Source organism: Roseomonas acroporae, assembly GCF_023223525.1.
Classification (GTDB): Bacteria; Pseudomonadota; Alphaproteobacteria; order Acetobacterales; family Acetobacteraceae; genus Roseomonas_E; species Roseomonas_E acroporae.
The window spans coordinates 56,215-113,362 of the sequence record NZ_JALPRX010000057.1 but is presented as its reverse complement, the minus strand read 5'-3'; the positions used below and the strand labels follow the sequence as shown (position 1 = coordinate 113,362).

At 74.5% G+C, this 57,148-nt stretch carries 44 protein-coding genes (2 of these 44 running past the window's edge); 22 read left to right on the top strand and 22 right to left on the bottom strand.

Features of this window, described 5'->3' with window-relative positions; all coding sequences use genetic code 11:
* Window positions 1-788, top strand: partial view of an ABC transporter substrate-binding protein gene (locus tag M0638_RS13815; protein ID WP_248667580.1) — the 3' portion only. 445 nt of this gene lie to the left of the window's left edge; the window shows 788 of its 1,233 coding nt (coding positions 446-1,233); the start codon falls outside the window, past its left edge; its stop codon occupies window positions 786-788.
* Between the two features lie 163 nt (window positions 789-951).
* Here the strand turns inward: M0638_RS13815 and M0638_RS13810 are convergent, their stop codons facing one another.
* Window positions 952-1,395, bottom strand: coding sequence for an acyl-CoA thioesterase (locus M0638_RS13810; protein ID WP_248667579.1), 444 nt, complete (start codon window positions 1,393-1,395; stop codon window positions 952-954).
* A gap of 147 nt (window positions 1,396-1,542) precedes the next feature.
* Here M0638_RS13810 and M0638_RS13805 point away from each other — a divergent pair, with 147 nt between their 5' ends.
* The 3 genes from M0638_RS13805 to M0638_RS13795 all read left to right on the top strand — a co-directional run bounded on the left by M0638_RS13805 (window position 1,543) and on the right by M0638_RS13795 (window position 5,122).
* Window positions 1,543-2,904: a bifunctional phosphopantothenoylcysteine decarboxylase/phosphopantothenate synthase gene (locus M0638_RS13805; RefSeq protein WP_248667578.1), complete on the top strand. Its 1,362-nt coding sequence runs from the start codon at window positions 1,543-1,545 to the stop codon at window positions 2,902-2,904.
* A gap of 160 nt (window positions 2,905-3,064) precedes the next feature.
* Window positions 3,065-3,913, top strand: a complete 849-nt coding sequence (locus M0638_RS13800; protein WP_248667577.1) for a lysophospholipid acyltransferase family protein — start codon at window positions 3,065-3,067, stop codon at window positions 3,911-3,913.
* Between the two features lie 123 nt (window positions 3,914-4,036).
* Window positions 4,037-5,122, top strand: coding sequence for a glycosyltransferase (locus tag M0638_RS13795; protein ID WP_248667576.1), 1,086 nt, complete (start codon window positions 4,037-4,039; stop codon window positions 5,120-5,122).
* Between the two features lie 114 nt (window positions 5,123-5,236).
* Here the strand turns inward: M0638_RS13795 and M0638_RS13790 are convergent, their stop codons facing one another.
* Window positions 5,237-5,920, bottom strand: coding sequence for a hypothetical protein (locus M0638_RS13790; RefSeq protein WP_248667575.1), 684 nt, complete (start codon window positions 5,918-5,920; stop codon window positions 5,237-5,239).
* A gap of 278 nt (window positions 5,921-6,198) precedes the next feature.
* On the opposite strand from M0638_RS13790, the gene M0638_RS13785 reads away from it, so the two are divergent.
* Window positions 6,199-7,209: a TRAP transporter substrate-binding protein gene (locus M0638_RS13785; protein ID WP_248667574.1), complete on the top strand. Its 1,011-nt coding sequence runs from the start codon at window positions 6,199-6,201 to the stop codon at window positions 7,207-7,209.
* A gap of 200 nt (window positions 7,210-7,409) precedes the next feature.
* Here the strand turns inward: M0638_RS13785 and M0638_RS13780 are convergent, their stop codons facing one another.
* Window positions 7,410-7,712 (bottom strand): hypothetical protein, encoded by a 303-nt coding sequence (locus M0638_RS13780; protein WP_248667573.1) that lies wholly within the window; start codon window positions 7,710-7,712, stop codon window positions 7,410-7,412.
* Window positions 7,713-8,145: 433 nt separating this feature from the next.
* Window positions 8,146-10,455, bottom strand: a complete 2,310-nt coding sequence (locus tag M0638_RS13775) for an NADP-dependent malic enzyme (RefSeq protein WP_248667572.1) — start codon at window positions 10,453-10,455, stop codon at window positions 8,146-8,148.
* A gap of 530 nt (window positions 10,456-10,985) precedes the next feature.
* Here M0638_RS13775 and mutS point away from each other — a divergent pair.
* Window positions 10,986-13,844: a DNA mismatch repair protein MutS gene (gene mutS, locus M0638_RS13770; RefSeq protein WP_248667607.1), complete on the top strand. Its 2,859-nt coding sequence runs from the start codon at window positions 10,986-10,988 to the stop codon at window positions 13,842-13,844.
* A gap of 80 nt (window positions 13,845-13,924) precedes the next feature.
* On the top strand, window positions 13,925-16,693 hold the full coding sequence (locus tag M0638_RS13765; RefSeq protein WP_248667571.1) for a [protein-PII] uridylyltransferase: 2,769 nt from the start codon (window positions 13,925-13,927) through the stop codon (window positions 16,691-16,693).
* Window positions 16,694-16,989: 296 nt separating this feature from the next.
* Here the strand turns inward: M0638_RS13765 and M0638_RS13760 are convergent, their stop codons facing one another.
* The 3 genes from M0638_RS13760 to M0638_RS13750 form a co-directional block, all read right to left on the bottom strand.
* On the bottom strand, window positions 16,990-19,344 hold the full coding sequence (locus M0638_RS13760; RefSeq protein WP_248667570.1) for a xanthine dehydrogenase family protein molybdopterin-binding subunit: 2,355 nt from the start codon (window positions 19,342-19,344) through the stop codon (window positions 16,990-16,992).
* Between the two features lie 173 nt (window positions 19,345-19,517).
* Complete coding sequence (locus tag M0638_RS13755) at window positions 19,518-22,670, bottom strand: efflux RND transporter permease subunit (protein WP_248667569.1); 3,153 nt, start codon at window positions 22,668-22,670, stop codon at window positions 19,518-19,520.
* A gap of 4 nt (window positions 22,671-22,674) precedes the next feature.
* The gene (locus M0638_RS13750; protein ID WP_248667568.1) at window positions 22,675-24,078 is read right to left on the bottom strand and encodes an efflux RND transporter periplasmic adaptor subunit; all 1,404 of its coding nucleotides are present in this window, start codon (window positions 24,076-24,078) and stop codon (window positions 22,675-22,677) included.
* A 692-nt stretch (window positions 24,079-24,770) separates the two neighbouring features.
* On the opposite strand from M0638_RS13750, the gene M0638_RS13745 reads away from it, so the two are divergent.
* Complete coding sequence (locus M0638_RS13745; protein ID WP_248667567.1) at window positions 24,771-25,661, top strand: sensor histidine kinase; 891 nt, start codon at window positions 24,771-24,773, stop codon at window positions 25,659-25,661.
* Between the two features lie 237 nt (window positions 25,662-25,898).
* Here M0638_RS13745 and M0638_RS13740 read toward each other — a convergent pair whose 3' ends face one another.
* Window positions 25,899-26,993 (bottom strand): hypothetical protein, encoded by a 1,095-nt coding sequence (locus M0638_RS13740; RefSeq protein WP_248667566.1) that lies wholly within the window; start codon window positions 26,991-26,993, stop codon window positions 25,899-25,901.
* 221 nt (window positions 26,994-27,214) lie between these two features.
* Here M0638_RS13740 and M0638_RS13735 point away from each other — a divergent pair, with 221 nt between their 5' ends.
* Window positions 27,215-27,871, top strand: a complete 657-nt coding sequence (locus M0638_RS13735; protein ID WP_248667565.1) for a DUF2889 domain-containing protein — start codon at window positions 27,215-27,217, stop codon at window positions 27,869-27,871.
* 162 nt (window positions 27,872-28,033) lie between these two features.
* Here M0638_RS13735 and M0638_RS13730 read toward each other — a convergent pair whose 3' ends face one another.
* Window positions 28,034-28,366 (bottom strand): BolA family protein, encoded by a 333-nt coding sequence (locus M0638_RS13730; RefSeq protein WP_248667564.1) that lies wholly within the window; start codon window positions 28,364-28,366, stop codon window positions 28,034-28,036.
* A 106-nt stretch (window positions 28,367-28,472) separates the two neighbouring features.
* Between M0638_RS13730 and M0638_RS13725 the strand changes: the two genes are divergently transcribed.
* The 4 genes from M0638_RS13725 (at window position 28,473) to M0638_RS13710 (ending at window position 33,461) form a co-directional block, all read left to right on the top strand.
* Window positions 28,473-29,087 (top strand): J domain-containing protein, encoded by a 615-nt coding sequence (locus tag M0638_RS13725; protein ID WP_248667563.1) that lies wholly within the window; start codon window positions 28,473-28,475, stop codon window positions 29,085-29,087.
* Between the two features lie 147 nt (window positions 29,088-29,234).
* On the top strand, window positions 29,235-30,254 hold the full coding sequence (gene cobS, locus M0638_RS13720; RefSeq protein ID WP_248667562.1) for a cobaltochelatase subunit CobS: 1,020 nt from the start codon (window positions 29,235-29,237) through the stop codon (window positions 30,252-30,254).
* A 238-nt stretch (window positions 30,255-30,492) separates the two neighbouring features.
* Complete coding sequence (cobT, locus tag M0638_RS13715) at window positions 30,493-32,364, top strand: cobaltochelatase subunit CobT (RefSeq protein WP_248667561.1); 1,872 nt, start codon at window positions 30,493-30,495, stop codon at window positions 32,362-32,364.
* A gap of 32 nt (window positions 32,365-32,396) precedes the next feature.
* Window positions 32,397-33,461 carry an esterase-like activity of phytase family protein gene (locus M0638_RS13710; RefSeq protein ID WP_248667560.1) on the top strand — a complete coding sequence of 355 codons (1,065 nt, stop codon included), beginning with the start codon at window positions 32,397-32,399 and terminating at the stop codon, window positions 33,459-33,461.
* A gap of 154 nt (window positions 33,462-33,615) precedes the next feature.
* On the opposite strand, the gene M0638_RS13705 is transcribed toward M0638_RS13710, so the two are convergent.
* The 8 genes from M0638_RS13705 to M0638_RS13670 form a co-directional block, all read right to left on the bottom strand.
* The gene (locus tag M0638_RS13705; protein WP_248667559.1) at window positions 33,616-35,178 is read right to left on the bottom strand and encodes an MFS transporter; all 1,563 of its coding nucleotides are present in this window, start codon (window positions 35,176-35,178) and stop codon (window positions 33,616-33,618) included.
* A gap of 361 nt (window positions 35,179-35,539) precedes the next feature.
* Window positions 35,540-36,526: a Bug family tripartite tricarboxylate transporter substrate binding protein gene (locus M0638_RS13700; RefSeq protein ID WP_248667558.1), complete on the bottom strand. Its 987-nt coding sequence runs from the start codon at window positions 36,524-36,526 to the stop codon at window positions 35,540-35,542.
* Between the two features lie 197 nt (window positions 36,527-36,723).
* Window positions 36,724-37,479 carry a 2-amino-5-chloromuconate deaminase CnbZ gene (gene cnbZ / locus M0638_RS13695; protein ID WP_248667557.1) on the bottom strand — a complete coding sequence of 252 codons (756 nt, stop codon included), beginning with the start codon at window positions 37,477-37,479 and terminating at the stop codon, window positions 36,724-36,726.
* A 152-nt stretch (window positions 37,480-37,631) separates the two neighbouring features.
* On the bottom strand, window positions 37,632-37,826 hold the full coding sequence (locus tag M0638_RS13690; RefSeq protein ID WP_248667556.1) for a hypothetical protein: 195 nt from the start codon (window positions 37,824-37,826) through the stop codon (window positions 37,632-37,634).
* Window positions 37,823-38,797, bottom strand: coding sequence for an ABC transporter ATP-binding protein (locus M0638_RS13685; RefSeq protein ID WP_248667555.1), 975 nt, complete (start codon window positions 38,795-38,797; stop codon window positions 37,823-37,825). The genes M0638_RS13690 and M0638_RS13685 overlap by 4 nt, the downstream gene beginning before the upstream one ends.
* A gap of 138 nt (window positions 38,798-38,935) precedes the next feature.
* Window positions 38,936-39,967: an ABC transporter ATP-binding protein gene (locus tag M0638_RS13680; protein WP_248667554.1), complete on the bottom strand. Its 1,032-nt coding sequence runs from the start codon at window positions 39,965-39,967 to the stop codon at window positions 38,936-38,938.
* Window positions 39,964-40,860, bottom strand: a complete 897-nt coding sequence (locus M0638_RS13675) for an ABC transporter permease (protein ID WP_248667553.1) — start codon at window positions 40,858-40,860, stop codon at window positions 39,964-39,966. The genes M0638_RS13680 and M0638_RS13675 overlap by 4 nt, the downstream gene beginning before the upstream one ends.
* Window positions 40,857-42,011, bottom strand: a complete 1,155-nt coding sequence (locus tag M0638_RS13670) for an ABC transporter permease (RefSeq protein WP_248667552.1) — start codon at window positions 42,009-42,011, stop codon at window positions 40,857-40,859. The genes M0638_RS13675 and M0638_RS13670 overlap by 4 nt, the downstream gene beginning before the upstream one ends.
* A gap of 372 nt (window positions 42,012-42,383) precedes the next feature.
* Here M0638_RS13670 and M0638_RS13665 point away from each other — a divergent pair, with 372 nt between their 5' ends.
* Window positions 42,384-43,958, top strand: a complete 1,575-nt coding sequence (locus M0638_RS13665; RefSeq protein ID WP_248667551.1) for an ABC transporter substrate-binding protein — start codon at window positions 42,384-42,386, stop codon at window positions 43,956-43,958.
* Window positions 43,959-44,050: 92 nt separating this feature from the next.
* Here the strand turns inward: M0638_RS13665 and M0638_RS13660 are convergent, their stop codons facing one another.
* The 3 genes from M0638_RS13660 to ruvX form a co-directional block, all read right to left on the bottom strand.
* Window positions 44,051-44,515: an opioid growth factor receptor-related protein gene (locus M0638_RS13660; protein ID WP_248667550.1), complete on the bottom strand. Its 465-nt coding sequence runs from the start codon at window positions 44,513-44,515 to the stop codon at window positions 44,051-44,053.
* 219 nt (window positions 44,516-44,734) lie between these two features.
* On the bottom strand, window positions 44,735-45,082 hold the full coding sequence (locus M0638_RS13655; protein ID WP_248667549.1) for a hypothetical protein: 348 nt from the start codon (window positions 45,080-45,082) through the stop codon (window positions 44,735-44,737).
* Window positions 45,083-45,469: 387 nt separating this feature from the next.
* Window positions 45,470-45,931 (bottom strand): Holliday junction resolvase RuvX, encoded by a 462-nt coding sequence (gene ruvX, locus M0638_RS13650; protein WP_248667548.1) that lies wholly within the window; start codon window positions 45,929-45,931, stop codon window positions 45,470-45,472.
* 56 nt (window positions 45,932-45,987) lie between these two features.
* Between ruvX and gatC the strand changes: the two genes are divergently transcribed.
* The 3 genes from gatC to gatB are packed head-to-tail and all read left to right on the top strand — an operon-like array spanning window position 45,988 to window position 49,228.
* Window positions 45,988-46,299, top strand: coding sequence for an Asp-tRNA(Asn)/Glu-tRNA(Gln) amidotransferase subunit GatC (gatC, locus tag M0638_RS13645; protein WP_248667547.1), 312 nt, complete (start codon window positions 45,988-45,990; stop codon window positions 46,297-46,299).
* Window positions 46,296-47,780 (top strand): Asp-tRNA(Asn)/Glu-tRNA(Gln) amidotransferase subunit GatA, encoded by a 1,485-nt coding sequence (gene gatA / locus M0638_RS13640; RefSeq protein WP_248667546.1) that lies wholly within the window; start codon window positions 46,296-46,298, stop codon window positions 47,778-47,780. The genes gatC and gatA overlap by 4 nt, the downstream gene beginning before the upstream one ends.
* Window positions 47,777-49,228, top strand: a complete 1,452-nt coding sequence (gatB, locus tag M0638_RS13635; protein WP_248667545.1) for an Asp-tRNA(Asn)/Glu-tRNA(Gln) amidotransferase subunit GatB — start codon at window positions 47,777-47,779, stop codon at window positions 49,226-49,228. Before gatA ends, gatB begins: the two co-directional genes overlap by 4 nt.
* A 163-nt stretch (window positions 49,229-49,391) precedes the next feature.
* Here gatB and M0638_RS13630 read toward each other — a convergent pair whose 3' ends face one another.
* Window positions 49,392-50,963 (bottom strand): glycosyltransferase family 39 protein, encoded by a 1,572-nt coding sequence (locus tag M0638_RS13630; RefSeq protein WP_248667544.1) that lies wholly within the window; start codon window positions 50,961-50,963, stop codon window positions 49,392-49,394.
* Between the two features lie 534 nt (window positions 50,964-51,497).
* Here M0638_RS13630 and M0638_RS13625 point away from each other — a divergent pair.
* The 3 genes from M0638_RS13625 to M0638_RS13615 all read left to right on the top strand — a co-directional run bounded on the left by M0638_RS13625 (window position 51,498) and on the right by M0638_RS13615 (window position 54,003).
* Window positions 51,498-51,716, top strand: a complete 219-nt coding sequence (locus M0638_RS13625) for a hypothetical protein (protein ID WP_248667543.1) — start codon at window positions 51,498-51,500, stop codon at window positions 51,714-51,716.
* Window positions 51,713-53,149: an amidase gene (locus M0638_RS13620; protein ID WP_248667542.1), complete on the top strand. Its 1,437-nt coding sequence runs from the start codon at window positions 51,713-51,715 to the stop codon at window positions 53,147-53,149. The genes M0638_RS13625 and M0638_RS13620 overlap by 4 nt, the downstream gene beginning before the upstream one ends.
* A 98-nt stretch (window positions 53,150-53,247) precedes the next feature.
* Window positions 53,248-54,003 carry a hypothetical protein gene (locus M0638_RS13615; protein ID WP_248667541.1) on the top strand — a complete coding sequence of 252 codons (756 nt, stop codon included), beginning with the start codon at window positions 53,248-53,250 and terminating at the stop codon, window positions 54,001-54,003.
* Window positions 54,004-54,218: 215 nt separating this feature from the next.
* On the opposite strand, the gene M0638_RS13610 is transcribed toward M0638_RS13615, so the two are convergent.
* Window positions 54,219-55,490 (bottom strand): lysine-2,3-aminomutase-like protein, encoded by a 1,272-nt coding sequence (locus M0638_RS13610; RefSeq protein WP_248667540.1) that lies wholly within the window; start codon window positions 55,488-55,490, stop codon window positions 54,219-54,221.
* 50 nt (window positions 55,491-55,540) lie between these two features.
* Between M0638_RS13610 and epmA the strand changes: the two genes are divergently transcribed.
* Both epmA and M0638_RS13600 read left to right on the top strand, forming a co-directional pair.
* Window positions 55,541-56,626 (top strand): EF-P lysine aminoacylase EpmA, encoded by a 1,086-nt coding sequence (gene epmA, locus M0638_RS13605; protein WP_248667539.1) that lies wholly within the window; start codon window positions 55,541-55,543, stop codon window positions 56,624-56,626.
* Between the two features lie 249 nt (window positions 56,627-56,875).
* Window positions 56,876-57,148: the 5' end (the start) of a M20 aminoacylase family protein gene (locus M0638_RS13600; RefSeq protein WP_248667538.1), read on the top strand. The gene runs 936 nt beyond the window's last position; only the first 273 of its 1,209 coding nucleotides appear in the window; it begins with the start codon at window positions 56,876-56,878; its stop codon lies beyond the right edge, outside the window.

Below are 57,148 nucleotides of genomic sequence, written 5' to 3'. Positions count from 1 at the left end.
ACGTCTACATGCTGTCGAAGGCCACGGCGACGCAGCTCGCGAGGCTCGGCGGCAAGAAGTGGTACTTCATCACCGCCGACTACGTGTTCGGCCAGCAGCTCGAGCGCGACGCCTCGGCCTTCGTGAAGCAGGCCGGCGGGCAGGTGCTCGGCGCCGCGCGCTATCCCTTTCCCGCCACGACGGACTTCTCCTCCTTCCTGCTGCAGGCGCAGGCGGCGCGGGCGGACGTGCTCGGCCTCGCCAATGCCGGCGCCGACACCATCAACTGCGTCAAGCAGGCGCACGAATTCGGCCTGACCCGGCGGATGAAGGTCGCGACGCTGCTGTTCCAGATCACCGACCTCGCCTCGGTGGGGCTGGAGCAGGGGCAGGGCCTCTACTCCGCCCAGTCCTTCTACTGGGACCTCAACGACGACACGCGCCGCTTCACCGGCCTGGTGCAGCCGCGCATGCCGAACCGCGCCGCGCCCACCATGATCCATGCCGGCGTCTATGCCGGCACGCTGCACTACCTCAAGGCCGTGGCGGCGCTGGGCGCGGCCCAGGCCAGGGCGGACGGGGCGGCCACGGTGGCGCGCATGAAGGCGATGCCGACCGAGGACCTCGCCTTCGGCAAGGCGAGCATCCGGGCCGACGGGCTGTGCATGCTCCCGGCCCATCTGTTCCAGGCCAAGACGCCGGCCGAGAGCAAGGGCACGTGGGACCTGCAGAAGCTGGTCTCCACCAGCCCGGCCGAGGAGAGCTGGAAGCCGCTGGCCGAGGGGGGCTGCCCGCTCGCGCGCGGCTGAGCAGACGGAGAGCCGCGCCGCCGCCCTGGCGCCGCAGGGCTGCCCGCTCGCGCGCGGCTGAGCGGCGGGGCGGCGCGGCGGAGCGGCGCGGCGCCGGCAATGCGCGGGCCGGTCGGCCCGCCCGGTTGTCGCCGGTCGGGCCGAGCCGGATCGGGCGCCCGGATCAGGCAAGGGTCTGGTCCGTCGCCTGCCAGGCCCGCGGCCGGCCGGCCGCGTCGATCGCCACGAAGGTGAACTCGGCCTGGGTCACCTTGAACCGCCCCGCCTGGCGCTGGCGCAGCACCCAGGCCTCGACGTGCAGCCGCAGCGAGGTGCGGCCGCGATGCACCGGCTCCGTGTAGCAGCACACGATGTCGCCGACCTGCACGGGGCGGTGGAAGGTCATGTCGGTCACCGCCACCGTTACCACCCGGCCGCGTGCGAGCTGGGAGGCCGCCATGCCGCCGGCGATGTCCATCTGCGACATGATCCAGCCGCCGAAGATGTCGCCGGCCGGGTTGGCGTCGGCCGGCATGGCCAGGGTGCGGACGGCGAGCTCGCCGCGCGGGGCGGCGTCCCCGCCCGCGGACCCGTTCCTGGCCCCGTTCGCGTTGTCGTCGTCGGGCATGGTCGCGGGCTCCGATGCGTCGGGGAGGGATGTGCTGCACCGCAGCATAGTGGCGGGGCGAGGCGCGGTGCCATGCCTTCGTGACATCGCCGCATTTCCCGCCGCCGGGCGATTCCGCACGCCGGTGAACTGCTCTACCCTGCCGCCATGCTCACGGGGAAACGCATCCTGCTGGTCGTCTCCGGCAGCGTCGCCGCCTACAAGGCGCTGGAGTTGGTCCGGTTGCTGCGCAAGGCCGGCGCCGGCGTCACCGGCATCCTGACAGAGGGCGGCGCCCGCTTCGTCACGCCGCACGCCCTGCAGGCCATCACCGGCGAGCGCGTCCACCGCGACCTGTGGTCGCTGGAGGGCGAGGCCGAGGTCGGCCATATCCGACTCGCGCGGATGCCGGACCTCGTGGTGGCGGCGCCCGCCTCGGCCGACCTGATCGCGCGGATGGCGCACGGGCTGTGCGACGACCTCGCCGCCACCGTGCTGCTGGCCACCGAGCGCCCGATCCTGCTCGCCCCGGCGATGAACCCCACCATGTGGAACCACCCCGCCACCCGCGCCAACGTGGCGGCGCTGCAGGGGCGCGGCGTGCGCCTGGTCGGCCCCGACAGCGGGGCCATGGCCGAGCCGGAGAGCGGCCCCGGCCGCCTCGCCGAGCCGGAGGCGATCCTCGCCGCCGTCGCCGCGCTGCTGGGGGCGGCGGGCGTGGCGGCGCCCCCCGGTGCCGGGGAGGCGATCGTCGGCGGCGCCGGTGCCGCCGCGACGGCGGGGCCGCCGCCCGATCCCGCCGCCGGGCCGCCGCCGGGCCGGGCATCGGCGCCCCCCGGCCCGCTCGCCGGCCGTCACCTGCTCGTCACCGCCGGGCCGACGCACGAGCCGATCGACCCGGTGCGCTACATCGCCAACCGCTCCTCCGGCCGGCAGGGCTACGCCATCGCCGCGGCGCTCGCGGCACTGGGCGCGCGGGTGACGCTGGTCTCCGGCCCGGTCGGCCTGCCGGACCCGCCCGGCGTCGCCGTGCGCCGCGTCGAGACCGCGCGCGAGATGCTGGCCGCCTGCGAGGTGGCGCTGCCCGCCGACGCCGCCGTCTGCGCCGCCGCCGTGGCCGACTGGCGCGTGGCGCGCGAGGCCGGGCACAAGCTGAAGAAGGTGCCCGGCCAGCCGCCGCCGCCGCTGCCGCTCGCCCTCAACCCGGACATCCTGGCCACCCTCGCCGCGCCCGGGCCGCGCCGGCCCCGCCTCGTGGTCGGCTTCGCCGCCGAGACCGAGCACGTCGTCGAGCACGCGCGGGAAAAGCGCGCCCGCAAGGGTTGCGACTGGATCGTCGCCAACGATGTCTCCGGCGACGTGATGGGCGGCGAGGAGAACACCGTGCACCTGGTGACCGAGGCGGGGGTCGAGGACTGGCCGCGCCTGCACAAGTCGGCGGTGGCCGAGCGCCTCGCGTCGCGCATCGCCGCGGCGATGCCGCCCGGCATGGCCGGCGCGCCGGGCCCCGTGTCCGCCGCGGCTTCATGAGGGCGTCCCGCCCGGGCGGGGCGGCCGCCGGCGGCCGCTCCCGGCGCCGCGTCGCGCGGCCGGGCGTGTCGTCGGGTGGGATCGCCGCGGGTGGGCGCAACCCGGCCGCGGACCGGCGGCGCGGGACCCGCGGGGGCGGTCATGCCGCGGGCCGGCGCCGATGAACGCCATCGTGCCGCCGCGCGACACGGCGCTGGGCCCGCCCGGTCGGCCCGGCCGGGACCCGCCCTCGCCGGTCGCGCTGCGCTCGCCGCTCTGGTTCGGCTTCTTCCGCCTCGTCTTCCTCCGCTTCTTCCGCCGCCACATGCGGGCCCTGCGCCTCGCGCGCTGGGGGTGGCCGGAAGCGCCGGACGGCGTGCCGCTGGTGGTCTTCGCCAACCATCCCTCCTGGTGGGACGGCATGGCCTTCATGCTGCTCTCGACCCGGCTCTTTCCCGGCCGGCCGATGTTCATCCCGATGGCCGCCACGGCGCTCGGGCGCTACGGCTTCATGCGTCGGCTCGGCGTGTTCGGCGTGGAGCCCGGCGCGCGCGGCGCCGTGCGCTTCCTGCAGGTGAGCGCCGAGGTGCTCGCCGCGCCCGCGCACATGCTCTGGCTGAACGCGCCCGGCCGCTTCTGCGACGCGCGCGAGCGGCCGGTGCCGATCGCCCCGGGCCTGGTGCGCCTCGCCGAGGTGGCGCCCGAGGCGCACTTCCTGCCGCTCGCCATGGAATACCCGTTCTGGAGCGAGCGCGCGGCCGAGATGCTGGCCGCCTTCGGCCCGCCGATCACGGGGGCTGTTCTGCACGGCATGGACCGGCAGACGCGCGCCGCGTATCTCGCCGGGGCGCTGGAGGATGCGATGGACCGTCTGGCCGAGGACGCGATCAGCCGCGACGCGGCGCGCTTCGACACGGTGCTGGCGGGGCGGGAAGGGATGGGCGGCATCTACCAGGGCTGGCGCCGGCTGCGAGCCTGGCTCGGCGGGGAGCGCTTCGATCCGAGGCACGACCCCGGGGCGGATCGGTGACGCGCCCGGCCTTCGCCGTGCGTCCCGGCCTCACCCGCACCGGCCCGGTGGGCGAGGCCGGGGCCGTCGCGACGGGGGGCGTGAGGGGGCGGGCATGAGGGGGGGCGGCATGAGGGAGCGGGCATGGGCCTGATCGCGCTGGCGCTGGTCGCCCTGCCGGTGGTGCTCGGCATCGCCAACCTGCTGCTGCAGCGCCGCGCCCATGGCCCGGCGCCGGCAGGGGCGCTGGTCTCGATCCTGATCCCCGCCCGCGACGAGGCGGCGCGGATCGGCCCCTGCCTCGCCGCCGCCCTCGCCTCCAGGGGCGTCGCGGTCGAGGTGCTGGTGATGGATGACGGCTCCACCGACGGCACCGGCGAGGTGGTGCGCCGCCTCGCCGAGGGCGAGCCGCGCCTGCGGCTGCTGCGCGCCCCGCCGTTGCCGCCGGGCTGGTCGGGCAAGGTGCATGCCTGCTGGCGGCTGGCCGAGGCGGCGCGCGGCACGCACCTGCTGTTCATCGACGCCGACGTGGCGCTGGCGCCCGGCGCCGCGGCCGCCCTGGCCGGCCACGCGGCGCGACGCGGCATCGCCCTGGTGAGCGGCGTGCCGCGCCAGGTGATCGGCAGCCTCGGCGAGGCGCTGACGGTGCCGGCGATCAACCTGCTGCTGCTCGGCTACCTGCCGGGCGTGGGCGGTGCCTTCACGCGCCTGCCCGGCCTCGGCGCCGCCTGCGGCCAGCTGCTGCTGTTCGACCGCGCGGCCTATTTCGGATCCGGCGGCCACGCGGCGCTGCGCGGCACGCTGCATGACGGTCTGGCCCTGCCGCGCCACCTGCGCGCCGGCGGCTGGCGCACGGAGATGGTGGACGGCGCCCCGCTGGCCCGCTGCCGCATGTATGGCGGCTTCCGCGAGGCGTGGCGCGGCTTCGTCAAGAACGCGCACGAGGGCATGGCGACGCCGCTCGGCCTGCCGGTCTGGACCGTGCTGCTGGCCGGCGGCCACCTGCTGCCCTGGCTGGTGCTGGAGGACCCGGCGGGGCTCGCGGCGGCGCTGCTCGGGCTCGGGCTGCGCGCGGCGGTGACCCGCCGGGCGCGCGAGCCGTGGTGGACCGTGCCGCTGCACCCGGCGACGGTCGCGGTGGCGCTGGCCATCCAGTGGAACGCGCTGCTGCGCACGGCACTCGGCCGGCCGGCGGCGTGGAAGGGAAGGGCGTATCCGGCGGCCCCCTGAAGGGCGATATCGCAGGAGCGAGTCCCGGGGGCGGCATGCGGGCGACGACGTTGCGGGCGGCCGCGTTCTCCGGCGGATCGCCGTCCCGGTCGGCCGGGGCGCCGCCGGGAGCCTTCAGAGCGGCCGGATCGGGACCGGCGGCGGCAGCGAGCCCGGCCGGGCCGGGGCGGCGGCGGGCGGCAGCGGCTCCTCGCGCACCGGCGGAACCGAAGGCGGAACCGATGCCGGCCCCGATGAAGGCCCGGGCGCCCCCTCGGCCGGTCCGGCCTGGAGCCAGTCGCGCAGGGAGCGGCGCACCTGGTACTCGAACTCCACGTTCAGGTCGTCCATCGTCTGGCGCAGCAGCAGGTCGGCGGCCTCGACGGTCATGTAGCCCGGCAGGGTCTGGGTGCGCAGCGCCTGGGCCTCGGCGAAGCCGACTCGGGCACCCTCGGGCGAGATGACCTCCAGGCGGCAGCGCAGCGTGCAGGTCAGCCGGTCCTGGCTGCCGAGTCGCTCGCTCAGCAGGCTCGCCGCCTGGATGACGAAGCGCCCCTGGCCGCCCTGGCCCACCGCGACCAGCCGGTCGCGCGCCATGATCGCCATGGCCTCGGCGGGGGCGACCGGGACGGGAATGGAGGCGACCGGCGCGCCCTGGTCCACCTCGATCGAGGCGACGTTGAGCCGCAGCGGCGTCAGGTAGCGGTAGCCGATCGGGCCGGGCATCACCGCCGGCAGGGGCGGCGCGGGCGGCGGCCCGCCGCAGGCGACGAGGGGGCTCAAGGGCAGCAGCAGGGCGAGTCGCCGGTTCAGCTCCATGAGGCCGATTCTCTCCGCGGCCCCGGCCGCTCGTCCAGAGCCGATCCGGTCCGGGCCCGCACCGGCCGGCGGCCCGGCGCGATGCGCGCGCGCCACGGCAGCGTTGCCCCCATGCCGCGGTCGGCGGCGGCGCGCCGTCGTCGCGGCCGGCCGCGATGGACGGACTCGGGCGGGAGAGGCATGACAGGCGGGAACGCCCACCGAATCGTGGCACGGCCCACCCGCCGGCGCCGCCCGCCGATCCGCGGCAGCCCGCCGCCTGCCGGAGCCGACCCGCCATGAGACGCCGCACGCTGCTCGCCCTGCCGCTGACCGCGCCCGCCGTGTCGTCGGCCCTTGCCGGCCAGACGGCGGTGCCGGCGGCAGGCGCCACGGACGCCATGGCGACGGAGTACCCGGCGAACGCCATGCCGGGCGAGGGCGTCGCGCACTTCACGGCGGCGCTGACCCGGCTCAGCGGCGGCGCCCTGACGCTCACGCCGAGCTTCGACGCGGCGCTCGGGATCCGCTCGGCCGGCATGCTGGCGGCGGTGCGGGAGGGCCGGCTGCCGGCCGCCGACGCCTTCGCCGGCTCGATGGCCGCGGACGATCCGCTGTTCCTGCTCTCCTCGCTGCCCTTCCTCACCGCCTCCTTCGCCGATGCCCGCCGGCTCTACGACGCGGCGCGGCCGGCCTACGCGGAAGCCCTCGCCGGGCGCGGCGCCCGGCTGCTCTACGCGACGCCCTGGCCGCCCTCCGGCCTGTGGACGCGGACGCCGCTGCGCCAGGCGTCGCAGCTCGACGGGCTGCGCGTGCGCACCTACGACGCCACCGGCACCGAGGTGCTGCGCGCGGCGGGCGCGCAGGCCGAGGTGCTCTCCTTCGCCGACGTGATGACCCGGCTGCGCACCGGCACGCTGGACGCGGTGCTGAGCTCCGGCGACGGCGGCGCCGGGCGGCGCCTCTGGGAGCAGCTGCCGAGCTTCACGGTGCTGAACTACGCCTGGCCGCTCAGCCTCGCCTTCTTCTCCGAGGCACGCTGGCAGTCGCTCTCCCCGACGCTGCGCGAGGCGGTGGCGGCGGCGGCCCTGGAGACCGAGGCGCGGCAATGGGCGGCGATCGGCACGCGCATCGAGGCCAACCGGGCGACCATGCGCGCCAACGGAGTCACGCTGGTGGCGGACCCGGAGCCGGCGCTGGGCGAGCGCCTGACGCAGGCGGCGCGGCGGACGGTGGAGGACTGGACGGCGCGTGTCGGCGAGCGCGGGGCGGCGGTGCTGCGCCGCTATGGCGGCCCGCAGCCCCGCTGACCGCGGGGGCGTCGCCGCCCGGCGCGCCCGGAGCAGGCGCCCGACGCACGCGTCCGGCGCGCTCCCGGGGCGGGTTTCCGCCTCCCCCGGACGCGTCCGCCGGGGCCGGCGTGCCGGCTTCCTGGCCGTGAGGCGGGCCAGGACGCGCGGCGCCGTGGCGCGTCAGGCGGCCGGCCCGCGCGGTGGCCGGCGGACCGCGTTCATTCGACCGTGGCGCGCAACCATTGCTCGCCTTCCGCCGGCAGGCCGCACCAGGCCGCGTTGTCGGAAACGCGGGTCACCAGCATCAGGCCGGGCGTGCCGCCCGCCCGTCCGAGCGCACGGACCAGGACGTCGCGCAGGTAGGTGGGCGAGACGGAGGTGTTGAGCAGCACCGAGCAGGACGAGACGTGCCAATGGGTCGGGGCCAATTCCCAGATCGCGTCATGGAAGGCGCGCAGCGCGTCCGGGCTGGTTGCCGTGCCGGGCATGTCGAGGTCGTGGACGACGAGGGTGAGCGGCATTCCATCTGCTCTCCTTGCGCGGCCGCCGGCCCCGGCAGGGGCCGGCCCGGCTGGCTCTGTCGATCCTGTCGGGATCCGGCGCTCAACGTCCGGGGCTGGAAGATGTTCTGCCGGGGCACCGCCTGCGCGCCTGTCGCAATAATGCGCCCGATCGCGGCCAAGGCAAAGCGGACACAATCGACGGGCGAGCAGGCTGTGCGAAAACGCACGAAGGATGTGGCCGGGGGGCATCCCACGCCCGTCCCTCTCCGTCCTGGCCCCCTCCGCCCTGGCCCCGGAGAGGTGGGCTTCCGGGGGCAGGGCGTCCCGGCCCGGGGCGGGGAAGGGGCATCGGGGGAGATCCGGCCCGGGCCCGCCTCCGGGCCTCGAGGGGCCGTCCCTGCCGGGCTCCCGCCACCGGTGGATCCGGTGACGGCAGGCCCGGCCCGTCGGCTCAGCGATGCACCGCCGCGTGGGCGGCGAGGCAGGCCATGTCGAGGATCTGGTTCACGCCCGCCTCCATCGGCACGATCTGCACCGGGTGCGACAGGCCGACCACCAGCGGCCCGATCACGGTCGCGCTGGTCAGCCGCGGCACCGCGCGCGTCAGGATGTGCGCGGCGTGCAGGCCGGGGCAGATCAGCACGTTGGCCGGGCCGGTGAGGCGGCAGAACGGGTAGAGCGCGCGCAGCGCCGGGTCGAGCGCCACGTCCGCCGCCATCTCGCCGTCGAACTCGAAGTCGACGCCGCGCTCCTCCAGCAGCCGCACCGCCTCGCGCACGCTGCCGGGGATCGACCCCTTCGGGTCGCCGAAGGTGGAGAAGGAGAGGAAGGCGACGCGCGGCTCGTGCCCCATGCGCCGCGCCACGGCGGCGCTGCGGATGGCGATGGAGGCGAGCGTCGCGGCGTCCGGCCGCTCGTGGACCGCGGTGTCGGCCACGAAGACGGTGCCGGAGCGGCGGCTCATCAGCAGGGTCAGGCCGAAGAGCGGGCTCGCCGCGCCCTCGGTCTCCGGCGTCTCCTCCGGATCCACCGCCATGCTGATGCCCTCGAGCGCCACGGAGTAGGATCGCGTCAGCCCCGTCACCATCGCGTCCGCGTCGCCGAGCGCCACCATGCAGGCGCCGAACACGTTGCGGTCCAGGTTGACCAGGCGCTGGCAGTCGCGGAACAGGAAGCCCTGGCGCTGGCGGCGCTCGTAGAGGTAGTCGGCGTAGCGGCGGTTGCTATCGGAGAGGCGGGCGTTGTGGATCTCGATGCCGTCCGGCAGCGGGATGCCGAGCGCCGCCACGGTGGACATGATGCGGTCCTCGCGCCCGACCAGCACCGGCGTGCCGTAGCCCGCGTTGCGGAAGGCGATGGCGGCGCGCACCACCTTCTCCTCCTCGCCCTCGGCGAACACCACGCGCTGCGGGTTGGCGCGCACGCGCTCGGTGATGGTCTCCAGCGCCATCGCCGTGGCGTCGAGCCGGCCGGCCAGCTCGCGCGCGTAGCGGGCGAGGTCGATCATCGGCCGGCGCGCCACGCCGCTCTCCATCGCCGCCTTCGCGACGGCGGGCGGCACGCGGGCGATCAGGCGCGGGTCGAAGGCGTTGGGGATGATGTACTCGGGCCCGAAGCGCAGGGCGGGGCCGGCGCCGGCGCTGCCCACCTCCTCCGGCACGTCCTCGCGCGCCAGCATGGCGAGCGATTCGGCCGCCGCGATCTTCATCGCCTCGTTGATGGTCGAGGCGCGGACGTCCAGCGCGCCGCGGAAGATGTAGGGGAAGCCGAGGACGTTGTTGACCTGGTTCGGGTAGTCCGAGCGGCCGGTCGCGATGATGCAGTCCGGCCGCGCCGCGCGCGCCTCCTCGGGCGTGATCTCGGGGTCGGGGTTGGCCATGGCGAAGATGATCGGGCGCTCGCCCATGGCGCGCACCATGTCCTGCGTCAGCGCGCCCTTCACCGAGAGGCCGAAGAAGGCGTCGGCGCCGACCAGCGCCTCGGCCAGCGTGCGGGCTTCGGTCTCCACCGCGTGCGCGGACTTCCACTGGTTCATGCCGGCGGTGCGGCCGCGGTAGACCACGCCCTTGGTGTCGCACAGGATCACGTTGTTCGGGCGCACGCCCATCGCCTTGAGCAGCTCGACGCAGGCGATCGAGGCGGCGCCGGCGCCGTTCACCACGAGCTTGAGGTCGGCCAGCGCGCGCCCGGTCAGGTGGCAAGCGTTGATCATGCCGGCGGCGGCGACGATGGCGGTGCCGTGCTGGTCGTCGTGGAAGACCGGGATGTCCATCAGCTCGCGCAGCCGCTGCTCGATCACGAAGCACTCGGGCGCCTTGATGTCCTCGAGGTTGATGCCGCCGAAGGAGGGGCCGAGGAAGCGCACGGCGTTGACGAACTCGTCCACGTCCTCGGTGTTCACGCACAGGTCCATGCCGTCCACGTCGGCGAAGCGCTTGAACAGCGCGACCTTGCCCTCCATCACCGGCTTGGAGGCCAGCGCGCCGAGGTTGCCCAGGCCGAGCACGGCGGTGCCGTTCGAGACCACCGCCACGAAGTTCCCCTTGCTCGTGTAGTCGTAGGCCAGCGCCGGGTTGCGCGCGATGTGCAGGCAGGGCTCGGCGACGCCGGGCGAGTAGGCGAGGGAGAGGTCGCGCGCCGTGGTCAGCGGCTTGGTCAGCCGGATCTCCAGCTTGCCGGGCCGGCCCTCGGCATGCATCGCCAGCGCCTCCTCGGCGGTGATCCGGGCGGTGCGGCGATCCTGGGCCGGGGTGCTGTCCATTGGCATGGCTGGTTCCTTTCGTGCGCCGAGCCTGGGGTCCGGCAGAATTGTTTTGCGTTCTCTGGCGCAACTTTGGTCGAAAGTCACTATGGCCGGGGAAGGCCGACGCCGGAAGCGGCCGGGTGTGCGGTTGCGAAGCGCGGCCGGGCGGAGGGCCCGCCCGGCCCATGCGCGGCGGCGGGGAGGCAGCGGATGGACGGTGGCGGGCCGGCCGCGCGGCCGGAACCGACGCGGGAAGCATGGCGCCCATGAGCGCGCGGAGCGCAGCTTCGGCTTTCGCGGTGCGCCGAGGCCCGCTAGCGTGCCGCATCCCGATGAGCAGCACGACCCTTTCCGCTGTCGCGGCGCGCGGCAGGCCGTCCGCCTCCGCGAGGCGCCGGCCCGAGACGGGCGGCGAGGCCGAGGCGGCGCCCGGCCCCGGCGCCGCGGACGGGCATGCCCCGGCCGGTCGGACGGCGGACGGCCGGTCCGGCGACGGACCGGCGCGCCCCGCCTTTCCCTTCCCGCCCGCCGAGGGCGCCACCCCGGCCATGGCGCAATGGTTCGCGGCCAAGGCGCGCCACCCGGACGCCCTGCTGTTCTTCCGCATGGGCGACTTCTACGAGATGTTCTTCGGCGATGCCGAGGCGGCGGCGGCGGCGCTCGGCCTGCTGCTCAGCCATCGCGGCGAGCATCGCGGCGCGCCGGTGCCGATGTGCGGCGTGCCGGCGCACAGCCACGAGGGCTACCTCGCCCGGCTGATCCGGCAGGGATTCCGCGTCGCCATCTGCGAGCAGATGGAGACGCCCGAGGAGGCCAAGCGCCGCCGCGCCACCGCCGTCCGGCGCGAGGTGGTGCGGCTGGTGACGCCCGCCACCGTCACCGAGGACGCGCTGCTGGAGGCCGGCCGTCCGGCCTGGCTGCTGGCCCTCGCCCCGGCCGCCCCCGTCGCCGAGGGCGCCGCGCCGGACGAGGCGGCCGCGCTCGGCGCCGCTTGGCTCGACGTCTCGACAGGCGCCTTCGAGACCGAGGCCACCACCCTGGCCGAGCTGCCCGCCCTGCTGGCGCGGCTGGAGCCGGCCGAGGTGCTCGCCCCCGCCGGCCTGCGCGACGCGCCGGCGCTGCGCCCGGTCTGCGGCCGGCTGGTCGAGGTGCCGCCGCCGCGCGACCCGGCCCGCCGCGTCGCCGCGCAATTCGCGGTGGCGACGCTGGACGGCTTCGGCCGCTTCGCCGCCGCCGAGATCGCCGCCGCCGCCATGGCGCTCGACTATCTCGGCGCCAGCCAGGGCTCCGGCCCGGATGCCGCCGGCCTGCCGGGCGCGGCGCCGACCCTTTCGCCCCCGTGCCCGCGCGGCGGCCAGGGCGTGCTGCAGATGGACGCGGCGACGCGCCGCTCGCTGGAGATCACCCGGCCGCTCGGCGCCGAATCGACCGAGGCGGGCGGCCACGCCGGTGCTCCCCTGAGTGGTGCCCTTGGTGGCCCACTGGGCGGCCGGCGCGCCAACGGCACGCTGCTCGGCGCGGTGGACTGCACCGTCACCGCCGCCGGCGGGCGGGAGCTGGCCTCGCGCCTCGCCTGCCCGCTGGCCGAACTGGCGCCGGTGGCGGCCAGGCACGACGCGGTGGCCTGGCTGCTCGCCGCCGGGCCGCTGCGCGCGGCGGTGCGCGAGACGCTGCGCGGCACCCCCGACCTCGCCCGCGCGCTGGGCCGGCTTTCCTTCGACCGCTTCGCCCCGCGCGATCTCGCCGCGGTGCGCGACGGGCTGGCGCGCGCCGGGCGGATCGCCGGGGCGCTCGCGGCCTGTCCCGCGCTGCCGCCTCTGCTGCACGAGGCCGTCGTCGCGCTGCGTCCCGAGCCGAGCCCGGAAGCCGAGCTGGCCTGCGCCCTGGCGGAGAACCTGCCGGCCCGGCTGGAGGAGGGCGGCGTGGTCGCCGCCGGCTACGATGGCGAGCTGGACGCGCTGCGGCGCCTGCGGGACGGCGCCCGCGAGGCGATCGCGGCGCTGCAGCTCGATCTCGCCCAGGCCTGGGGCGTCGCGGCGCTGAAGATCCGCCACCACCAGCAATTCGGCTTCCTGGCCGAGCTGCCCTCGGCCGCCGGCGAGCGGCTGCTGCGCGAGGCGCCGCGCGGGCTCCGCCCCGAGCACGCGCCGGTGCACCGCCAGACCATGGCGAATGCCCACCGCTTCACCTGCCCGGCGCTGGCCGAGCTCGACCGGCGCGTGGCCGAGGCGGGCGAGCAGGCGGGGAAGCGCGAGCGCCGCGTGGTGGCGCATCTGCGCCAGCGCTGCCTCGACGCCGCCGCCGGGCTGCGCGCCGCCGCCGCCGCGCTGGCCGAGATCGACGTCCACGCCGCCGCCGCCGAGCTGGCCGCGGGCGCGGGCTGGTGTCGGCCGGAGCTGACCGAGCGGCCGGAATTCCGCATCCGGGGCGGCCGCCACCCGGCGGTGGAGGCGGCGCTGGCCATGGCGCGCGGCCCGGCCTTCGTGCCCAACGACTGCGACCTCTCGCCCGGCCGCCGCCTCTGCCTGCTCACCGGCCCGAACATGGCCGGCAAGTCCACCTATCTCCGGCAGAACGCGCACCTCGCCATCCTGGCCCAGGCCGGGCTGTTCGTGCCGGCGGCGAGCGCCCGCATCGGCATCGTCGACCGGCTGTTCTCGCGCGTCGGCGCCTCGGACGACCTCGCCGGCGGGCGCTCCACCTTCATGGTGGAGATGACCGAGACGGCGGCGATCCTGAACCAGGCGACGCCGCGCAGCCTCGTCGTGCTGGACGAGGTGGGGCGCGGCACCGCCACCTGGGACGGGCTCGCCATCGCCTGGGCGGTGCTGGAGGCGCTGCACGACCGCCTCCGCTGCCGCACCGTCTTCGCCACCCATTTCCACGAGCTGGTCTCGCTCGCCGGCAAGCTGCCGGAGCTGCGCCTGGCCACCATGCGGGTGCGCGAGTGGCGCGGCGAGGTGGTGTTCCTGCACAGCATCGGCGAGGGGGCGGCGGAACGCTCCTGGGGCCTGCACGTCGCGCGCCTGGCCGGCGTGCCGCGCCCGGTGCTGGCCCGCGCCGAGGCGGTGCTGCACTCGCTGGAGGGGCGCGCCAGGGCGCTGGCGCCGCTCGCCGAGGAGATGCCGCTCTTCGCGCGCGCCGGCGACGGGGGCGTGGAGGCGCCCGGCACGGCGCGCGCGGGGCCGCCATCGGTCGCCGGCGTGGAACCGGCGCCGCCGCCCGCGACTTCTGGCAGCACGCCGGCGATGCCGCCACGGGCCACGCCGCCGCCCCATCCCGCGCTGGCGGCGCTGGCCGCGCTCGATCCCGATGCGCTGACGCCGCGCGCGGCACAGGACATGCTCTATCGTCTGCGCGCCATGCTCGACGCGGCGGCGCAGGACGCGGAAGGCTCGCAGGAATGAACCGGATGGATGCAGTCGAGGGCCCGACCGGAAGCATCCCTGCCCCGCGCGAGCCGCAGCGTGGCGCCGGGGAGACCGCCATGGCCACCAATGCGCCGCAGGTCATCCCCGACCTGATCGCCAATCTGGTGAAGGGGGAGGGCGGCGAGCCGGTGCGGCGCGACGCCGGGCTGGGCCTGCTGCGCCGCCAGCTCGGCCGCATCCAGGGCGAGGTGCAGCGTGCCTTCGAGGCGCAGCAGCTCACCGGCCTCGCCGCCGCGCGCTGGCTGGCCGCGCTGAACGACGGCCTGCTGCACGCCATCCTCGCCTACGCCCAGGCGCTGAATCCGCCGAAGAGCGCCGCCGAGGCGGCCGAGCCGCCCTTCGCCCTGGTCGCGACCGGCGGCTACGGCCGCGGCGTGCTCGCGCCCTTCTCCGACATCGACCTGCTGTTCCTGAGCGACAGGCCGCTCGGCGCGCGCGGCCGGCGGGTGGTGGAGGCGATGCTCTACCTGCTCTGGGACATCGGCCAGAAGGTCGGCCACGCCACGCGCTCGATCGACGAGTGCCTGGAGGATGCCGCCGGCGACGTCACCGTGCAGACCGCGCTGCTCGATGCCCGCTTCCTGTTCGGCGAGCGCGCCATCTTCGAGCGCTTCGACGCCCGCTTCGCCGAATGGCGCAAGGGGACGGGGTTCGACCCGTTCCTGCACGCCAAGCGCGCCGAGCGCCAGGCGCGCCACCAGCGCTACGGCGACAGCCCCTTCCTGGTCGAGCCGCACATCAAGGAGGGGCGCGGCGGCCTGCGCGACATCCAGACGCTGCACTGGCTGGCGCGCTACGCCTTCGGCATCAGGCGCCTGGGCGAGCTGGTGGGCCCCGCCTCGCCCGGCGGCGGGCTGCTGACCGTGCACGAGGAGCGGGCGATCCACCGCGCCTGGGACTTCCTCTGGACCGTCCGCTTCCACCTGCACTACGGCGCCGGCCGCGCCGAGGAGCGGCTGACCTTCGACATGCAGCCCGTGATCGGCGCGCGCATGGGCTATACGCGACACGGCCGCCAGGACGGCGTCGAGCGCTTCATGAAGCACCTGTTCCTGACGGTGCGCGACGTGGTGCGGCTGTACCGGCTGCTGGAGCCGGCCATCGTGCGCGCGGCGCTCGGCCCCGTCGCGGTGGTGCCGCCCTCCGACCCGGCGCTGGCGGCCGCCGGCTTCGCGCTGGCCGACGGCAAGCTGATCCTCGCCCCGAACCGCTCCTTCTCGGACGAGCCGGTGCTGATGCTGCGGATCATCCGCGCCGCGCGGGACCGCGGGCTGGAGCTGCACCCGCTGGCGCTGCGCGCGCTGATCCGCTCCACCCGTTACGCCAACCGGCTGCGCGGACAGGCGGAGGCCAACGCGGCGTTCCTCGACATCCTGCTGGGCAAGGATCCGGCGCGCTGGCTGCGCGTGCTGAACGAGGCGGGGTTCCTCTCGCGCTTCATGCCGGACTGGGCCCGCATCACCGGGCTGATGCAGTTCGACACCTACCACGTCTTCACCGTGGACGAGCACACGATCGAGGCGATCAGCGTGCTGCGCCAGCTTGAGAACGGCGAGCTGAACGAGGTGGCGCCGGTGGCGAGCGAGATCGCGCCGCAGCTCGATTCCCGGCGCGCCCTGCATGTCGCGACGCTGCTGCACGACATCGCCAAGGGGCGCGGCGGCGACCACTCGGAGCTGGGCGCGCGGATCGCGCAGGACCTCTGCCCGACGCTCGGCCTGACCGCCGAGGAGACGGAGACGGTCTCCTGGCTGGTGCTGCACCACCTGCTGATCAGCCAGACCGCCTTCAAGCGCGACATCGAGGACCCCAAGACCATCCTCGACATCGCCGACCTCGTGCAGTCGCCCGAGCGGCTCAAGCTGCTGATGGTGCTGACCGTCTCCGACATGCGCGCCGTCGGCCCCAAGGTGTGGAACGGCTGGAAGGCGACGCTGCTGCGCGAGCTGTACTGGCGCGTGGCCGAGGTGCTGGCCGGCGGCCTCTCCGTGCCCGAGCGCGACGTGCGCGTGCGCCGCGCGCGCCAGGCCGTGGCGGCGCTGCTGGCGGACCGGCCGCAGGAGGAGGTGGACCGCTTCCTCGGCCTCGGCTACCCCGGCTACTGGCTCTCCTTCGACGCCGAGACGCATGCCCGCCATGCCGCGCTGATCCGCGAGGCGCAGCTCAACAAGGCGCCGCTCACCGTCCGCACCCGCGTGCTGGAGAGCCGCGCCGTGACCGAGGTGCTGGTCTACGCCGCCGACCACCCCGGCGTGTTCAGCCGCATCGCCGGGGCGCTCGCGGTCGCCGGCGCCAGCATCGTCGACGCGCGCATCCACACCATGACCGACGGCATGGCGCTCGACACCTTCTGGGTGCAGGACGCCTCGGGCCGCGTCTTCGAGCAGCCGCACCGCCTGGCGCGGCTTTCCGTGCTGATCGAGCAGGCGCTTTCCGGCCGGCTGAAGCTGGAGCAGGAGATCGCCAAGGTGCGGCGCGAGCCGGCGCGGCTGCGCGCCGTGACGGTGCCGCCGCGCGTGGTGATCGACAACCACGCGAGCAGCAGCCACACCGTGATCGAGGTGAACGGCCGCGACCGGCCCGGCCTGCTGCACGACGTCACCGCCGCGATCAGCGAGCAGGGCGTGCAGATCGCCTCCGCCCACATCACCACCTACGGCGTGCGCGCGGTGGACGTGTTCTACGTCAAGGACCTGTTCGGGCTGAAGATCGAGAACGAGCGCCGCCTCGCCTCGCTGCGTGCCCGGCTGCTGGCGGCGCTGGCGCCGCCGGAGCCCGAGGGCGGCGTCGCGGTGCCGGTGCGGCGGCAGAAGAACGCGGCGTAGAAGCCTTCCTGCGGCGCGCGTGCCGGGGAAGGCGCCGCCTTCCCCGAACCCCATCCGCCCCTCGGAGCAGGCTCCGCCTTCCCCGAACCCCATCCGCCAGGAGGGCGAGGCCCTCCTGGACCTCTGTTCGTTTGCGTCCGGGAGGTTGAAACGCTCCGGATATCCTTATCCGAATGGGGTTTCCAAAGGGGCTTCGCCCTTTGGCGGGAGGGTTCCAGGGAGGGCAGCGCCCTCCCGCGGGAGGGTTCCAGGGAGGGCTGCGCCCTCCCTGGGCGCCGGGGCCGAAGCCCGGCGCCTCAGGCCGCCAGCCTCGCCTGCGCCAGCGCCTTCCACACCGTCTCCGGCGTCGCCGGCATGTCGAGATGCGTCACGCCGGTCCCGGCCAGCGCGTCCACCAGCGCGTTCATCAGCGCCGGCGGCGAGCCCACCGCCCCCGCCTCGCCGGCGCCCTTCACCCCGAGCGGGTTGGTCTCGCAGGGGATCTCGACGAACTCCACCTCGATGTCCGGCAGGTCCTCGGCGCGCGGCAGGGCGTAGTCCATGAAGCTCGCGGAGAGGAGCTGGCCGCTCTCCGGGTCGTAGGCGGTGCGCTCGTGCACCGCCTGGCCGATGCCCTGCGCCACGCCGCCATGCACCTGCCCGCGCACGATCATCGGGTTGATCGGGTGGCCCACATCGTCCACCACCACGTAGCGCTCGACGGCGACCAGCCCGGTCTCGGGGTCGATCTCCACCTCGGCCATGTGGCAGCCGTTCGGGAAGGTGTGCGATCTGATCTCCGCCACCTCGGCGGCGTCGAGCAGCGTCGCGTCCTCGCCGCGCGCCACCTTCTCGCGCTGGGTGCGGGCGAGCGTCAGTATGTCGATGGCGCGGTCGGTGCCGGCGACGGCGAAGCGGCCGGAACCGGCCCCCGCCCCGTGCCCGGCGTCGAACTCGATGTCCACCACGGCGGCTTCCAGCGCCTCGGCGGCGGCCTGCTTCCCCTTCTCGATCACCGTCGCCGTGGTCGCCATGATGGCGATGCCCTCGGAGTAGAGCGAGCGGGCGCCGCCGGTGCCGCCGCCGGTCGGGATCTCGTCGGAATCGCCCTGCAGCACGCGGATCTTCTCGATCGGCACGCCGAGCTGGTGGCTGGTCAGCATGGCGTAGGCGGTCTCGTGCCCCTGGCCGGTGGACTGCGTGCCGACCAGCACCTCCACCCAGCCATCGGCGGCGAAGCGCACCTCGGCGCGCTCGCTCGGCGCGCCGCCCGTGGCCTCCAGGTAGTAGGCCATGCCGATGCCGCGCCGCCTGCCGGCGGCCTCCGAGGCGGCGCGGCGGGCCGGGAAGCCGGCCCAGTCCATCCGGTCGAGCGCGATGTCGAGCACGCGCGCGAACTCGCCGGAATCGTAGGGCTGGCCCATCGCCGAGCGGTAGGGCATGGCCGAGGGCGGCACCATGTTGAGCTTGCGCAGCGCCACGCGGTCGCGCCCCGTCTCGCGCGCCGCGGCGTCGATCAGGCGCTCCACCAGGTAGTTGCTCTCCGGCCGGCCGGCGCCGCGATAGGCGTCCACCGGCACGGTGTTGGTCAGCACGCCGATCACGTTGGCGTAGATCGCCTGGAAGCCGTAGACGCTGGCCAGCACCTTGGTGCCGGCCATGGTCGGGATCATCGGCGCGTAGTTGGAGAGGTAGGCGCCCATGCCGGCGAGGTTGCGGGTGCGCAGCGCCAGGAACCTCCCGTCCGCGTCCAGCGCCAGCTCGCCGTCGGTGACGTTGTCGCGGCCATGCGTGTCGGAGAGGAAGGCCTCGGTGCGGGCGCTGGTCCACTTCACCGGGCGGCCCAGCTTGCGCGCGGCGTAGCAGACCAGCGCGTGCTCGGCGTAGAGGAACAGCTTCATGCCGAAGCCGCCGCCGACATCGCCGGTGACGACGTGGAAGCGGTCCTCCGGCAGGTCGAACACGGCCTGCGCCAGCATCTGCCGCACCTGCCACGACCCCTGGGTGTTGGTGGTCAGCTTCCAGCGGCCGGTGGCGGCGTCGTAGGCGGCGTTGGCGGCGCGGGCCTCCATGCTGTTGACCACGACGCGGTTGTTGACCACGCGCAGCTTCGTGACGTGCGCCGCCCGGGCGAACAGCGCCTCGACCTTCGCCCGGTCGCCCACCTCCCAGTCGAAGCAGACGTTGTTCGCGGCGCCCGGCCAGGCCAGCGGCTGCCCTGGCTCGGTGGCCGTGGCGAGGTCGGTGACGGCGGGCAGCAGCTCGTACTCGACCGCGATCGCCTCCGCGCCGTCGCGCGCCGCCTCGGCCGTCTCCGCCACCACGAAGGCGATCGGGTCGCCGACATGGCGCACCGTGCCGTCGGCCAGCACCGGGTGCGGCGTCTCGGCACGCGAGGAGCCGTCGCGGTTCTTCATCGGGATGACGCAGGGAATCTCGCCGATGCCGTCCGCCTTCAGCTCGGCCGCGGTGTAGGCGGCGAGCACGCCGGGCAGGGCGAGGGCCGGCGCGACGTCCAGCGCGGTGATGCGGGCATGGGCGTGGGGCGAGCGCAGCAGCACGCCGTGCGCCTGCCCGGGCAGGCTGACATCGTCCGTGTAGCGACCCTCGCCGCGCAGCAGCCGCGGGTCCTCGATGCGGCGCACCGCCTGGCTGAGACCGAACTTCGCCATGGTCGTCCCCCGATCCGATGTGTTTGGCCACATCATCGGGGAGAATGGGGCGGCGGGGAAGGTGGGCAAGGGCAGGGGCGCCGCCACCGCCCCCGGCGGCCCGCGCCGGCCGCGGGGGGCCGCCGGGGGCGGTGGAGAGGGGGCGGGAAGGGCGCTTCCCGCCCCGGCGGGTGCTACTCTGCCGCCTCGTGCACCTTCTTGTGCGGTGTCCTGCGCCGGAACAGGCGCTTGCCGCGCTCGCGCACCGCCTGGAACACCACGTAGAGCATCGGGATCATGAAGATGCCGACGATCGAGGCGGCGAGCATGCCGCCGGCCACCGGCGTGCCCACGGCGCGGCGCGAGAGGCTCGCCGCGCCGCTGGCGAAGACCAGCGGCAGCAGGCCGAGCACGAAGGCGATCGAGGTCATCATCACGGCGCGGAACCGCAGGCGGGAGCCCTCGATCGCCGCCTCGCGGATGCCCATGCCGCGCTCGCGCGCATCCTTGGCGAACTCGATGATCAGGATGCCGTTCTTGGCGGCCAGCGCGATCAGCACGACGAGGCCGATCTGCGCGTAGACGTCGAGCGACAGGCCGAACAGCTTGATCGCGAGGAAGGAGCCGAGGCCGCCCACCGCCACGGAGAGCAGCACGGGCACCGGGATCATCCAGCTCTCGTACAGCGCCACCAGGAACAGGTAGGCGAACAGCACGGCGAGGGCGACGACGTAGATGGTCTGCCCGGCCGCGAGCTTCTCCTGGTAGGCGGTGCCGGTCCACTCGAAGCTGAAGCCCTGCGGCAGGGCGCGCTGCGAGAGCTGCTCCATGGCGGCCAGCGCGTCGCCCGAGGAGACGCCCGCGCGCGGCGAGCCGTTGATCAGCACGGCGCGGTAGTTGTTGTACCGGCTGATGGTCTGGGGGCCCAGGACCACGCGGATGTCGGCGAGCGCGCGCAGCGGCACCATGTCGCCGCGGCTGCTGCGCACCCGCAGGCGCCAGATGTCGTCGATCTGCCGCCGGTCGTTCGCCTCGGCCTGGATGTTCACCTGCCAGGTGCGGCCGAACAGGTTGAAGTCGTTGACGTAGAGCTGCCCCATCGAGGCCTGGAGCGCGGTGAAGATCGAGGAGATCGGCACGCCGAGCGCCTGCGCCTTGTCGCGGTCCACGTCGAGGAAGTAGCTCGGGTTGTTGGCCGAGAAGGTGGAGAAGACCTGCTGCAGCCGCGGGTCCTGGTTGGCCTGCACGACGAGGCCGAGCATGGCGCTGCCGAGCTCCGCCGGGTCGCGGCCCTGCAGGTCCTGGAGCTGGTACTCGAAGCCGCCGCCGGTGCCGAGGCCGATGATGGGCGGCAGGTTGAAGGCCACCACCGTCGCGGTGCGCACCTGCGCGCCGGCGCCGAACACCCGCCCGATCGCCGCCTGCACCGAATCGGCCGCCGTGGTGCGGTCCTCGAAGGGCTTGAGGCGGACCACCATGAAGGCGGTGTTAGGCTGCGCGCCGCCGTCGATCAGGCTGAAGCCGACGATCGACAGCACGTTCTGCACCGACTGGATGCCCTTGGCGATCCCCTCCACCTGCTGCACCGCCTCGCGCGTGCGCGAGAGCGAGGCGCCGGGCGGGAGCTGCACCTGGATGAAGAAGGCGCCCTGGTCCTCCTGCGGCAGGAAGCCCTGCGGCGTGTCGCGGCCGATCACGAAGATGGCGAAGGCGAAGCCCGCCGTGATCAGCAGCGAGACCACGGCGAAGCGCACCAGCCGCTGCACCACGGCGGCGTAGCCGTCGCGGGTCTTGTCGATCGCCTTCAGCACGTACTTGATCGGGCCGCGCTTCGGCCCGGTGTGGCGCAGGATCACGGCGCAGAGCGCGGGCGAGAGCGTCAGCGCGTTGATGGCCGAGATCACCATGGCGGCCGAGATGGTCACCGCGAACTGGCGGAACAGCACGCCGGAGAGGCCGGGGATGAAGGCGATCGGCACGAACACCGAGAGCAGGACCAGGGTGATGGCGATGATCGGCGCGGTGATCTCGCGCATCGCCTGCTTGGTCGCCTCGGCCGGCGTCAGGTCGGGGTGCTCCTCCAGCACGCGCTCGACGTTCTCCACCACCACGATGGCGTCGTCCACCACGATGCCGATCGCCAGCACCATGGCGAGCAGCGAGACGGTGTTGGCGCTGTAGCCCATCACCAGCAGCACCGCGAAGGCGCCGATCAGGCTGACCGGCACGGCGATGGTGGGGATCAGCGTCGCCCGGCCGGAGCCGAGGAACAGGTAGACCACCACCACCACGATGGCGAAGGCCTCCAGCAGGGTGCGGATCACCTCGTGGATCGTGTCGGTGACGAAGGTGGAGCTGTCGTAGAAGACCAGGGCGTGCATGCCCGGCGGGAACCGGGTGGCGAGCTGGTCCATCGTCTTCTGCATGGCGGCGGCGACGTTCACCGCGTTGGCGCCGGGCTGGAGGTAGACGCCGACCGTCACCGCCGGGCGGCCGTTCAGCCGGCTCTGCGTGTCCATGCTCTGCGCGCCGAGGTCGACGCGCGCCACGTCCCGCACCCGCAGCACCGAGCCGTCCGGGTTGGCGCGGATGATGATGTTGCCGAACTGCTCGGGCGTGATCAGGCGCCCGAGCGTCTGGATGTTCATCTGCACCTGCTGGTCGTCCGGCATCGGCTGGGCGCCGATGCGGCCGACCGCGGCCTGCACGTTCTGGCTCTGAATCGCCGCCACGATGTCCTGCGGCGTCATGTTGAGCTGGGTCAGCCGGTCGATCTCGAACCAGATCCGCATCGAGTAGTTCATCAGGCCGAACTGGTTCACCTGGCCCACGCCCGGCACGCGCGCCATGGTGTCGATCATGTTGATCGTGGCGTAGTTGCTCAGGAACAGCGGGTCGTGGTCCGGGTTGTCCGAGTAGATGGCGATGAACTGCAGCACCGAGGAGGACTGCTTGCGCACGGTGAGGCCGGCGCGCTGCACCTCGGTCGGCAGGCGCGCGAGGTTGGCCTGGATGCGGTTGTTGACGTTGACGGTGTTGATGTCGGGGTTGGAGCCGAGCAGGAAGGAGACGCTGAGCGAGTAGGAGCCGTCGTTGCCGCTGTTCGAACGCATGTAGATCATGTTCTCGACGCCGTTGACGGCGCTTTCGATGATCTGCCCGACCGTCGCCTCCACCACCGCCGCCGAGGCGCCGGGGTAGTTGGCCGTCACCGAGACCTGCGGCGGCACGATGTCCGGGAACTGCGCCACGGGGATGCGCAGCATGGCGAGGGCGCCCGCCAGCGTCATCACGATGGCGATGACGATAGCGAGCCTGGGACGGTCGACGAAGACGGCGGAGATCATCGGCTCAGTTCCGTCCCTGGCTGCCGCCCGTGCCCTGCTGCTGGGTGGCGCCGCCGGCCGCGGGCTGCTGGCCGGAACCTCCCTGCCCTGGGCCGCCCTGGCCTGGGCCGGCGCCCTGGGGCGGGGCAGACGCGCCGCCGGCCGGCGTCGCGCCCCCCGTCCCCCCTCCCGGCGTCCCGCCGGGCGCTCCACCGGGTCCCCCACCGGGCCCCCCACCGGGCGCCGCGCCGGGCACGCGGGCCGCGGCCACGGGCTGGGCGTTCACCGGCTGGCCGGGGCGGACGCGCTGCACGCCTTCGGTGATGACCCGCTCGCCGCCGCGCAGCCCGTCATCGACCACCACCATCTCGGCGATGTTGCGACCGAGCCGCACGCCGGCGCGCTGCGCCTTGCCCTCCTGGTCCACCACGAAGACGTAGGAGCCCTGCTGGTCCTGCAGCACGGCGGCGCGCGGGATCAGCACCGCCTGCACCGGCTCCGCCCCCTCCACCAGCACGGTGACGAACTGGCCGTCGATCAGCTCGCGGTCGGCGGTCTGGCCGTTGCCGAGCTGGCGGCGGGGGTTCGGGATCAGGGCGCGGATCAGCAGCGTGTCCATGCTGCGGTCGATCTGCGTGTCGATGAACTCGATCCGCCCCGACTGGCCGTAGATCCGCCCGTCGGTCAGCCGGATCCGGATCACCACGGCGTTGACGCCGCCGCGGTTCTCGTAGCGGTTGCGCAGCTCCAGGGCCTGCCGCTGGCTGACCGTGAACACCACGCGCATCGGGTCCTGGCTGACGATGGTCGCGATGGTGCCGGCGTTCGGGCCGACCACGTTGCCGGGGGTGATCACGGCCTGGCCGATGCGGCCGTCCACCGGCGCCACGATGTCGGTGTAGGCGAGGTTGATCTCGGCCACCCGCACCTGCGCCTGGGCGCCGAGCACGTTGGCCGCCGCGGTGCGCTCCTGCGCCACGGCATTGTCCACGTTCACCTGCGTGCCGGCCGAGGTCTGCACGAGCTGGCGGGCGCGGGCGAGCGTCACCTGGGCGTTGGCGGCCTGCGCCTGGGCCGAGGCGAGGGTGGCCTGGGCCTGGGCGAGCTGCGCCTCGAAGGGCGGCCGCTCCAGCCGGAACAGCACCTCGCCGGCCTTCACCTCCTGGCCTTCCTGGAACAGGCGCTGCTGCAGGAAGCCGGTGACGCGCGCGACCAGCGCCACGCGGTTCACCGCCTCGATGCGGCCGGTGAACTCCGTGCTCTCGGTGATCGGCCGGCGCGCGGCGGTGATGACGCCGACCGCGGGGGGGCCGCCCGCGCCCGGCATCTGCGCCAGCGCCGCGCGCGGCGCGACGGGGCCGAGCAACGACAGCACGAGCAGCAGGGAGGCCACCGACCCCCGGGGCAAGCGCGTGACAGCAGGACGCATGCAGCGAATTCTCCAGAAGGCCGGATGGCCACCACGCACTGGTGCCGCGCCGGCACGGCGCGGCCGGGAAGGACGCCATGCATTCATGGTCGACCACCGGTCAGGCCGCTGCTGCCTGGGCACGATCTGGCGCGCGACTCCGCGCCACGCCACCTCCCCCGATCCGTCGGCATGCTGGCGGCATCGGGAGTTGGATCACGGGAGCGTCGTTGCAGGCAAGTGGCCCTGCGGTGCCCGGCTGGTCAAGCGCCGGCGTGCCCGCCCCGCCCCGGCCCTCGGCGGCGGGGAGAGCCTGCTCCGCCGCAGGCGCGGCCGGTCCCCGGCCGGGCAGGGTCGTTCCGCCGGTGCCGTCTAACCCGTAATGGCGGGGGGTAGTCCATATATAATCAACGATTGTCTCATTGGGAAAACCGTGCCATAAAATCGTACTTAATTGTCACCGTATCAGTTTTTAGGGTGGACCGGCTCATGGCAGGTCCATCCGCGGCATGGTGATGGTCGAATTGCAACCAGGACACGAGGGGGCCGCCGCGAGGCGGCGCGCAGCCGTGCGATCGTCCCTTTCCCCTTGCCTGCTCCTGCTGTCCTTCCTGGCCCTGCCGGCTGCGGCCGGCAGGGCCGGAGCGGCGTGCGACGCCGCGACGGCGTCCTGCCAGGTCTCGTCGTCCTGGGCCTGGGGGGGCGTGCTGGCCATGCTCGCGCTCTCCCTTCTGGTGTGCCTGGGCCTGTGGCGGATGCTGGGGCGCAGCCGGCAGCGTGGCCGGGTCCTGGCGGAGCGCGCCCGCCGCGCGCACCGCGAGGCGAGGCAGCGGGAGGAGTGGGTCGCCATGGTGAGCCACGACCTGCGTACCCTGCTGCAGGGCCTGCTCGGCTGCACGGAGCTGCTCGCCCGCTCCACCCTGACGCCGCAGCAGCGCCACTGGGTGGAGGAGCAGGCGCGCACCGGCCGCGCGCTCAACACGCTGCTCGGCGACCTGCTGGACCACGCCCGGCTGCAGGAAGGCCGCCTCGTGCTGGCGCCGGTCGACCTCGACCTGCCGGCCCTGCTGCGGGACGCCGTCGGCCCGGTGCGGCCGCTGGCCGAGAAGAAGGGGCTGTGGCTGCAGACGGTCGAGGCGCCCGACCTGCCGCGCTGGGTGCGCGGAGACCCCGTCCGGCTGCGGCAGGTGCTCGACAACCTGCTGGCCAACGCCGTCTCGTTCACCGAGGAGGGCATGGTCACGCTGCGCGCCTCCCATCGCCTGCAGAGCGGCGGCCTCGAGCTGATCCTGGAGGTCGAGGACACCGGCCCGGGCATCGAGCCGGAGCAGCTGGGGCGGGTGTTCGACCGTTTCGTGCAGGGCAGGGGCCGCACGGCGCGCCAGCACGGCGGCACGGGCCTCGGCCTGTCGATCTGCCAGATGCTGGTCGGGCTGATGGGGGGCACCATCGCGGTGGAGAGCGCGCCCGGCCGGGGCAGCCTGTTCCGGGTCTGCCTTCCGCTCGACCTGCCGGCCGGCGCCCGTCCCCTGGCCGTGGTGCCGCGGACCGACGAGGCCCATCCATCGCAGGCCCCGGTCCTCGCCAGGGCACTTTCAAGCTGAGCGCACGCGCCCGGCGGCTCGGAAACTGCGCCGAATCAGCAGGTTGTAGCCGTTTTCGCCTGATGCGGTCAGGCCGGAACGGCTCCGGGCGCCGGCCGGCTCGGCGCGGCTGGCGCCACGGGTCGTGACGCCGGCTCGATGGGCCGGGGACCGTGGCCGCCGCCACGACGTCCGCCCCAGGCACGGCGCGGTCCCGGCACCCGCGCACCTCCCCGGCCGCCGCCTCCCCGATCCGGCCTACCCGGCGGCGGGCCCTTCGGGCGGCCGGTACAGCGCATGCAGCTGCAGCCGCAGGATGGCGTTGCGGGCCAGCGCCTCCACCTCCCGCCGTTCCGTGGTTTCCGGGTCCACCGCGAGCCAGGCGGCGGCCACGCGCTGCCAGAAGCTCGCCAGTTCGAGCAGCCTGCCGCGCAGCGTTTCCTGCTCGGCCAGCAGGCTTCCGAAGTCATCGTCCGCGCCGGCCGACCGGTGCCGGCCCGGTCCGGCCTGCAGGGCGCCGCCGGCAGCCGCCTCGCGCAGCGCCGTCACGGCACGCTGGCGCAGCGCCTCGGCGGCACGGCGCGGCCGGTCGATGCTGCCGGCCAGCGTGTCCAGCGCGCGCAGCAGCAGGCCGTCCGGGCGGTGCCGGCTGTCCCGCATCGCGTCCCGGGTGGTGACCAGCATGCGTTCCATCGCGCGGTAGTCGGGCTGGGTCGCCACCGCCGCCATCACACGGGCATTCGCCTCGGCCAGGCGCTGGACCCGGCGGGCCAGCGGGCCGACCAGATCGATGTCGAGGTCGCCACGCATGAAGCGGGCGGCCAGGGCGCGCTCCATCAGCCCGGCCCCTGGCGGCAGCCGCCGCAGCGCCTCGCCCAGGGCCCGCGCCTGCGGGCCCATCCGGTCGCCGAGGGCCGCCACGGCGTCGAGGAGCAGCAGCGTCGCGTCGCGCAGATGCCGCCCGTTCGGCGGCAGCGATTCGTCGAGGGTCAGGACACGCGGCACCGGATCGCCGGCGGCCACCGTCTCGGTGAAGCGCAGGGCCGCCGGCACGAGGCGCAGCAGCCGGAAGTCACGGCTGCCGACCGGCACGTCCAGGGCGAGGTGCGCGGCTTCGAAGTCCACCACCAGCCGCAGATGCTCGCACCGGCGGACGGCGCAGATGCCGCCGGCGGCGTCGCGCTCGAAGCGCAGGAGATGGGCGCCGAGCCAGGGCAGGGTGAAGTCGAAGCGGCGCGGCGGCCAGGCCTCCCGGCCCTGGCCGGGGAAGCGCACCGGGTCGAAGCCGCGCGGATCGGGCAGGGGGGCGGGCGATGCCGCCGCCCCGTCCGCCTCCGATCGATCCCCGGCCACCGCTTGCAAGGCTGTGCGCTCCGCCCGTCCGCCGGCGCCGCCACGGCGCGTCGAAGGGACGATCCTGGCAGCCAATGATGAAGGAAGGCTGGAGGCGGCCCGGGCCGTTGCCGTTCCGGCACCGATATCCTTTTCCGGCGCGCATGCCCTGGCCTCGCGCCGTCGCGGCTGCCATATCCCCGTCTTCCATCTCGCGCCGCAACATGAACGATGGAGGGAACATGCCTCTCTCCGCCCCCGCCCCGCGGGAGCCGCTCCACCGCCGCCTCATCGACATCCACGGCTACCAGCGTGCCGACGGGCTGTTCGACATCGAGGCGCAACTCGCCGACACCAAGTCCTACGGCTTCGCCACCCCCGATCGCCCCCACGTGGCGCCCGGGGAGCCCCTGCACGGCATGTGGCTGCGCCTGACGGTGGACGAGCGCCTGACCGTGATCGCCTGCGAGGCCGCCACCGACCACTCCCCCTATGCCATCTGTCCCGAGGCGGCGCCGAACTTCGCCCGCCTCGCGGGGCTGCGCATCGGTCCCGGCTTCAACCGTGCCGTGGGGGAGCGGGTCGGCGGCGTCCAGGGCTGCACCCATCTGCGCGAGGTGCTGGCGCAGATGGCGACGGTGGCCTTCCAGACCCTCTACCCGGTCCGGCTGGAGCGCGAGGCGGGGAACCCGGCGGCCGCGGCGGCCGGCCGCAACGCCCTGCTCGGCACCTGCCACGCCTATGCGCCGGACAGTCCGGTGGTGCGCCGCCGCTGGCCCGGGGAGGCGGCGGGGGAGGGGTCGCCGGCAGCCGCCCCCGCCTCCGTCCCCGGCGGCGCTCCCGGGGCCGTCGCCGAGGCTTCTCCCGGGATCCCCGCGGTGCCGCAGGCGGCGGACTGACGCCGGCCGGCATCGGTCCCGGCCAGCCCCGGCCGGCATCGCGTGCGGCGTCGGCCGGCGCGCGGGGAAGGGATCGCCGGTCTTCGCCCCCCCTGGCACCCCCGCTGGCACCCCCGCTGGCACCCCCGCCGGTCGTCTGGCCGCCGCGCGGCCGCCGGCGCCTCAGCCCCGGCGCGCCGCCTCCGCCGGCGTCAGCAGCCGCAGCGACAGCGCGTGCAGGCCGCTGCCGAACTCCCGTTCCAGCGCCGCATGCACGGCGCGCGACCGTGCCACGCGGGTCTGGCCGTCGAAGGCCGGCGAGACCACCTGGACGGTGTAGTGCGTCTCTCCCGCCGCCGCCGGCCCGCGCGCCGCGTGCCGCACCCCGGCATGCCCCGCGTGGCGGGCGCTGTCGTCGACCAGGCTGATCTCGGCCGGTGCGAAGGCGGCCGCCAGGGCGGTGCGGATGCGCCCGGCGCGCGTCTCCCCGTCCGCCGTCACGGCTTCCGCCGGCATCGGTCCGTTCCGCTCGGTTCCCATGGCATCACCCTCTTCCCGATCCTTCGCCCGGCCGTCGCCGCCCGCGCTTGCGCACCCCGGAAGCGCCGCCCATAACACGCGGATGGCCCGCCGTGGCGAACGCCTCCGCTATCATGCCCCCGACCCGGACAGCCCGAACCGTCCCTGCGACGCGCCGGGCTGCGCGGCGCTGGGCGAATTCCGCGCGCCGCAGGGGCGCGACAGGCTGCGTCAGTGGTACTGGTTCTGCCTCGACCACGTCCGCGCCTACAACCAGTCCTGGGACTACTACCGCGGCATGCCGCCGAGCCAGATCGAGGCGGAACTGCGCGGCGACACCACCTGGCAGCGCCCGACCTGGCCGCTGGGCCGCCTCGGCAGCCGCGCCCGGATCGATGCGGAACTGCTGCGCGACCCCCTCGGCCTGTTCGCCGAGGGCGTGCGCCGCCGCCCGCCGGAGCCGAAGGCGGAAAGCGCCCGCGAGGACGCGCCCCCCGAACTGCGGGCCGCGCTGGACGTTCTCGGGCTGCACTGGCCCGTCGCCTTCCCGGACCTGCGCACCCGCTACAAGGACCTCGCCAAGCGGCATCATCCGGATGCCAATGGCGGCGACCGCGCCGCCGAGGAGAGGCTGAAGGACATCAACCGTGCCTACACGCTGTTGCGCCACCGGCTCGACCCCCGGATGAACGGGGCGGCCGCGGCGGCGACCGGCTAGGGCAGGCCGCCGGCCCGGACGGCCTGCCCTAGCTCGTTGTTTTCAGAGCGGATTCGCGCCCCCGGGCGTACCCGCCCTCCGGCGATCCGCTCTAGCGGGCGCCACGCACCCGTCATAGACTTCCAGACACCAAGCAGAGCGATGCCGATGAACAAGGTCGCAACACTGGCTGCAACCTCGGCCGAGGTCCGTCCCACCTCGGCGATCGACACCCCGGACATCACGGTCAACGCCCGCGAGGTGTTCGGCACGGACATCGACCTGGAGGTGCCGGCCTACTCCACGCGCACGGAGCACGTGCCGGAGATCGACGACGCCTACCGCTTCGACAAGGACACGACGCTGGCGATCCTGGCCGGCTTCGCCTTCAACCGGCGCGTCATGGTCCAGGGCTACCACGGCACCGGCAAGTCCACCCATATCGAGCAGGTGGCGGCGCGGCTCAACTGGCCCTGCATCCGCGTCAACCTCGACAGCCACATCAGCCGCATCGACCTGATCGGCAAGGACGCCATCGTCCTCAAGGACGGCAAGCAGGTGACGGAGTTCCGCGAGGGCATCCTGCCCTGGGCGCTCCAGCACCCCTGCGCCCTGGTGTTCGACGAGTACGACGCCGGCCGCCCGGACGTGATGTTCGTGATCCAGCGCGTGCTGGAGGTCGAGGGCAAGCTGACCCTGCTCGACCAGAACCGCGTGATACGGCCGCACCCCTATTTCCGCCTCTTCGCCACCGCCAACACGGTGGGCCTGGGCGACACGACCGGCCTCTATCACGGCACCCAGCAGATCAACCAGGGCCAGATGGACCGCTGGAACATCGTGGCGACGCTGAACTACCTGCCGCACGGGCAGGAGACGGCGATCGTGCTGGCCAAGATGGGCGCCGGCAACGACCCCAAGGCGAAGAAGCAGGTGGAGGCGATGGTGGCGCTGGCCGACCTGACCCGCGCCGGCTTCATCGCCGGCGACATCTCCACCGTCATGTCGCCGCGCACCGTCATCACCTGGGCCGAGAACGCCCGCATCTTCGGCGACGTCGCCTTCGCCTTCCGCCTCACCTTCCTCAACAAGTGCGACGAGGCGGAGCGCAGCACGGTAGCCGAGTACTACCAGCGCTGCTTCAACGAGGAACTGCCGACCGGGGCGCTGCTCCGCAAGGCGGGATAGCTTCCGGCGCCCTTTCCAAGGAGGGCTCTGCCCTCCTTGGGTATCCACCCGCCAGGAGGGCGAGGCCCTCCTGGACCTCTTTTCGTTCGGTCCCGTCGGTTCGAACGCCCCGGGTGCCTTTCCCGAATGGGGGGTCCGGGGGGCTTCGCCCCCGGCGGGGATCCAAGGGGCGGCGCCCCTTGGTGGGGGTCGCAGGGGGCGAAGCCCCCCGCCCCGGCCCATGGAGACCAAGGCGGGCATGAGCAGCAACAAGGACGTCACGCGCCAGGAGGAGTTCAAGCGCGCCACCGCCGGCGCGCTGCGCGCCATCGCGCACCAGAACGACGTCCAGGTCGCCTTCCAGCCCGGCCCTTCCGGCCTCGCCGGCAAGCGCGCCCGCCTGCCGCTGCCGACGCGCACCCTGCCGCCCGCCGAGATGGCCAAGCTGCGCGGCGCCGCCGATGCCATCGCGCTGAAGCTGCGCCACCACTCGGACGCGCTGCACGCCGCCCGCACCCCGCCCCGCCGCGAGGCCAAGGAGGTGTTCGACGCGCTGGAGGATGCCCGCGTCGAGGTGGTGGGCTCGCGCCACATGGCCGGCGTCGCCGCCAACCTGGACGCCCGCCTCGCCGATCTCTGCGAGGCCGAGGGCTACGACCGCATGACCCGCAAGGACCAGCTGCCGCTGCCCGTGGCGCTGTCCCTGCTGGCGCGCGAGCGCCTCTCCGGCACCCCGGCGCCGGCCGCGGCGAACCGCGTGCTCGACCTCTGGCGCGACACGCTGGGCGAGCGGGCCGACACCGCCCTCGCCGAGATGGCCACGGCGCAGGACGACCAGGAGGCCTTCGCCCGCGCCGCCCGCAAGCTGCTCCAGGCGCTGGACCTGGTCGAGGCGGAGGTCGAGGCGGAGCCGGACGAGAACCAGGACGAGGGCGAGGAGGGGGCCGAATCCACCTCCCAGCAGGACAATTCCTCCGAGGGCGAGGCGCAGTCGCAGGACAGCGACAGCATGCTCGGCGCCCAGCCCAAGGCGATGCAGGGCGAGGCCTCCGAGGAGGAGGCCGAGGAATCCGACGAGGAAGGCGCCACCGCCGAGGGCGAGGACCGCCCGGGCGGCCCGCAGCAGCGCCGCGAGGTGCCCGCCACCGACGACACCCAGACCTACCGCGCCTTCACGAAACAGTTCGACGAGGAGGTCGGCGCCGACGACCTCTGCGACGCCGACGAGCTGGGCCGGCTGCGCCAGCAGCTCGACCAGCAGCTCTCGCACCTCCAGGGCGTCGTCTCCAAGCTCGCCAACCGCCTCCAGCGCCGTCTGCTCGCGCAGCAGGCCCGCGCCTGGGAGTTCGACCTGGAGGACGGGCTGCTCGACGTCTCCCGCCTCGCCCGCGTGGTGGCGACGCCGACGCTCGCGCTCTCCTACAAGCGCGAGCGCGAGGCGGATTTCCGCGACACCGTCGTCTCCCTGCTGATCGACAATTCCGGCTCCATGCGGGGCCGCCCGATCACCGTCGCCGCCATGTGCTGCGACATCCTGGCGCGCACGCTGGAGCGCTGCTCGGTCAAGACCGAGATCCTCGGCTTCACCACCCGCGCCTGGAAGGGCGGGCAGAGCCGCGAGCGCTGGGTGCAGGAGGGCAAGCCGCGCAACCCGGGCCGCCTGAACGACCTGCGCCACGTCATCTACAAGGCGGCCGACGCGCCCTGGCGGCGCGCGCGGCGGAATCTCGGCCTGATGCTGCGCGAGGGGCTGCTCAAGGAGAACATCGACGGCGAGGCGTTGCAGTGGGCCTATCGCCGCCTGCTCGCCCGGCCGGAGCACCGCCGCATCCTGATGGTGATCTCGGACGGCGCGCCGGTGGATGACAGCACGCTCTCGGTGAATCCCGGCAACTACCTGGAGCGGCACCTGCGCGAGGTGATCCGCGAGATCGAATCGCGCGAGGCGGTGGAGCTGATCGCGATCGGCATCGGCCACGACGTGACGCGCTACTACCGCCGCGCCGTGACCATCGTGGATGCCGAGGAGCTGGGCGGCACCATGATGAAGAAGCTGGCCGAGCTGTTCGACGAGGACGCGGCCAACGCCTGGGCCCGCGCCGCCGCCGAGCGCGCGCCGCTGGTCGCCTGAGCCGGCAGCGCCGGCAGCGCCGTCGACCCGAGGTGCCGCCGCCGGCCGGGACGGGCCGGCGCGCCCTGGTGCTCGGCGCCGCGCTGGCGCTGGCCGGCTGCGGCGCCCGGGGCCTGCCCGATCCCGGCGAGGCGGTCGCCGTCCCCTTTCCCATCACCATGCCGCCTGCCGCGCCGCTTCCGGCCGGTGGCGCGCTGGCGGGGACGGCGCCGGCGCCGCGTCCGGCGTTCCTGCCCCGTCTCCTTCCCCTGGGCGGGCTGGCCCTGTCGCGGCAGGCGATCGGCTTCGGCGGGCTCTCCGCCCTGCACCTCGAACCGGATGGGCGGCTCACCGTCCTCAACGACCACGGCGCCTGGTTCACCGCGCGGCTGTTGCTGGATGGGCCGCGCCCGGTCGGGCTGGCGGAACTGCACACCGGCAGGCTGCACGACGGCGCCGGGGCGCCCCTGGACCAGCATTTCGTCGCCGACTCCGAGAGCCTCGCGCGCCTGCCGGACGGCGGCTGGCTGGTGGGGTTCGAGCGTTGGCACCGCATCCGCGCCTATCGCGACCTCGACGCGCCCGGCACCTATGTCGAGGCGCCGCCGGGCCTTGCGCGCGCGCCGCTGAACGGCGGCCTCGAATCGCTGGCGGTGCTGGCGGACGGGCGCTGGCTGGCCCTGTCGGAAAGCCTCGCCGCCGCCACGCCGGGTAACGTGGCGGCATGGATCGGCCGGCCAAGGGCGGATGGCGGCGTGGACTGGACCCGCCTCGACTACCGCCCGGCGCCGCCCGACTACTGGCCCTCCGACGTGGCGGCGCTGCCCGATGGCGGCGCGCTGGTGCTGGAGCGCCGCTTCGGCCTCGGCACCGGGCTGCGCTTCCGTTGCCGGCTGGCCTGGATCCCGCCCGCGGCGCTGGCCGCGGCGGGGCCGGGCACGGTGCTGGAGGCGGAGACCCTGCTGCGCCTGGAACCGCCCCTGCCGGCCGACAATTTCGAGGGCGTGTCGGTGGCGCGGCTCGGCGGCCGCACCGTGGTGGCGCTGCTGTCGGACGACAACGAATCGCCCTTCCAGCGCGGCGTGCTGCTGCTGTTCGAACTGGTGCCGGGGCGCTGACGGCCGGGAGCGACCCGCCGGCCCCGGACCACGCGCCCCGGACCACGCGCCCCGGAACTGCCCCGGCCTTCGGTCCGACGCTCGTTCCGAGGCGGCGGGTGTGCCTCGCCCAGCCCGGACGTGCCTCGGCAACGGCCGAGGCACGCCGTCCGTCTCAGGGCAGCCGGCGCATCGGCAGCGTCGCCGCGAGGGCCAGCCCGGCGCCGGTGAACGCCGCGATGGTCACGAAGGCCGCCGAGAAGGCGCCGGCGATCTCGTCCCGCACCAGCACCTGCTGCGCGGTGGAGAGCGTCGCCATCACCGCCGGCCCCTCGCGCACCAGCCGGTTGAACAGCGCGGCCGCCAGCGGATCGGTCAGCGACAGGGCGGCGAACAGCACCGCCCCCACCAGCGCCGTGCCGAAGGCGGCGCCCACGGCGCGGGAGAATTGCACGGAGCCGGCGGCGGCGCCGATCGCGCGCGGCGGCGCCGCGGTCTGCACCGTCACCTGCACCACGCCCATCACCGTGCCCATGAAGATCGCGTTCACGCCGAGCAGCGTGACCAGCGCCGGCAGGCTGAAACGCCCGGCGAACAGGGCGAGGCAGAGCAGGGTCAGCGTCGCCACCGCGAGCCCGACCGTCGGGAACACCGCCGTGCGCCCGGTGCGGGCGACGAGACGGCCCGTCAGCATCGAGCCGATGCCGATCCCCGCCGCCAGCGGCAGCAGCAGCAGCCCGGTCTCGGTGGCCGAGGCGCCGCGCACGACGCGCAGGTACATCGGCAGGAAGGTGAACAGCGCCACCAGCGCCGCGCCGTGGAACATCGCCATGCCGTCGGCGCGCCAGATGGTGGGCTGGCGCAGCAGGCGGAGCGGCAGCAGCGGCATCGCCGCGCGGCGCTCCTGGCGCAGCAGCAGCAGGCAGGAGCAGCAGGAGAGCGCCACCAGCCCCAGGATGGCGGGCAGCGAGGCGAAGTCCAGCCGCTGCGCCAGGGTCAGCGCCAGCAGCATCGGCGCGACGAACAGCACGAACAGCACGAGGCCGAGCGTGTCGAAGCGCAGGCTGCCGCCCGTGCCGCCGCGCCGGGGCAGACGTAGCGTCAGCAGCATGGCGAGCGCCCCGACCGGCAGGTTCACCAGGAAGATCGAGCGCCAGCCGAGATGCTCGGCCAGGAAGCCGCCCGCCACCGGCCCGAAGGTGGAGGAGCAGACCGCGACGGCGGCGAGGTAGCCCTGGTAGCGGGCGCGCTCGCGCGGCGGCAGCGCCTCGCCGATGAGGGCCTGGGAGAGCGTCATCAGCCCGCCGCCGCCGAGGCCCTGGAGCACGCGCAGGAAGCTCAGCATCTCCACCGAGCGCGCCGTGGCGCAGAGCGCCGAGAACAGCATGAAGATGGCGAGCGCCACCAGCATCATCCGCCGCCGCCCCAGCGCGTCGCCGAGACGGCCGTAGACCGGGGCGGCGATGGTGGTGGCGACGAGATAGGACACCACCACCCAGCTCAGCCGCTCGACGCCGCCGAGCGAGGCGGCGATGGCGGGCAGGGCGGTGGCCACGATGGTCTGGTCGATCACCGCCAGGAACATCGGCAGCATGATCGAGGGGAAGATGGTGAAGAAGGAGGTGGCGCCGGCGGCCGGCTGGCTCGCGGCTGCGTGGCTCGCCTGCGCCCCGGCATCCGCCTGGGTTTCGCCCGTGGTGGGTCCGGCTCCCTGCCGGATCGTGGTGCAGGACGGCAACGGCCCCTCCCTCGCGCCGCCGTTGCCGTCCCGGTCGGGCGGCGGCCTCGGCCGTTGATGCCCACAGAGTGCGCCGCGCCGCAAGAGAGGGCGGGCGCCACGCTTGGGTGAACGGCCGGCGGGGAAGGCTGCGCCTTTCCCGGATCTCATCCGCCTGGGGAAGGCTCTGCCTCCCCCCGACCCCATCCGGCAGGAGGGCGAAGCCCGCCTGCACCGCTGTTCGCCTGGTCCCGCAGGTTACGGCCGTCAGGCCATCCTTCCTGGAATGGGGGTTCCAAGGGGGCTTCGCCCCTTGGCGGGGATGCAAGGGCAGCGCCCCTTGCCGGGGTCGCAGGGGCGAAGCCCCCGCGCCCCGGGCCGGTCACTCCACCCGGATGTTCCCCATCCGGATCACCTCCGCGTAGGTCTCGGCGTAGCGGCGTATCTCCTTGCCGAATTCCGCCGCCGGCTTCGCCAGCACGGTGAAGCCCTGGTCCTCCAGCCGCCCGCGCACCTCCGGCCGGTTCAGCGCGGCGATCCAGGCCGACTCCAGCCGCGCCCGCGCCGCCGCCGGCACGTCGCTGCGCATCAGCACGCCGAACCAGCTGTCCGACAGCACCAGCGGGAAGCCCAGCTCCGCCATGGTCGGCACCTCCGGCAGCTCGCGCGCCCGCGCATCGGCCGAGATGGCGATGGCGCGCAGCTCGCCGCCACGCACGGATTGCAGGATGTCCGGCAGGTTGGCGAACATGAACTGGATGCGGCCGCCGATCAGGTCGGTGGTGGCCTGCGGCCCGCCATTGTAGGGCACGTGCGTCGCGTTCAGCCCCGCGGCCTGCTTGAACTGCTCGGCGCCGAGGTGGTTCGAGGTGCCGATGCCGTAGGAGCCGAAGGAGAGCCCGTCGCCGGGCCGGCGGGCCGCCGCCAGGAACGCCGCGAAATCAGCCGCCACCGAGGGATGCACGCAGAGCACGTGCGGCACCACCGAGGTCATGCAGACCGGCGCGAGGTCGCGCAGCGAATCGTAGGGCAGGCTCTTCCGCAGCGTGATGTTGGCCGCGAAGCTGTTGGCCACCATGATCATGGCGTGGCCGTCGGCCGGCGAGCGCATCACCTCCTGCGTGCCGACGATGGTGGAGCCGCCGGGCCGGTTCTCGATCACCACGGGCTGGCCGAGGTCGCGCTGCATCGGGTCCTGCACCAGCCGCACCACCACATCCATGGTGCCGCCCGGCGTGAACGGGATGATGCAGCGCACCGGCCGGCTCGGCGACCAGGCGGGCGCGGCCTGCGCGAAGGCGGCACGGCCGCGCGCGAGGGCCGGCAGCCCCGCGAGCATCAGGGTGGCGCGGCGACGGGTGATGGGCATGGCGGCTCCACGACAAGGGGCGACGCGCATCGCGGCGCCCTTGCCGTGGAGCCACGACGGAGGCCACGCGGCGCGACACCCGTGCGGGCATGCAGGCGCCATGGCATCGTGTTGCTGCGTTGCAATATCCGTGCCTGCCGCCACCTATCCGCCCGCCGTCGCAGCGGGCGTGCGGCAGGCCCGGTGCGGCAGCGGGCTCAGCGTGGCAGCACGCGTTCCAGCGCGACGCCGCGGCAGTCCATCTCGTACTCGATCTTCACGATCGGTGGCCGGCAGAACTGCCAGGTGAGCCCGTGCCGTGCCGCGCCGCGCGCCGCCAGCTCGTTCGCGACGACGGCGTGGAAGTCGTGCACGGTGTAGATCTGCACGCCGGTCGTCGCCTGCCAGTCGGCGCCGAGGGCGGCCATGCGCCGCTCCATCTCGCCCAGCACCCAGCGCACCTTGGCGGCGATGCCGTCCGGCGAAAGGTCGTCGAGCGCCACGACATGGTCCCGGTAGTTGGCGTGGCCTTCCTCGGACTCGCCGCTGCCGGCCACCACGAAGGAGGGCGGCGCGGACGGGTCGGGCACGGTGTAGGCGAAGGCGTGGAAGCTCGGCACCGCGGGCGGCGACACCTCGGGGCAGACGTTGGAGCGGGCGACCGGGTTCCTCCCGTCGCGGAAGAGGCCCCATTCCTCCAGCACGCGGCCGTAGATTCCGTTGAAGTCGCGGAAGCCCTGCTCGGTGAAGGGTTCGGGCGAGCGGAGCTCGCAGGCGCAGAAGGCCGCCTTCGGACGGCCGGCGGCCTCCAGCAGGGCGGCGATGGCGGCGAAGCCGGCCTCGACCGGCACCGGTTCGGCGAAGCGCACGCGCTCGATGCGGAACCCCGGCTCGGCGGCGACGCCGCCGGAATACTGGTAGACGGCGGGGATGAAGCGGTAGCCGCCCTCTGGGACGGGAAGGGTGGAATACAAGCGCGACACTCCTCTCCGGCGATGCGTCGCAGCATGGAAGGCGTCGTGCCGTGCCGCAAGGCGGCGCGGCTGCGCCATGGTGCCCGGCGCGGCTGCGCCGCAATGCCTGGCGCGGCTGCGCCGCAATGCCTGGCGCGGCCGTGCCGCGACGCTCAGCGCGCCGGCTGCCGCAGGTCGGGCGGCGGCAGCGCCTCGCCGAGCGGCCGCTCGCGCGTGCCGCCCGGCGCCATCGGCGTCGTCCGGCACGCGGCCAGCAGCAGCAGCGCCGCCAGCGCCGGAAGCAGCAGGGCGGAACGGGTCGTCCAGGGTCGCATCCGGTGCCGCGCCTTCACTTGTCGCATCTTCATGGGGAATCGTTGAGGTGACAGGCGCTGCGGTGTCCCGGCGCCACCTCGCGCAGCGCCGGGCGCTCGGCGGCGCAGCGCGGCAGCGCGTGCGGGCAGCGCGGATGGAAATGGCAGCCGGGCGGCGGGCGCAGCGGCGAGGGCAACTCGCCCCGGATGCCCGCGAAGGCGCGCCGGCGTGCCTCGATGCGCGGCACCTGCGCCAGCAGCGCCTGGGTGTAGGGATGGTTCGGCCGGCCGAAGATCGCCGCCACCGGCGCCTCCTCCACCACGCGGCCGAGATACATGATGGCCACCCTGTCCGACAGGTGCTCGACCACGCCGAGATCGTGGCTGATGAAGAGGTAGGTGAGGTCGAGCTCGCGGCGCAGGCGCATGAACAGGTTGAGGATCTGCGCCTGGATCGAGACGTCGAGCGCCGCCACCGCCTCGTCGCAGACCAGGAAATCGGGCTGCACGGCGAGCGCGCGGGCGATGCCGATGCGCTGGCGCTGGCCGCCGGAGAACTGGTGCGGGAAGCGCCGGCGCAGCGCGGGATCGAGCCCGGCGCGGCGGAGCTGCTCCTCGACGTAGGTCTCGACGCCGGCGCGCGGCACGAGGCCGTGGACCAGCGGCGCCTCGCCGACGATCTGGCCGACGCGCAGGCGCGGGTTGAGCGAGGCGTAGGGGTCCTGGAAGATCATCTGCGTGCGCAGGCGCTGGCGGCGCCCGAGCGTCGCGATGTCGCGCCCCTCGCGCCGGATGGTGCCGCCCGAGACCGGCAGCAGCCCCGCCACCATGCGCCCCAGCGTGGACTTGCCGCAGCCGGACTCGCCTACCAGCCCCAGCACCTCGCCGCGACGGATGGCGAGGTCCACCCCGTCCACGGCATGCACCACCTCGTCGCGCAGCGAGGCGCCGAGGCGGCGGGCGAGGCGGCCGGCGAGGTCGAGACGACGCTCGAAGCGGCGGGAGACGCCGTCGAGCTGCACCATGGGGAGGGCGTTCATGGGGGAAAGGAAGAAAGCGCCAGGGGGCGAAGCCCCCCTGGAACCCCCCGTTCCATCAGGAGCCTCGCCGTCCCAACCGGCGAGGCCGAAAAACGGATGGGGTCCGGGGGGAAGCCCCGAACGTCACCCCGCATCGCCGTCCTCCTCCCCGTGCGGGTGGAAGCAGCGCGCGAAGCGCCCCGGCCGCTTCTCGTCCAGCGCGGGCGGCGCCGTGCACACCGCGTCGGCGCGCGGGCAGCGGGCGCGGAAGGCGCAGCCGCGCGGCAGGTTGAGCAGCGAGGGCGTGAGGCCCGGGATCTGGCGCAGCGGCGCGCCGCGCCGGTTGCGGCTGGGCACGCTGCCGATCAGCCCGGCGGTGTAGGGGTGCAGCGGCGCGTCCAGCACCGCGTCCACCGGCCCGGTCTCCACCACGCGGCCGGCGTACATCACGGCGAGGCTGTCGGCGAGGCCGGCCACCACCGAGAGGTCGTGGGTGATCCAGAGCAGGCTGGTGCCGTACCCGGCGCAGAGCGACTGCACCTCGGCCAGGATCTGCGCCTGGATGGTGACGTCGAGCGCCGTGGTCGGCTCGTCGGCGATGATGAGGTCGGGGCGGTGCAGCAGGGCGATGGCGATGGCCACACGCTGGCGCATGCCGCCCGAGAATTCGTGCGGGTAGGCGGAGAGGCGCTCCTCCGGGCTCGGGATGCCGACCTGGCCGAGCGCGTCGCGGCAGCGGGCGCGGGCCTCGGCGCGCGAGAGGCGCGGCGCGTGCGCCAGCACCGTCTCGATCATCTGCGTGTCGATGCGCAGGACCGGGTTGAGCGTCATCATCGGGTCCTGGAAGATCATCGCGATGCGGTTGCCGCGCAGGTGCCGCATCCGCTCCTCCGGCAGCCCGACCAGGTTCTCGCCGCGGAAGCGTATCTCGCCGCCGACGACGCGGCCGGGCGGGTCGACCAGGCCGAGCAGCGAGAAGCCCGTCACCGTCTTGCCCGAGCCGGATTCGCCGACGAGGCCGAGCACCTCGCCGCGCCCGATGCTGAAGGAGACGTCGTCCACCGCCTTCAGCGCGCCGGCGCGGGTGAGGAAGTGCGTGCTGAGGTGGCGCACCTCCAGCGTGGGGCCGGCGGATGGCGACACGGCTGGCGGCGCGAGTGGCGACGCGCCGCTCATGCCTGCAGCTTCGGGTTCAGCACGTCGCGCAGGTGGTCGCCCACGAGGTTGACGGCGACGATGGTCAGCAGCAGGGCGAGGCCGGGATAGAAGGAGATCCAGTACTGGCCGGCCAGCATGTACTCGCTGCCGTTGGCGATCAGCAGGCCGAGCGAGGGCTCGGTGATCGGCACGCCGAGGCCGAGGAAGGAGAGCGTCGCCTCCAGCGCCACGGCGCGCGCCATCTGCATGGTCAGCACGATGATGAAGGTGGGTGCGCAGTTGGGTGCCAGGTGGCGGAACAGGACGCGCCAGGCCGGCAGGGCGAGGCCGCGCGCCGCCTCCACGTAGTCGCGCTGCCGCTCGGCCAGCGCCGAGCCGCGCACGGTGCGGGCGTAGTAGGCCCATTCCACCAGCACCAGCGCCAGCACCACGTTGGCGACCCCCTTGCCGAGCCAGGCGAGGATCATCAGCGCCGCCAGGATGGCCGGGAAGGAGAGCTGGAGGTCCACCACGCGCATGATGGCGCCGTCGGTCCGCCCGCCCGCGTAGCCGGCGAGCAGCCCGAGCGCGCCGCCCACGATCCCGGCCAGCACCGCCGAGCCGGCCCCGACGCCGAGGCTGGTGCGCAGCCCGTACAGGATGCCCGAGAGCATGTCGCGGCCCTGGTCGTCGGTGCCGAGCCAGTAGGTGAAGCCGGCGCCGGCCGGCGAGCCGGGCGGCAGCTTGCCGTCCAGGATGTCGAGCTGGGCGAGGTCGTAGGGGTCCTGCGGCGCGATCCAGGGGGCGAGGATCGCCGCCGCCGCGATCAGCAGCAGCAGCAGCAGGCCGAGCAGGGCGAGAGGCGAGGCGGCGTAGTCCGCGAGGAAGCGGCGCAGCGGCGTCTCGTCGGGCGCGAGCGCGGCGCCGCTCAAGCGCGCCCTCCGAGCCGCACGCGCGGGTCGAGCAGGGAGTAGGCGAGGTCGACCGCGAGGTTGATCAGGATGAACAGCAGCACGATCAGCATCAGGTAGGCGACGATCACGGGGCGATCGAGCTGGTAGATGCTGTCCACGATCAGCTTGCCCACGCCCGGCCAGGCGAAGACGCTCTCCGTCACCACGGAGAAGGCCACGGTCTGGCCGAATTCCAGCCCGAGCACCGTCACCACCGGGATCATGATCGCCTTGAGCACGTGCACCAGCACGATCCGGCGCGGCGACAGGCCCTTGGCGCGGGCGAACTTCACGAACTCTGTCAGCATGGTCTCGCGCACCCCCGCGCGCACCAGCCGCACCATCAGGCTGATGTTGAACAGCGCGAGGTTGAGGGCGGGCAGGATCAGGTGCGCGATGCCGTCCGCCGTCAGGAAGCTCCACTCGACGCCGAGCACCGCGACGGTCGCGCCGCGCCCGGTGGAGGGCAGCCAGCCGAGCTGCACCGCGAACACCATGATCAGCAGCAGCCCGACCCAGAAGGTGGGCAGCGAGAAGCCGAGGATCGAGCCGGCCATGATGGCGCGCGCCGGCAGGTCGCGCGGCAGCACCCCGGCGGCGAGGCCGGCCGGCAGCCCGAGGGCGAGGAGGGCGAGCGCGGCCGCGGCGGCCGGCCCTGCCCCCCCGGGAAGCTGGTCGAGCAGCACCCGCGCGAGCCAGAGGGCGGGCAGCGAGAAGCAGAGGCCGGCGACGAGCACGATCACGCGCAGCGGCAGGGTGCGCGGCGGCAGCCCGGCGAAGAGGCCGAGCGGCAGGCCGATCACGAGGGCGATCAGCATGGCCGAGGCGGCCAGCTCCAGCGTCGCCGGCAGCCGGTGCAGGATCAGCCGCAGCGCCGGCTCGTTGTAGGCGAAGGAGCGGCCGAGATCGCCGCGCAGCGCGTTGCCGAGGAAGTGGAGGTACTGCTCCCAGAGCGGCCGGTCGAGGCCGAGATCGGCGATGATCCGCGCCCGCTCCGCCTGGTCGGCCTGCGGGCTGACCAGGATCTCCACCGGGTCGCCGATGGCGAAGACGCCGAGGAACACCAGCACCGACATGGCCAGCATCACGAAGGCCGCCTGCAGCAGCCGGCGCAGCAGGAAGGCGGTCAAGCCGCGGCCATCCGGTCGTGCGACATCCCATGGCCGGCCGGAGGATGGCGGACCGGGCGGGCGGCGCGCGGCGGCACGCCCGCATCCGCCGGGGCGTCGTACCGCCAGTGGTCCCGGGCACCGAGCGCCGTGCAACACCGCATGGCGGAATGGTAGCAGCCGCTCCGGGGCCAAGCTAGGCTGACGCATCGCCGCCGGAGACGACGCATGCCGCCGATCGACACGCTTCCCGCGAACCCTTCCGGCGGCCGATCCCGCGACGACACACCCCGCGACGACACACCCCGCGACGACACATCCCGCTGCGACGCATCCCGCGACGACGCATCCCCGGCAGGCACGTCCCGGCGGCGGGTCCTCGGCGCGGCCGCCGTGACCGCGCTGGCGGGGACGGTTCTGGCGGGCGCCGCGCGGCGGGCCCGGGCCGGCCAGGCCGGCGGCGCCGCGGTGCTGACCATCGGCGCCGGCGCGCCGGCCACCTCGATCGACCCGCACTTCTACAACGCCTCGCCCAACATCTCGGTCGCGCAGCACATCTTCGACAGCCTCACCACCTTCGACGCCCGCGCGCGGCTGAAGCCGGGGCTGGCGGAAAGCTGGCGCCCCGTGTCGGAGACGCTCTGGGAGTTCAGGCTGCGGCCGGGCGTGAAATGGCACGACGGGCGCGACTTCACCGCCGACGACGTGGCCTTCACCATCGGCCGCGTGCCCAACGTGCCGAACAGCCCGGGCGGCTTCGGCGGCTATGTCCGCACGATCACCCGCGTCGAGATCCCCGACCCGCTGACCCTGCGCCTGCACACCGCCGCCGCCGACCCGCTGCTGCCGGTCAACATGGCCGGCGTCTCGATCGTCGCCCGCCACGCCGCCGAGGGGGCGGCCACCGAGGACTACAACAGCGGCAAGGCGGCGATCGGCACCGGCCCGTACCGCTTCGTCTCCTTCCGCCCCGGCGACCGGGTGGAACTGCTCCGCAACGACCGGTACTGGGGCGGGGCCGAGCCCTGGGAGAAGGTGGACTACCGCTTCATCCTGAACGACGGCGCGCGCACCGCGGCGCTGCTCTCGGGCGACGTGGACCTGATCGACCAGGTGCCCTCCTCGGACCTGCCGCGCCTGAAGCGCGAGCCGCGCATCGACATCGCCCAGATCCAGGGGCTGCGCCTGATCTACCTCGCCCCCGATTTCTCGCGCACCGGCGAGGAGCCCTTCGTCACCGACAACGAGGGAAGGAAGCTCGCGCGCAACCCGTTCCTGGACGTGCGGGTGCGCCGGGCGCTGAGCCTCGCCATCAACCGCCAGGCACTGGCCGAGCGGGTGATGGAGGGCACGGCGCAGCCGGCCGGGCAATGGCTGCCGCCCGGCACCTTCGGCTACAACCCCGACGTGCCGGCGCCGCCCTACGACCCGGAGCAGGCCAGGCGCCTGCTGGCCGAGGCCGGCTTCCCGCAGGGTTTCCGCCTGACCCTGCACAGCCCGAGCGACCGCTATCCGGGCGACGCCCGCACCGCCCAGGCCGTGGCGCAGATGTGGACCCGCATCGGCGTGCGCACCGAGGTGGAGGCGATTCCCTGGGCAAGCTTCGCCGGGCGCTCGGCGCGGCAGGAATTCTCGATCCGGCTGATCGGCTGGGGCAGCCAGACCGGCGAGGCCTCCTACGCCCTGGTCAACATCCTCGGCACCTACGATCCCGCGAAGCGCCGCGGCGCCTCGAATTCCGGCCGCTACAGCAACCCCGCGCTGGACGCGCTGACCGAGCGCGCCGTCGCCACGCTGGACGACCCGGCGCGCGAGCGGCTGCTGCAGCAGGCCGTGCAGATGGTGGCCGACGACGTCGCCATCATCCCGCTGCACGAGCTGGTCAACAGCTGGGCCATGCGGCGCGGCCTGCGCTACGAGGCGCGCATGGACGAGCGCACCATGGCGACGCACACGCGGCCGGCCTGAGCGACGCCGGCGGCGGGCACCGGGCGCAGGCACCGGGCGCAGGCACTGGGCGCACGCACCAGGCGCACACTGGGCGGGCCGGCGGGGCCGCCTCAGCCGCCCGCGGCGGCCCGGCGCCAGAAATCCAGCGAGGCGCGGTTCACCGGCGCCCCGCCCGGGCCGAGCAGGGCCAGGATGCCGGCATGGAACGCCGCTGCCGCCTCGGCGCCGGGCAGCAGCCGCAGGCAGTGCAGGATGCGGGTGATGCGCAGGTGGTTGTGGTCGTGCGGGGCGCGCCAGTGCCGCGTCGCCGCGTAGAAGGCGCGCATGCGGTCGGTCGAGCGGCGCAGATTGGCCAGCGCCTCGGGGCGCGCCCGCGCCGCCGCCGCCTCGGCCGGCGTCAGCACCGGCGCCAGCGGGTTGGGGCCGCTCGGCGTCGGGATCGGGAACAGCCACTGGATGTAGTCGTGGCGATGCTCCAGCCATGCGTCGTCCCGCGCCAGGATCTCGTCCAGGCGGCGGCCGGCATGGTCCGGGCCGGTGCCGGACAGGAAGGCGAGCAGGGGGCTGTCATCCATCCCGCCGATATGGGCGGCCGCGCCCTCCCGGCGAGGGGGCGGGCGGGGAGGGGACCGCCGGCCGCCCGGGCCTGACGCCCCTCCGGCCCCCGAGGCGCATGCCGGTCGGCCCGAAGGCGGGCCGGCATGATTCCCACGACTCCCGGGCGTCGCGCGATCACCTGGGCCGCCCGCACCCGGCACCGGGGGCCGGGGCCTGGGCCTGGGGGCGGGGCCGTATCAGGCTGCCTCGGGCAGCGCGATCCGCAGGTGGATGCGGGAGCCGAGCCGCGTCGGCACCAGCGCGGAGATCTCCCCGGACAGGGTCCTGCCCTGGCCGGAGACGGTGCCGAGCGTCGCCGCGTCCGCCGGCGGCAGCCGGCCGAGCCGCTTGCCGGCGCCGCACCACACGTCGAAGCGCGGCCAGCCGCGGCCGGCCACGGCGCGCAGGGTGACCGGCATGCCCGGGCGCAGTGCCGCCGGCGCCGACGCGCCGGCCAGTCCGGCCGGCGCGTCGACGAGGAAGGTATCGAAGCACGGCGACCCGTCACGGGCGCCGTGGGCGTGGATGGCGATCTGGTCGGACAAGACAGGAACTCCCTGGCCCGGTCGCCCGGGCCTTGCGTCCCACGCCGATGGCGCGGCACCGCCCGCCTGCTGGCGACGCGGGTACCGCCGGGACGGCGTGGACGCAGGTCGTATGCACGAGGCGGGTTGCGGGTTCGTGGCACAAACGGGGCGGCGCGATGACGGCGCGGAACTGTTTCAGAGGTCGGATGGCGGGGAATCGCGTCCTTTCTTCGCGGCCGCGAAGGACGTTCCGCAACGAGGCCGCCGCCTCACCTTCGCGTGCGCGGCCCCGCCGTTACGCCGGTCGGCGGCGGGAGGCATGCCGGCCCGCGGCCTGACCGGGGATCGACTCAACCCCCCACGGGATCGCCCCACGGGATCGTCCCGGGCGATCGTCCCGGGGAATCACCCCAGGGAATCGAGCGCCCCCTGGAGCATCCAGGCCGCCGCCGCCCGGTCCACCACCGCCGCCCGCTTGCCGCGGCTGAGGTCGGCCTCGCCGATCAGCGTCCGGTTCACCGCCGCCGAGCTGAGCCGCTCGTCCTTCAGCGCCGCCGGCAGGCCGGTCGCCTCGGAGAGGGCGAGCGTCCAGTCCTTCACCCGCTGCGCCGCCGGGCCGAAGGAGCCGTCCATGGAAAGGGGCAGGCCCACCACCAGCCCCCCCGCCCCTTCCTTGCGGGCGATGGCGGCGATCTCGGCCGCGTTGTCGCGCAGCCTGCCGCGCTTCAGCGTCCCGTAGGGGGTGGCGAGGCGGCAGGAGACGTCGGAGAGCGCCACGCCGATCAGCTTCGTGCCGAAGTCGAGGCCGATCAGCCGCTGGTCGCGGGTCAGGGCGGCGCGCAGGTCGGGCAGGTTGAACAGGGGCATGGCGGTGTTTATGGTCCGGCCCCTTCCCAACCCCAAGAGTTCCAGAAACGAGAGACATGTCGCTCGACCCGACCACCGTGCGCCGCATCGCCTCGCTCGCCCGCATCCGGCTGGAGGAGCAGGACGTCGCCCGGGTGCAGGGCGAGCTGAACGGCATCCTCGGCTGGATCGAGCAATTGCAGGCGGTCGATACGGAAGGCGTGGAGCCGCTGGCCGGGGGAGGCCAGGGCGGCACCCAGCTCGCGCTGCGGCTGCGCGCCGACAAGGTGACCGATGGCGGCATCCCCGATGCCGTGCTCGCCAACGCCCCCGACCGGGCCCCGGACCGCGAAGGCGCCTTCTTCGGCGTGCCCAAGGTGGTGGAATGAACCCGACGGACTTCACCCTGGCCGGCGCCCGCGCCGCGCTGGACGAGCGCGCGATCTCGGCCGAGGAGCTGACCCGCGCGCATCTCGACGCGATCGCGGCGCTGAACCCGCGCCTGAATGCCTACATCACCGTCACCGCCGAGCAGGCGCTGGCGCAGGCGCGCGCGAGCGACGAACGGATCGCGCGCGGCGAGGCCGGGCCGCTGGAGGGCATCCCGCTCGCCATCAAGGACCTGTTCTGCACGAAGGGCGTGCGCACCACGGCGGCGAGCCGCATCCTCGGCAACTTCGTGCCGCCCTACGAGAGCACGGTCAGCGGCAACCTGCTGCGCGACGGCGCGGTGTTCCTCGGCAAGGCGAATCTCGACGAGTTCGCCATGGGCTCGGCCAACCTGACCTCGGCCTTCGGCGCGGTGGAGAACCCGTGGAAGCGCGCGGGCGATCCGGAGGCGAAGCTGGTGCCGGGCGGTTCCTCCGGCGGCTCGGCGGCCGCCGTCGCGGCGCGGCTGGCGCTCGGCGCCACGGCGACCGACACGGGCGGCTCGATCCGCCAGCCCGCGGCCTTCTGCGGCATCGCCGGCATCAAGCCGACCTATGGCCGCTGCTCGCGCTGGGGCATCGTCGCCTTCGCCTCCTCGCTGGACCAGGCCGGGCCGGTGGCGCGCACCGTCGAGGACTGCGCCATCCTGCTGCGCTCCATGGCGGGCTTCGACCCGAAGGACAGCACCTCGGTCGATCTGCCGGTGCCGGACTTCGCCGCGGCCTGCGAGCGCGGCGTGAAGGGCCTGCGCATCGGCGTGCCGCGCGAGTACCGGCTCGACGGCATGCCGGCCGAGATCGAGCGGCTGTGGCAGCAGGGGCTGGACTGGCTGCGCGAGGCGGGCGCCGAGCCCGTGGAGATCAGCCTGCCGCACACGAAGTACGCGCTGCCCACCTACTACATCGTGGCCCCGGCCGAGGCCTCCTCGAACCTCGCGCGCTACGACGGCGTGCGCTTCGGGCTGCGCGTCGAGCAGGGCGGCGACCTCAAGGACCTCTACGAGCGCACCCGCGCCGCCGGCTTCGGCGCCGAGGTGCGGCGGCGCATCCTGATCGGCACCTACGTGCTCTCGGCCGGCTACTACGACGCCTACTACCTGAAGGCGCAGAAGGTGCGCGCCCTGATCCGGCGCGACTTCGAGCAGGCCTTCGCTGAGGTGGACGCCATCCTGACGCCGGCCACCCCCTCCGCCGCCTTCGCCGCCGGCGAGGCGAGCGACGACCCGGTGACCATGTACCTCAACGACGTGTTCACGGTGACGGCGAACCTCGCCGGCCTGCCGGGCCTCGCCGTGCCGGCGGGGCTGGACGCGAAGGGGCTGCCGCTCGGCCTGCAGGTGATCGGCCAGCCCTTCGACGAGGAAACCGTGTTCGCCGTCGGCCGCGCCATCGAGCGCGCCGCCGACATCAGGGCGCTGCCGGCCGTGAGGGCGCACGCATGAGCTACACCATCGAGGGCGAGACCGGCCCCTGGGAGCTGGTGATCGGGCTGGAGGTCCATGCCCAGGTCGTCAGCCAGGCCAAGCTGTTCTCCGGCGCCGCCACGGAATTCGGCGCCGCGCCGAACTCCCAGGTCAGCTTCGTCGATGCCGGCTTCCCCGGCATGCTGCCCGTGCCGAACGAGGAGTGCGTGGCGCAGGCCGTGCGCACCGGCCTCGGGCTGAACGCGCACATCAACCTGGTCAGCCGCTTCGACCGCAAGAACTACTTCTACGCGGACCTGCCGCAGGGCTACCAGATCAGCCAGCTCTACCACCCGATCGTGGGCGCGGGGCGCATCACCGTCGAGCTGTCGGACGGCAGCACGAAGGAGATCGGCATCACGCGCCTGCATCTGGAGCAGGATGCCGGCAAGTCGCTGCACGACCAGGACCCGAGCCGCAGCTTCATCGACCTCAACCGCTCCGGCGTCGCGCTGATGGAGATCGTCAGCGAGCCCGACATGCGCTCCCCCGAGGAGGCCGGCGCCTACCTGACCAAGCTGCGGCAGATCCTGCGCTACCTCGGCACCTGCGACGGCAACATGGACGAGGGCTCCATGCGCGCCGACGTGAACGTCTCCGTGCGCAAGCACGGCGAGCCGTTCCGCACGCGCTGCGAGGTGAAGAACGTCAACTCCATCCGCTTCGTGATGCAGGCGGTGGAGGCCGAGGCGCGCCGACAGATCGAGGTGTGGGAATCGGGCGGCACGGTCGACCAGGAGACGCGCCTGTTCGACACCGCGCGCGGCACCACGCGCTCCATGCGTTCCAAGGAGGACGCGCACGACTACCGCTACTTCCCCGACCCCGACCTGCCGCCGCTGGTGCTGGAGGAGGCCTGGGTGGCGGAGCTGAAGGCCGCGCTGCCCGAGCTGCCGGATGCGAGGCGCGACCGCTACATGCGCGATTTCGGCCTCTCCGCCTACGATGCCGGCGTGCTGGTGCTGGAGAAGGAGACCGCCGCCTTCTACGAGGAGGTGGCGCGCGGGCGGGACCCGAAGCAGGCCGCCAACTGGGTGATGGGCGACTTCTTCGCCGCGCTGAACCGCACGAAGCGCGACATCGCCGATCCGCCCGTCTCGGCGCGGCAGCTCGGCGCGCTGCTCGACCTGATGGCGGACGGCACCCTCTCCGGCAAGCTCGCCAAGGAGGTGTTCGAGGCGATGGTGGAGACGGGCGAGGACCCGGGCGCCATCGTCGAGCGGCGCGGCCTGAAGCAGGTGACGGACAGCGGCGCCATCGAGGCGGTGGTGGACAAGGTGCTGGCCGGCAACGCCGACAAGGTGGCCGAGTACCGGTCGGGCAAGGACAAGCTGTTCGGCTTCTTCGTCGGCCAGACCATGAAGGCGATGCAGGGCAAGGGGAACCCGGCCCTGGTCAACGCGGTGCTGAAGGCGAAGCTGGGCTGAAGGCGAAGCCGGGATAGGGCGGATCGCCGGCAGGCGGCGGCGGAACGGGGTGGCGGCCGGGCGCGCGTTCCACCCCGCCTTTGCCCGCCGGCCGCCCCTGGCGCGGCCGCCTTTCCCCGACGCGCCGGGCCGCCCGGCGCCGCCGGGGTCCGCCGCCGGGGAATCAACTGCCCGGCGGTTCGTCCGGTCGCCCATTCCAGCCGAGGACGGCGACCCTGACCGTGCCGCGGAACGTCCAGTCCAGCCGCCACGCGGGCGTCGGCAGCCCCTCCAGCATCGGCGCGAGGGAGTCGAGGTCCAGGCTGCGCAGCACCATCACCGTCTCCTCGCCGGCCGCGATGCGGCGCGCGAGCTCGGTGCGCCCCATTTCCGGCGTGGGGAAGATGTAGGACACGATCCGGTCCGGCCGGCCGGGCGGATCGCTGGCCAGGGTGTGCAGCTCGCCGCCTTCCGGCGCGTACTGCCGGATGTTGATCGCGATGGTCTCCGGCCCCAGCACCACGGTCGTGCCGCGGTCGAGCGCCGGCCGGATCCGCTCCACCACGTCGCGCCACGGCTCCTTGGCGTTCGGCCCGGTGTGGAACTGCGCGTGCAGGCCGAGGCCGAAGGCCAGCAGCAGCACGGGGGCGAGCAGGCGGCGGGCCCAGCCCGGCTGCAGCAGCGCGTGGCCGAGCAGCAGGCAGAACGGCACCTCCGTCCAGCCGAAGACGCGGCCCAGCAGGATGGGCTGGAACAGGCTCGCCGCGACCACCATCCCCAGGAACAGCAGCGGCACCACCACGAGCACGGCGGCCGCCCGGAGCGGCGGCGGCCGGCGCAGCAGCGCCAGGGCCAGCAGGCCGAGCAGCAGCAGCGGCAGCAGGCGGTACGCGGCGTCGTCGGGCCACCAGGGGCCGGCCACCACCTCCGTGGCGATGTTCAGGAACTGCCAGCGCGCCAGCGGCGGGATCCAGGCGAGCCGCTGCTCCTCCACGTGCAGGATGCTGCCGGCCAGTGCCGGCAGGGCGAGCAGGACCAGCAGGGCGTGCGCCCCGATCCAGGTCAGGAGCGGCCTCGTCCCGGGTCCGCGCAGCATCGGCACCGCGCCCACCAGCCCGCAGGCGGCGATCACGAAGGTCGAGGTGGTGTGGGTGTAGAGCGCCAGCACCGCACCGGCGACGTAGAGCGCGAGGCTTCCGCGCCAGCGCCCGCCCATGATGCGCACCAGGCCGAGCAGGCAGAGGCAGAGCCAGGCCACCAGCAGCGCGTAGGGCCGGGCCTGCTGCGCGTAGAAGACGGAATCCGGCGCGAGGGCCAGCAGGGCCGTGCCCAGCAGCGCGGCCCGCTGCCCGAGCGTCTCGCGGCCGATCAGGTAGGCGAGCGGCAGGGTGGCCAGGGAGGCGGCGACGGAAAGGGAGCGCAGGGTCGCGTCGCTGTCCCCGAACAGCTGCATCCAGGCGCCGGCGGCCATGTAGTAGAGCGGCGGGCTGCTTTCCCAGGCCAGCCCTTCGGTCCAGAGGTAGCGCAGCCCGAGGCGGTAGTAGTACCGGGAGAAGACCTCGTCGGTCCAAAGCGAGAGGTAGCCGAGCTGGTGCAGCCGCAGGCCGGCTGCCACGGCCACGATCAGCACCAGGATGACGGTGGCCGGCAGCGCGCCATGCCGGGCCCCCGGCCGCGCGACCGCCGGACTCGGCGGCAGGGCGAACGGGGCATACGGCTTCGGGCCGCCATGGACCTGATCGAGAATCACCGGCATGCCTCTGCCTTGTTCGTGTCGGGGCTTGTGTCGGGTGCGCGTGTCTCGGGTGGGGCGGGGCGGCGCCGGCTCAGGAGGCCGGCGGCCGTGGGGCGGCCGGGCATCCGTTCCGGCGGCCGTGCGGCGGCGCCGTGCCGGCCCGCTGCCGCCGGCCTGGCGGGGACCGCCGCGAAACGGGCGGCATGGTGAACGCGACCGGCATCGTTGTTCCTTGCTGGCGAGCCCCGCTGGGATCCAATTGACGCAATCATCGGGATATGTCCACGAATCTATCTCAATAATGGATAGCCCTCAATATTTTAACATTCCTGTATTGTTTATGGATTTCCCTGCAACGCGTTGGCGGCGCATGTCCGGTCCGGCCGGGGGGCGCGCCGTCCCTCGCCTGCCGACCATCGTTCCGCCCGTCGTCGCGCGGCCGATCCGGTCCTGGCCCATGCCTTGCCCTGGCCCATGCCTTGCTCTGGCCCATGCCTTGCCAGGGCTTTCCGCGGCCGGGCAGCATCGCCGGGCATGGCAGAAGAGGAGGCAGGCATGACCGGAACAGCGGACGCGGCGGACCCCGTCGCCGCCACGGTGGCGGCGATCCGGTGCTGGAGCGGCATCACGCTGCCCGGCGAGATGGCGCGCCACGCCCTGCGCGACCTGGAGGCGATGCGGCGCGGCCTGGCGGCGCTGCACGGCACGCTGGCCTTCGAGGACGAGCCGAGCGGCTTCGAGCTGGCCCTGCACGACCTGAAGGAGCAGCCGTGACGGACGCCCTGCCCGCCGGTGGCGACCTCGCCGCCCTCTCCCTCACCGAGGCCGCGGCCGCCGTCGCCGCCGGCGAGGCCACCGCGACCGACCTCGTCCGCGCCTGCCTCGCGCGCATCGACGCGCATGACGGCGCCGTCAACGCGCTGATCCGGCTCGACCGCGACGAGGCGCTGCAAGCCGCCGCGGCCGCCGACCAGGCCCGCGCCGCCGGCGCCCCGCTCGGCCCGCTGCACGGCGTGCCGCTGGCGCAGAAGGACATGTACTACCGCGCCGGCCGGGTCAGCTCCTGCGGCTCGGCGATCCGGCGCGAATTCGCCCCCGCCGTGACCGCCACCGTGATCGGGCGGCTGGACGCGGCCGGGAGCATCGACCTCGGCACGCTCAACATGGCCGAGTTCGCCTTCAACCCGACCGGCCACAACCACCATCGCGGCGACTGCCACAACCCGTGGGACCTGGCGCGCTGCACCGGCGGCTCCTCCTCCGGCTCCGGCGCCGGCGTCGCGGCGCGCTTCTTCTACGGCGCGCTCGGCTCCGACACGGGCGGCTCCATCCGCCTGCCCGCCACCATGTGCGGCGTGACCGGCATCAAGCCGACCCAGACCCGCGTCTCCCGCTTCGGCGTGATGCCGCTCTCCTTCACCTGCGACAATGTCGGCCCGCTCGCCCGCACGGCGCGCGACTGCGCCCGGCTGCTCGGGGTGATCGCGGGGCACGATCCCAAGGACCCGACCTCGGCGCGCGAGCCCGTGCCGGACTACGAGGCGGCGCTGGACGGCGACCTGCGCGGCCAGCGCGTCGCCGTGGTGGACTGGTTCCTGGAGGGCGCCGAGCCGGCCATCCTGCACGTCTTCGAGCGCGCCCTGCAGGTGCTGCGCGACCGCGGCGCCGAGGTGCACCGGCTGGACGCGCCGGTCCTCGACGCCGTCGCCACCTATGGCGGCGTGATCAGCCGCGTCGAGGCGGCCACCATCCATGCCGAATGGATGCGCGGGCGCGTTGCCGAGTACGCGCCGCACTTCGTCGGCCGGCTCTATCCCGGCTACGCGATTCCCGCCCATGCCTACGTCGAGGCGCTGTCGCGGCGCGGCCCGGTGCTGCGCGAATTCGTCGCCCAGGCCATGGGCCATGCCGATCTCGTCGCCGTGCCGACGCTGCGCGCCCACGTGCCGACGCTGGCCGAGACCGACCTCGAGACGGACTTCGCCGCGCACTGGGACAGGCACATGGCGCTGACCGCCAACACGCGCCCCTTCAACTATCTCGGCCTGCCCGCGGCGAGCATCCCGATCGGGTTCGACGACAACGGCGTGCCGGTCGGCCTCACCCTGGCCGCGCGCCCCTTCGCCGAGGCCCGCGTGCTGCGCGCCGCCGACGCCTACCAGCGCGACACGGACTGGCACCGGCGCATGCCGACGGCGGTGGCGTGAGCCGCACGGCGAGGGGAGCGCTCCTCGCCGCCCTGCTCGCCCTTGCCGCCCCGGCCATGGCGCCGGCTCAGGCCCCGCCCGCCGGGAGGTCCAACGGGATGCCCAACGGGATGTCGGGCGGGATGTCGGGCGGGGTGCCGGGCGCCGCGCCGGCCGCGCCGCCGGACATGCCGTCCGGGCCGGTGCTGTCCGCCCTCCAGCCCGTTCCGCTGCGCCCCGGCGTCAACCGCGTGGAGCGCTTCGCGCCGGATGGCCGACCGGCGCAGGTGGTGCAGGCGAGGCGCGGCGGTGCGCGCGACGTGTTCATGGTGCTGATGCCCTCGCGCCCGGACGGCACCGACTGGTCGCTGGTCGGCTTCGACCTGCCGCGCCTGCCCGACGAACCGGCGGCCGGCGGCTCCCTCGACGTGGTCGCGGACCGACGGCGCCCCGGCGGCGAGGAGATGCTGCGCGCGCTCCGCTTCGCGCGCGGCCGCGTGGACGGCGTGCCGGCCACGCTGCTGCTGGTCGCCAGCCGCGACCCGGCCGCCCCGGGAGAGCCCGCCACCGGCCCTGCCACCGCGCCCACCACCGCCGGGCCCGCCTTCGTCACCTACCTCGTGCTGCGGCTGGTGCGGACGGAGGGCGGGGCGGCCGACGCCCCGCCGGACCGTTTCGCGCCGATCCGGGAGACGCGCTCGGCCACGCGCTTCTGCAACGCCGAGGTGGCGCTGGGACGGGAATTCGGGCTGCTGCCGAGGTTGGTCAGGCAGGATGGCGACACGCCGGACGGGTGCCGGGACCCCGTTTCGCGCCCGGTGCCGAGTGGGCGGGAGAGGCCGGGCGGGATGGATTCCCGCGGCATCGGCCGCTGACCCGTCCGGGGTGCTGTCCCGCGCCCAGGGGGGCGCCAGGGGGAAGGCTCTCCGAGACCCACGCCGCATGGGCCGGGCCGGACACTCCCGTCCGGGTGATCCCGCCTCGCGACGGTCCCCATTGCCGCGCGGCGCGGCGTCCGCCCACGGGGGTGGCACGCTGGGGGGCCGCTGGAGGGGGGCGGCCCGCGAGGGCGGCGTTGCGCCGCGGCGCCTCACCCCGGCGCATCCTCCTGGCGCCACGCCCCGCCGAGCGGCCCTTCCACCACCCAGCCCGCCCCGTCGCGCGCCGCGAATTCCGGCCCGAGCGGCGCCTTGCCCTCGCCCCCCGGCAGGTCCAGCACGTAGGTCGGCCAGGCGAGGCCGGTGACGCGGCCGCGCAGGGCGCGCAGCAGGGCGCGGCCCTCGGCGATCGGCACCTCGAAGCGGGCGGTGCCGGGGGCGCGGTCGAGCTGGTGCAGGTAGTAGGGCTTCACGCGGCTGGCCAGCATGGCGCGGAACAGCGCCTCCAGCGCCGCGGCGCTGTCGTTCACCCCGCGCAGCAGCACGGACTGGCCGAGCAGCGCGACGCCGCCGCGCGCGAGACGCCGCAGCGCCGTGCGGGCGTCGGCCGAGAATTCCCGCGCGTGGTTGGCGTGGACGCAGAGGAACAGCGCCTTGTCGGTGTCGAGGGCGTCGAGCAGCGCCGGGGTGATGCGCGCGGGGTCCGCCACCGGCACGCGGCTGTGGATCCGGATGATCTCGATGTGCGGCATGGCCGAGAGCGCCGCGACGATGTGGCCGAGGCGCCGGGGCGAGAGCATCAGCGGGTCGCCGCCGGTCAGGATCGCCTCGCGCACCTGCGGGGTGCGGCGGAACCAGTCCAGGGCCGCCTCCAGCGCCGGCTCCGCCAGCACGCCGCCATCGGGGCCCACCACCTCGCGCCGGAAGCAGAAGCGGCAATAGACCGGGCAGGCCAGCAGCGGCTTGAGCAGGGCGCGGTCCGGGTAGCGGTGCACCACGCCGGGGACGGGGGTGTGCGGGCCGTCGGCGATCGGGTCCGCCAGCTCCTGCGGCGTGGTGCGCAGCTCGGCCGGGTCGGGGACGAATTGCCGGGCGATCGGGTCGGCGGGGTCGTCGCGGTCGATCAGCGCGGCGACGGCCGGGGTGACGGCGATGGCGTAGCGTTCGGCCACGGCGGCGATGGCGGCCCGGGCCTCGGGGTCGATCAGCCCGGCATCGCGCAGGGCGTCGGCGTCGCGCAGGGTGCGCGCGGGCGTGCCGCGCGGCGGGGAGGGGGGTGTGCCGGGCGGGGCGGGGGGATCGCGCGGGACGGGTGCGGTGGCGGCGCGGGCGGCATGGGCGCCGTCGGGCGATGCCGGGCGGGTGGCGCCCGGATCGGGCGCCCCGGCGGCGTCCCGGCCTGGCGTGTCGGGCGGCGTGGCGTCGCCGGAGGCCGGGGCGGGCGCGTCGGGGCGGTCCTGGCGTGGGAAGGGGCCGTCGGGCATGGTCGCGGCCTCGTACCGCCCCGCCGCCGCCGCCCGCAATGGCCTCGCGCATGACGCAACCTTCCGAACCCTCCCCCCATCCCTCTCCCCATCCCTCGCCCCCTTGGCACCCCGAACGCCTCGCCGCCCGGCTGCCCTTCCTGCGCCGGCGCGCCCGGCTGCTGGCCGAGACGCGCGCCTTCCTCGCCGCGCGCGGCTACACCGAGGTCGAGACGCCCTGCCTGGTGCCGGTGCCGGGGATGGAGGTGCATCTCCAGGGCTTCCGCACCGAGTACCGGCCGCTGGACGGCGAGCCGCCGCGCACGCTCTGGCTTCGCACCTCGCCCGAGCTGGCGCTGAAGCGGCTGCTGGTCGCCGGCGCCGGGCCGGTCTTCGAGCTGGCGCGGGTCTGGCGCAACGGCGAGGACGCCGCGCTGCACGCGCCGGAATTCACCATGCTGGAATGGTACCGCCCCGGCCTCGACCTGGCCGGGCTGATGGACGAGACGGAGGCGCTGGTGCGCGCCGTCTGCCCGGCGCGGGTCGGCCATGCGGGGATCGTCACCGACCTGTCGCTGCCGTTCGAGCGGGTGACCATGGCCGAGGCGTTCCGGCGCTGGTGCGGCGGGCTCGACATCCTGGCGACGGTGGGGCCGGACGGAGAGGGCGATGCCGACGCCCTGCGCGCCGCCGCCGCCGCGGCCGGCGTGCCGCCGCGCGAGGGGGAGGACCAGGGGGAGGAAGGCTGGGAGGACCTGTTCTTCCGCCTGCTGCTCGACCGGGTGGAGCCGCAGCTCGGCCGCGACCGCGCGACCTTCCTGACGCACTGGCCCGCGCCGCAGGCGGCGCTGGCCCGGCGCGACCCCGCCGATCCCCGCGCCGCGCTGCGCTTCGAGCTGTATGCGGCCGGCGTCGAGCTGGCCAACGCCTTCGACGAGCTGACCGACCCGGCCGAGCAGCGTGCCCGCTTCACCCGCGACGTGGCCGAGCGCCGCCGCCTCTACGGCACGGAAGGCTGGGACGTGGACGAGGATTTCCTGCGCGCCCTGGAGCACGGCATGCCGGCCGGCGCCGGCATCGCGCTCGGCTTCGACCGGCTGGCCATGTTGGCGAGCGGCGCCGCGCGGGTGTCGGACACGCTCTGGCTGCCGCTGTAGTTTCCCGCGGGGTTTCCTGCGGGGTTTCCCTGGGGGGGGGGCCCTTGGGGGGTTTCCCTTGGGGGGGCTCCCGCCGGAGCCGCCCCCGGCCGCGCCCGGGGGCGGTTGAACCCGCCCGTCCTGCCCCGGGGGATGTCGCCGGCCGCGCGCCGTGCGCCGGCGCACGGCGGCGCCGGCGGCGGAGGCGTTACGGTTCCCGCCTCCCGTGCCCTTGCCATCCGGTCCGACGCATCCAAGCTTGCCCCCATCATGCCAGACGACCTACGCGCCTCCCTCCGCGCCACCGAGCCCGAACTGATCGCCCTGCGGCACGACATCCACGCGCACCCCGAGACCGGCTTCGAGGAGCACCGCACCTCGGCCCTGGTGGCGTCGAAGCTGGCGGAGTGGGGCATCGCGGTGCATCGCGGCCTGGGGCGGACCGGGGTGGTCGGCACGCTCACCGGCCGGCGCGCCCCGGACGGGAACGGGAGCGGCGGCAACCGGGCCGGCCGCGCCATCGGGCTGCGCGCCGACATGGAC

Excerpts from the sequence above, each read along its gene's own strand:
- M0638_RS13810 (WP_248667579.1), bottom strand. The coding sequence starts at position 1,395 with ATGCCCGACGACGACAACGCGAACGGGGCCAGGAACGGGTCCGCGGGC.
- M0638_RS13805 (WP_248667578.1), top strand. The coding sequence starts at position 1,543 with ATGCTCACGGGGAAACGCATCCTGCTGGTCGTCTCCGGCAGCGTCGCC.
- M0638_RS13800 (WP_248667577.1), top strand. The coding sequence starts at position 3,065 with ATGAACGCCATCGTGCCGCCGCGCGACACGGCGCTGGGCCCGCCCGGT.
- M0638_RS13795 (WP_248667576.1), top strand. The coding sequence starts at position 4,037 with ATGGGCCTGATCGCGCTGGCGCTGGTCGCCCTGCCGGTGGTGCTCGGC.
- M0638_RS13790 (WP_248667575.1), bottom strand. The coding sequence starts at position 5,920 with ATGGAGCTGAACCGGCGACTCGCCCTGCTGCTGCCCTTGAGCCCCCTC.
- M0638_RS13785 (WP_248667574.1), top strand. The coding sequence starts at position 6,199 with ATGAGACGCCGCACGCTGCTCGCCCTGCCGCTGACCGCGCCCGCCGTG.
- M0638_RS13780 (WP_248667573.1), bottom strand. The coding sequence starts at position 7,712 with ATGCCGCTCACCCTCGTCGTCCACGACCTCGACATGCCCGGCACGGCA.
- M0638_RS13775 (WP_248667572.1), bottom strand. The coding sequence starts at position 10,455 with ATGGACAGCACCCCGGCCCAGGATCGCCGCACCGCCCGGATCACCGCC.
- mutS (WP_248667607.1), top strand. The coding sequence starts at position 10,986 with ATGGCGCAATGGTTCGCGGCCAAGGCGCGCCACCCGGACGCCCTGCTG.
- M0638_RS13765 (WP_248667571.1), top strand. The coding sequence starts at position 13,925 with ATGGCCACCAATGCGCCGCAGGTCATCCCCGACCTGATCGCCAATCTG.
- M0638_RS13760 (WP_248667570.1), bottom strand. The coding sequence starts at position 19,344 with ATGGCGAAGTTCGGTCTCAGCCAGGCGGTGCGCCGCATCGAGGACCCG.
- M0638_RS13755 (WP_248667569.1), bottom strand. The coding sequence starts at position 22,670 with ATGATCTCCGCCGTCTTCGTCGACCGTCCCAGGCTCGCTATCGTCATC.
- M0638_RS13750 (WP_248667568.1), bottom strand. The coding sequence starts at position 24,078 with ATGCGTCCTGCTGTCACGCGCTTGCCCCGGGGGTCGGTGGCCTCCCTG.
- M0638_RS13745 (WP_248667567.1), top strand. The coding sequence starts at position 24,771 with ATGCTCGCGCTCTCCCTTCTGGTGTGCCTGGGCCTGTGGCGGATGCTG.
- M0638_RS13735 (WP_248667565.1), top strand. The coding sequence starts at position 27,215 with ATGCCTCTCTCCGCCCCCGCCCCGCGGGAGCCGCTCCACCGCCGCCTC.
- M0638_RS13730 (WP_248667564.1), bottom strand. The coding sequence starts at position 28,366 with ATGCCGGCGGAAGCCGTGACGGCGGACGGGGAGACGCGCGCCGGGCGC.
- M0638_RS13725 (WP_248667563.1), top strand. The coding sequence starts at position 28,473 with ATGGCCCGCCGTGGCGAACGCCTCCGCTATCATGCCCCCGACCCGGAC.
- cobS (WP_248667562.1), top strand. The coding sequence starts at position 29,235 with ATGAACAAGGTCGCAACACTGGCTGCAACCTCGGCCGAGGTCCGTCCC.
- cobT (WP_248667561.1), top strand. The coding sequence starts at position 30,493 with ATGAGCAGCAACAAGGACGTCACGCGCCAGGAGGAGTTCAAGCGCGCC.
- M0638_RS13700 (WP_248667558.1), bottom strand. The coding sequence starts at position 36,526 with ATGCCCATCACCCGTCGCCGCGCCACCCTGATGCTCGCGGGGCTGCCG.
- M0638_RS13690 (WP_248667556.1), bottom strand. The coding sequence starts at position 37,826 with ATGAAGATGCGACAAGTGAAGGCGCGGCACCGGATGCGACCCTGGACG.
- M0638_RS13685 (WP_248667555.1), bottom strand. The coding sequence starts at position 38,797 with ATGGTGCAGCTCGACGGCGTCTCCCGCCGCTTCGAGCGTCGTCTCGAC.
- M0638_RS13680 (WP_248667554.1), bottom strand. The coding sequence starts at position 39,967 with ATGAGCGGCGCGTCGCCACTCGCGCCGCCAGCCGTGTCGCCATCCGCC.
- M0638_RS13660 (WP_248667550.1), bottom strand. The coding sequence starts at position 44,515 with ATGGATGACAGCCCCCTGCTCGCCTTCCTGTCCGGCACCGGCCCGGAC.
- ruvX (WP_248667548.1), bottom strand. The coding sequence starts at position 45,931 with ATGCCCCTGTTCAACCTGCCCGACCTGCGCGCCGCCCTGACCCGCGAC.
- gatC (WP_248667547.1), top strand. The coding sequence starts at position 45,988 with ATGTCGCTCGACCCGACCACCGTGCGCCGCATCGCCTCGCTCGCCCGC.
- gatA (WP_248667546.1), top strand. The coding sequence starts at position 46,296 with ATGAACCCGACGGACTTCACCCTGGCCGGCGCCCGCGCCGCGCTGGAC.
- gatB (WP_248667545.1), top strand. The coding sequence starts at position 47,777 with ATGAGCTACACCATCGAGGGCGAGACCGGCCCCTGGGAGCTGGTGATC.
- M0638_RS13630 (WP_248667544.1), bottom strand. The coding sequence starts at position 50,963 with ATGCCGGTGATTCTCGATCAGGTCCATGGCGGCCCGAAGCCGTATGCC.
- M0638_RS13625 (WP_248667543.1), top strand. The coding sequence starts at position 51,498 with ATGACCGGAACAGCGGACGCGGCGGACCCCGTCGCCGCCACGGTGGCG.
- M0638_RS13615 (WP_248667541.1), top strand. The coding sequence starts at position 53,248 with ATGCCCAACGGGATGTCGGGCGGGATGTCGGGCGGGGTGCCGGGCGCC.
- M0638_RS13610 (WP_248667540.1), bottom strand. The coding sequence starts at position 55,490 with ATGCCCGACGGCCCCTTCCCACGCCAGGACCGCCCCGACGCGCCCGCC.
- epmA (WP_248667539.1), top strand. The coding sequence starts at position 55,541 with ATGACGCAACCTTCCGAACCCTCCCCCCATCCCTCTCCCCATCCCTCG.